This window comes from Thermolongibacillus altinsuensis, assembly GCF_004341205.1.
GTDB classification, from domain to species: Bacteria; Bacillota; Bacilli; order Bacillales; family Anoxybacillaceae; genus Thermolongibacillus; species Thermolongibacillus altinsuensis.
The window spans coordinates 57,672-115,342 of sequence record NZ_SLUL01000009.1; the positions used below are offsets into that span (position 1 = coordinate 57,672).

The window sequence follows — 57,671 nt, forward strand, 5'->3', positions numbered from 1 at the left end:
GCCCCGCTCATTTATTTAGATGCGAAAATCAATGGAAAAAAACTGCAGTACGAACACATTGTTATTGATGAAGCGCAAGATTATAGCCCGTTTCAACTTGCGATTATGAAAGATTATGCGAAATCGATGACGATTTTAGGCGATATTGCACAAGGAATCTTTTCTTTCTATGGACTTAACCGTTGGGAAGAAATAGAATCGTATGTTTTTAAAGAAAAAGAGTTTAAAAGACTTCACTTGCAGACAAGCTACCGTTCAACAAAACAAATTATGGATTTAGCCAACAGGGTGTTATTAAATAGCAATTATGATTTTCCGCTTGTCATTCCTGTAAACCGTCCAGGGGACGTTCCTACGATTAAGAAAGTCGAAAGCATCGGTGAGCTTTATGATGAAATAGTAAATTCGATACGATTATTTGAAGAAAAAGGTTATAAAAAAATTGCGATTTTAACAGCGTCTAAACAAGGAGCCATTGATACGTATGACCAGTTAATGAGACGTCAAATTACGCAAATGGAAGTGATTACAGAAGGAAACCAAGCGCTGAAAGAGAAAATCGTTATTATTCCTTCTTATTTAGTCAAAGGACTTGAGTTTGATGCGGTGATTATCGAAGATGTAAGCGACGAGACATTTAAAGATGAAACGCAACATGCTAAGATGTTGTATATGTCTATTACTCGTGCTCATCACGACTTACATCTATTTTATCGTGGAAATATATCGCCGCTATTGGAAGAACGAGACCCTAGCGCGCCGCCAAAACCACGTAAATCGTTTGCCGATTGGTTAATTACGGATATAAACGATCCATATGTGGAACCACAAGTGGAAGCGGTAAAGCGTGTGAAAAAGGAAGATATGATTCGATTATTTGATGACGAAGAAGAAGAGTTTGTTGAAGAAGCGTTTGAAGATGACCGCGAACGATATTACGATTTCCATGCTTGGTTAAAAGTTTGGCACCGCTGGGCGGAAATGCGAAAACAATTAGACGAAAAATCGTAAAGGTTGGGATGTAGTGTTGAAGAAATATTCCGGAGGGTTTACAGCGGAACACCTTTATAGAAATGAAATGAAAACCATTGTTCATTTACAACTACAAGGATTATCGAAAGAGGAAATAAAGAAAAAAGTTTTTGAAGGAAATTTACTTCATTGTCGCAGCGAGGCGGCAATAAAAGACCTATTTCCTCGCGTTTATCGACGAGCCGAAGTCCTTGATCAGCAGCTAAAGTTTTTTCTAATACATGGAGCACGTTCCGACCAAAACGCGCTCCTACTATATGCATTTTTAAAGCGTTTTACGTTTCCTCGTGATTTTGTTTTGGAAGTGATTCATTATAATATGAAAAAGTTTAAGTCAACGGTAACAGAAGGAAATATTCGCACGTTTTTTGAAGAAAAGGAACAGCAATATGAACAAGTGAGAAACTGGACCGATAAAACAAAATATAAACTAAAGCAAGTGATGTTAAAAATAATAGTAGATGCCGAATTGCTTGAGAAAAATGGAAACGAATACGAAATCAAACCGATTCCATTAAGCAGAGAGTTGCGTGATTACATCGAACGAAATTCGGCGTATCGCGATTTACTCATCTTAACATTAAACGAATAATATAGGAGGTTTGCAGTGGAGATTCAAAAAAAATTAGATCGGTTTTTTGAAGAAATTCAAAAAGATGAATTTTTGCAGATGAGAGGATTAGGAAATGAAGTACCGTATTTCATTTTTGATTACGAACCGGAACATGAGTTAATTGTTCGTCAATCGGTCCGATATTTTACGAATCGGACTCATTTAAACATTAAAGTGCTCAATTTATTGAAAATGGTTATTGAACTATTTGACGATATTGGATTAGAAGGGTTAAAACAATTTGAGGAAGAACAAGGAACGGAAGCTTTGTTTGACGCTTTGCGCCCAACGATCGAAGAAGAGGAGCTAGTAGACAAAATTGCCGAAGCGGCAGAACAAGCACAAATCATTTTTATCACCGGTGTTGGGAGTGTATTTCCATTAGTACGCGCTCATGAATTGCTAAATCAATTACATCCGAAAGTAACCAACGTGCCAATCGTTATTTTTTATCCGGGAACATATACAGGGCAAGGCTTGAGCCTATTTAATCGTTTCGAATCCAACGGATATTATCGGGCATTTTCTATCTAATGGACAGAGGAGGGTTCGCATTGTTACAAAACACATTTACTATTCAGGAACTTTTTATAAAGCCGATTGACCGTGAAATTAATGGGGTAGTGCAAGCGGGACAATACGACGAAAAAGTGGTTCACAGCGAATTAGAAGAATATGTTATGACGAAAGAAATCAGCGAAAATATGAAGTATTTCTTTGAAAACTACACTTATAGTTTTGACCATCCGACGACAAAAATAGGGGTATGGATTTCCGGCTTTTTTGGTTCAGGTAAATCTCATTTTCTAAAAATCTTATCTTATTTGCTTAACAACGAAACCGTATATGGCAAACGAGCGGTTGATTTCTTTGCAGAAAAAACAGATGACCAAAAATTATTAGAAATGATGCAGCGATCCGCTACGTTTGATAGCCATGCGATTTTATTTAACGTTGATTCCAAATCAGCGGGCGGCAAAAAAGATAAAGCAACTATTGTAGAAGTATTTTTAAAAGTATTTAACCAATATTTAGGATACTCTCCAACGCTTTGGATTGCCCATATCGAGCGGCAATTGGCAGACGAAGGAGTATATGAGGAATTCGTAAGACATTTTGAAGAAATAGAAGGGAAACCATGGAAGGAAGAACGGGCGCGGGTTTTATTAAAACGCAAATCGTTTATTCAGGCGTTAGCTAGATTAGGGTATGACGAAGAAACGTCGGCAGGCTTCTTGGACGCGGCTAAGAAAACGTTTGAAATCAGTTCTGAAGAATTCGCGAAAATTGTTGCAAAACACGTCAAAGAAAAAGGAGACAACTACCGCCTTACGTTCCTTGTCGACGAAATCGGTCAGTATATTGGCGATGATCCGAACCTTATGTTAAATCTACAAACCGTTGTCGAAGATTTAGGAAACTATTGCCAAGGAAAAGTGTGGGTGATTGTTACTTCTCAAGAACAAATCGATGCAGTAACAAAAATTAAAGGCGCTGACAATTTTTCTAAAATTCAAGGCCGTTTCGCAACACGTATTCACTTGACGAGCTCTAATACGGATGAAGTCATTAAACGCCGTCTATTAGAAAAAAGTCCGGCAGCTGCCGATCATTTGAAAATTGAATTTGAGCAAATCGGACAAAGTTTAAACAATACGTTAACGTTTGAAAAAGATACGTGCGTGCTTCAAAGCGGATTCAAAAATGAAGAAGAATATGCGGCGATTTATCCGTTCGTCCCATATCAAGTCGAATTGTTGCAACGGGTTTTTGATAAAGTACGCCGCCAAGGGGAGGCGGGGGCTCATTTAGCGCACGGAGAACGCTCCTTATTAAACGCCTTCCAGGAAGTTGCGTTGCAATTAAAAGACCAAGATACAAACCAATTGGCCCGTTTTTCCCAATTTTATGAAACGGTTAAACGATTTTTAAGCACCTCTGTTTCGGCGACGATCGCATCGGCAGCGAAACGCGAAGGCATCACAGAGTTTGACGTTGAAGTGTTAAAAGTGTTATTTATGATCAAGGGGATCGAGCAGATTAAAGCAACGGTGGAAAATATTACCACTTTGCTTGTTGACAGTGTAGACTGCATAAAAAATGATTTAGAAAAAGAAGTTCGCCGTTCGTTAAACCGTCTTCGCCGAAACATGTTAATTGCGGAAAATGCGGATAAAACGTTTGTGTTCTTAAGCGATGACGAACAAGAGATGAATCGCGAGATTGAACACGAACATATTAACGAAGCAAATGTCATTGATGAGTTGGGCAAAATATTTTTCGAAGATATCGTGCAAATGAAATCATATCGTTATCAAAAAACACATGACTTTGAATTCAATAAAATATTTGATACGTACACTCGCGGTGGGCGAACGAATGAACTAACCCTTCAAGTATACACGGGAGATGTCACGGAAGAACAAGCGCGAGCCGAGGCAAACTCAGGCATTTTAGTCATGCATATTCCACAAGAATTTACCGAAAAGTTTTTTGAACCGATGGAATACGCGTTGAAAATCCGATCCTATGCAAATAAAAAAATTTCAACGAGCTTAACGGAAAGACAACGTAAAATACTGGATGAAAAACGCCAACAAATCACCGAATTTGAAAAGAAAGCAAAAGAAGCGCTAGCCGAAGCGTCGTTGCATGCGACTTACTATGTTCAAGGACAAGAATACCGTTTTAACGGCAGTTTAGAAAATCAGCTGCAAAGTGCATTTGAAATTCTTGTCCGTAATACGTACAGCTACTTAAGCTATATGGAAGAGCCGGTTCCTGTCAAAAACGCGAACGATACGATTTATGAATGGGCAACAAAAGGTCTTCCAGCGAAATTAGATGGAACGTTTGCCAACCATCTTGCGTATGACACGGTGTTTCGTTTCCTTGAACAAAGCCGCAATCGGCAAATGGTGACGATGAAATTGCTTGTAGAAAAATTTAAAAGCGCGCCTTACGGCTGGAGCGAAAACGATATTGCCGGATTAGTAGCTGCTTTAATGCATGATGGAAAAATAAAATTAACGTATTTAGGAGAAAGTTTTGATACGAGTCATCCACAGTTTATTTCTTGGATTACAAAAGCGTCGGAACGCGAAAAAGTAATGATTGAGGCGCAAATCGCCATTCCAAGCCACAAACGTAAAATCGTCGTAGAAATGATGCGGGAGTTATTTAACTTCTACGATGTTGGCGAAACGTATGATGAAATTGCAAAGAACATTCGCGTGCAAATGCAAAAACATTTCTTAGAACCAATAACAGAGATGCTGAAAATAAAAGAATATGAAGATCCGCAATATCCATATCCAGGCGGCATTCAGCTCGCGAAATTAAAGAATAGCATCGAGGAATTGTTGTCTTATTCCAAGAGCGAGAATCTCGTTGAGGAATTCATTGAGTTGGATGAAGATTTGGAGGAATGGCTTGAGGATATACAAACTTTATCTGCATTTTATACAAAAACGGCCATTCGTTATTTTGATGAAAGTGTCCGTCTATTAAAAGAGCGTGCGGATGATTTAGATATCGCCAAAAATCAAACAGAAGTACAAAAAATTAAAAATCAAATTGTTTCCATCCTGACAATGGATCATCCTTATCGAGAAATTCCTAATCTACCAATCTTAAACGAGAAATTAAGAACAGAACTTACGAATTTTGTAAAGAAAGAACTGGGCGCTCAGCTCGAACAAATGGAAGAAATTCGCCGCAAGATGGAAGAGTTGAAAGAGCGGTACAGCATCGAAGAGATCAAAGCAATGGTTCAACATGAATTAGAAGAACTGCAAGCCCGTATAGAGCAGCTGAAAGATATGGACAGCATTTCCCGTGTCTATTCCTACACACAAATGGCGACAAACGATTTGCGCCGTTTGGAAGAAAAAGTGTATGAACTGTATGTACAATATCAGTCGGAAGCGAGTGACGGCGATGATCATCAAGTGGAAGTGCCAATCTCGCGATTCATCCAAGTCATGATTCCGTCTGGTCAAGTCGAAATTCGTACTGAAGATGACGTGGATCGTTTATTAGAAAAAATGAAACAGGAATTGCTAAAAGAAATTCAGAATGGAAAAGTTGTCGTCATTAAAAAGTAGAAGGAGTCAGGAGACAATGAACAAACGAGCATTAAAAGAATTTGCTGTTTATGCACGCAACGAACTACGCAATCAAATCGCCTTGCGAGCACAAGCCTTTGGGATTACTCCCGAAGGCTCTCCTACGCTTGTAACAGGTGCTGATTATGTCGAAATTAACGGCAAAAAACTGCCGTTATCTTATAAAAACGGTCTACAAAAACTGTTAAAAGAAATTGAAACAAAAGGCTATGATCAGGTGATTGAAGAAGTCGCGTATACTTGGTTTAACCGCTTAATTGCAATTCGCTTCATGGAAGTGCATAACTATTTGCCATCAAAAATTCGCGTTTTATCAAGCGAAACGAAAGGAAAAGTGGATCCGGATATTTTAACCGATTACCAATATACGGACTTGCCAGTCGATAAAGAGGAGATTGCATCTCTTTTACAACAAGGAAAGCGTGAAGAAGCGTATCGGAAGTTATTAATTGCCCAATGTAATGAATTGCATAAAATCATGCCGTTCTTATTTGAAAAGTTAGCAGACTATACAGAACTACTATTGCCAGAGTCGTTGCTTCATGTGGATTCGTTGATTAACAAACTAGGAAAAGAATTAGGAGACGAAAACTTTGAACATGTAGAGGTCATTGGTTGGTTGTATCAATATTATATTTCAGAGAAAAAAGATGAAGTATTTGCGGGATTAAAGAAAAACAAAAAAATTACAAAAGAAAACATCCCAGCCGCAACACAGCTATTTACACCTCATTGGATTGTCCGTTATATGGTGGAAAATTCGCTTGGTCATATGTGGCTCGAGTCCCATCCGGAATCCAACTTAAAAGCGGAAATGAAATATTATGTAGAGCCAGCAGAGCAAGAACCAGAGGTACAAGCGAAATTGGAAGAACTACGCAACCCAAATCTTTCACCAGAGGATATCACCGTCTTAGACCCTGCTTGCGGTTCTGGTCATATTCTTGTCTATGCCTTTGACTTGCTATACAAAATATATGAAGAACGTGGCTATCCTGCCCGTGAAATTCCGTTTCTTATTTTAGAGAAAAACTTATACGGAATTGATATTGATGATCGTGCGGCACAGTTGGCGGCATTTGCGTTAATGATGAAAGCGCGGGAGAAAACGAAAAAAGTATTTCGCCATCCGCCTGTATTGAACGTCATTTCGATACAAGAATCGAATGATATTCTCATCGATCAAGCAGCAGAATTAATTGGAGAAAACGAAACAGAAGTAGCAGCAATCAAAGAATTATTACAAACATTTATCGGTGCGAAAAACTATGGTTCCATTTTACGACCGAAAAATGTTGACTTTGATAGATATTTAAGGAAAGTCAAACAGCTTGAGCAGTCCGGAGTGCCTACCTTAGAAACGTTTGAAGTGTATGAACAGTTGAAGAAGATTAAGGCACTAATAATCCAAGCAAAGTTGTTGGCATCTCAGTATGATATCGTGGTAACGAACCCACCATATATGGGATCGAAAGGGATGAATCCACAGCTAAAAAAATATTTAAGTGATAACTATCCAAAGGGGAAAAGCGATTTATTTGCCGCGTTTATGATTCGCACGCAACATTTTACCGTCGAAAACGGATTTTCAGCGGCAATAAACCAGCATTCATGGATGTTTTTAAGCAGTTTTGAAGAATTACGAAAAGAATTTTTAAGTCACACTACTATTTATTCAATGCTTCATCTAGGAACTCGTGCTTTTGAAGAAGTTGGAGGGGAAGTTGTTCAAAGTACAAGTTTTGTATTAAGACAATCGTTCATTGCTAATTACAAAGGAAAATACGTACGATTAGTAGATTATTCGTCTTCACGAGCAAAAGAAGAAATGTTTTTATGTAAAAAAGAAAATGATATATTCGTGCGCAATCAAGAAGGTTTCAAAGATATCCCAGGTTCACCGATTGCATATTGGGCGAGTCCAAAAGTAAGGGAAATATTTAAACAAAATCCTCCATTAAAGGAATTTGCAGAGCCAAGACAAGGACTAGCAACATCAGATAATAATCGCTTTTTAAGATTATGGCATGAGGTTACTTACCAAAAAATTGGATTTGGATGTAAGTCAAGTCTGGAAGCACAAGAAAGTAAAAAGAAATGGTTTCCTTATAATAAAGGTGGAGAATTTCGAAAGTGGTATGGGAATCAAGAATATTTAGTTAATTGGGAGAATGATGGATTTGAAATAAGGAATTTGGTTGATCAAAGTGGAAAGTTACGTTCAAGACCTCAAAACACTGGATATTATTTTAAAGAAGGAATAACTTGGTCATTTGTAAGTTCAAGTAACTTTGGTGTTCGATACACCCCAAATGGGTTTATTTTCGACGTTGGAGGTTCATCTATTTTCCCTAATAACGATTGGATTTATTATGTAACAGCTTATCTATGCAGTAAGTTATCGTTTAAATTTTTGCAATATATCAATCCAACGCTTAATTTCCAGGTTGGAAATATAGGGGATTTGCCTATTGTATTTAATGAAAAAGAAAAATCTGAAATTGATAGATTAGCAATACAAAATATTAATATATCAAAGAATGATTGGGACTTTTTCGAAACCTCATGGAATTTCAAACAACACCCATTTCTCACATTTCGAGGAGAAGCAAAAACATTAGAGGAATGTTACGCCAACTGGGCAGATCATGCAGAAAAGCAGTTCCAGCAGCTGAAGAAAAATGAAGAAGAATTGAACCGCATTTTTATTGAATTATATGGTTTACAAGATGAATTGACACCGGAAGTGCCGGATGAGGAAGTAACCGTTCGCCGCGCGGATCGCGTTCGTGATGCGAAGTCATTCTTGTCTTACTGCGTTGGTTTGATGATGGGGCGTTATTCGTTAGATGTCGAAGGCCTTGCGTATGCAGGTGGTGAGTGGGACGCTTCGAAGTATAAAACATTCCAGCCTGATAAAGATGGCATCATTCCATTGACGGAAACGGCTTATTTTGAAGATGATGTCATCAGCCGCTTGCAAGAGCTATTAATCATTATGTTCGGCGAAGATACGTTAGCGGAAAATCTTCGTTGGTTAGCGGAGTCACTAACGATGAAAAGTAATGAAACACCAACGGAACGGTTGCGTCGTTATTTCTTTGATGAGTTTTATGATGATCATTGTAAAATTTATCAAAAACGTCCGATTTATTGGATGGTTGAGTCTGGTTCGAAAAAAGGTTTCCGTGCATTATTCTACTTGCACCGTTACACGCCAGAAACATTAGCAACAATGCGCTTTACGTACGTACAAAACTTACAAGAAAAACTGCGCCAAGAAGAAAAACGTCTCGAGCAAGACCTTATCAATCCAGATTTATCTTCTGCGATGAAGAAGCGTTATGAGAAGCAGTTGAAACAACTTAGAGCCCAGCAGGAAGAGCTCGTTGAATTCGATAAAAAATTAGCGGAACTTGCCAACCAACGCATTGCCTTAGATTTAGATGACGGAGTGGTTGTGAACTACGAGAAATTAAAAACGATCCTTGCGAAAATAAGATAACCACTGCAAAATGGATAGGGGGGGGAGCCCCCTATCCATTTTTTCACTTGCCATTAGATTGTCTTTCTTTAAAATAGGGAAAAGAAATACATTGAGAGTTGGTGTAAGATATGGATATTGTTCAAGAGTTACTGCGACTATTCGAAAAACAGCTTACGGAAAATATTGGTTCGGATCGTGCAATTGTCTTTTGGTATGATGTGCAAAGTGAGGAGCGCGATTTAGCAGAAATAGAACAAGCGTTGAATGAAAAGGGAATCAAAGTTTGGAAATTAAACGATCACAATGCCTTCCAAACAAAAGTATTGTTGGAACTCGAGGACACGGAAAGTTCGTATTTAATATACGCTCCATTTGCCAAACCGAAAGATGAAGATAACTTTTTATTAGATATCCTTCTTTACAGCGGCAAATACGGAGAATTTCAAGCAGATGAAATCGCGATTATGATGAAAGAACTTCGCATCGATCATTTAGCGATTCGACCGTTTATAGAGGAGCATTGGGCGTTTTTTAAAAACAAGCAACGAGTTGCCAAATTTAAAAAGCTACTTCCAAATAACCCAAATGCAAATGATGTAAAGCAAACGATGATGGCTGTATTATGTGATGCAAAAAGCATTCATCCGCAGGAGTTATTGAAAAGCGTTGTCGCAAAAAAAGGCGGAATATCGGATGATAATGAAGCACTCATGCAAATGGGCAAATATTTGGATGTCAATCTGTTTTTCGAGTTAATCGAAGATTATTTTGGCGTTTCACCGAAAGAAGAACACCGTCTATCCCATATTATCGAAACAATCGTTTACCAGCATGTTGTTTCCAATATCGATGAGGGTGTATTACATGTTCATTATCCTTGTAGCGTTCCAAATATTTGTAAAGTATTTATTGATGATTGGTTGAAATCGGACGAACGTGAAGGATTAGAAACGATTTTGTTGGAACTGGAACAAAAATGGAATGTGCCGCAATTAGTAGAAATGCATACGTATCAGGCGTTCATTCGTTGTTTTACGTTCCCGATTATCGAACGAAAAGTGCTTGATGCTTTGCATGAATTATTATTAAATGAAACGGTTCTTGTGAATGAGTGGAAAAGTATTTTAGCGGAACGAAGGAAAGGTTATTGGTATCAAGCGCATTTTGCACAAGAGTATGAATTGTTGGAGAAAGTACTTGATTTTTATGAATGGAAAATCATTTTTGAACGAGATGATGCACCGAAAAACGAACAAGAATGGTTTTCGTTGTATACAGAAAAGTATTATCGTATCGACCAACTTTATCGCCATATTTATCTTCTGTATAGAAAAGGAACGAATTTGGAACGTTACGAACAATTAATAGAAAGAGTAACATTTTGGTATGAGAATAAATATTTAATGACGTTAGCGGCATATACAGATCACATGTTGGAAACAAAACTTAGCAAACAATGGAACATTCCAAATGTCATGCAGCAAAAAAATTTTTATCAACATTTTATACGGCCATTGTTAGAGGCGACACGGGAGCGCATTTTTGTCATTATTTCCGATGCGCTTCGTTATGAAATAGGAATGGAATTGTTAGAAGAGTTTCAACAGCGTTTAAACACGGAAGTGAAAATCATTCCGATGCAGGCAACGCTTCCTACTTATACGCAATTAGGAATGGCGGCATTGCTTCCAGGAAAGATTACGGGGATAAAAGAAGATGGCACGATTTATGTGAATGATCTTTCTACGAAAGGCTTGCAAAACAGGAATAACATTTTGCAAATGTATGAAGTGGATTCTATCGCTTTAAAAATGGAGGACTTCATTCAATTAACTAAAGACGAAGGACAAGAGTATATTCGTGGCAAGCGCGTTGTCTATTTGTATCATGATGCCATTGACGCGATTGGCGATTCGAGCAAAACGGAAGCATATACGTATGAAGCAGTCGAAAATGCGTTAGAACGGATAAAAGCAGCCGTTCGCAAATTAACAGGTACGTATGAAGCTGTTCGTATATTTCTAACAAGTGATCACGGCTTTTTATATCAAACTTCCCAAGTCGAGCAATTTCAGAAAGCAGAAAGTTTAAAGGGAGAAATTTATGACGGGAATCGCCGTTTTGCGATAGGGAAAAACTTAACGGTCCCTGCTGGCGCGATCAAAGTGTCTCTTGATTATTTAGGAATAGATTGTGAAGCGGTAATTGCGAAGGGGCTCAATCGCTTTACTGCCGGTGGCGGATTGCGGTTTGTTCATGGCGGTGCAATGCCGCAAGAAAGCATTATTCCGTTAATCGAATACCGACAAATAAAAGGAAAAGGACGTAAATCTGAAGCGGAACGGGTAAACGTACAGGTTGCTTCGATTCAAAAAGTCATTACGAGTTACCGATTTATCGTTCCGTTTTTCCAAGAAGAAAAAGTCTCACCTGAGCGGCAACCACGAACGTTGCGGGTAGCGTTTTACCGCAATAATGAGCGAATTTCGAATGAGGTAACGATTACTTTTGATTCCACTGGAGAAGTTTCAGAACGGCAAATAGAAGTGGTGTTTCATCTTTTAGAAGACCGGTATCGAATGGGAGAAATATGTGTTTTACGCTTAGAGGACGTATCAGGACGTACCACAGAGCTGTATGCCGAAGAGGAATTCGAGTTGAAGCTGTATAGTATTGAATGATCAAGTAAGCCTTTCTGGTCATATATCCCCAGAAAGGCTGCTTTATTTTGCTATAATAAAAGGAGAAATGGAGCAAACGTAGGGGGAGCAATATGATACAAGTTGGGGATATTGTCAAAGGGCCTTTATGGCCGGAAGTAGTAGAAATAAAAAATTGTACGATGATTCAAAATCAATTTTATCAAGTGGAGGCTTATGGGAAGAATACGAGCAAGTATTACCAAGTCATTATTCTCCCTGAACAATTAACCAATATTGAAATTATCAATACATCAAATAAAAAAACATATTCTTCGGAAGAATTGCAAGACTATTTACGTTACTTTGAATTCGTTGTCGATAAAAGATTTTCAAAAACGCGCGCATTAGGGAATCAGCATCTGATCCCTTTGCCACATCAAATTGAAGCGGTGTATGGAAGAATGCTTCGCGTGCCTTCGGTGCGGTTTTTACTGGCGGATGATCCAGGTGCGGGAAAGACGATTATGGCCGGAATGTTAATTCAAGAATTAAAGGCGAGACAAAGCGCCAATCGAATTTTAATACTCGTTCCGCCGCTAGTATTGAAACAATGGCAGCAAGAACTAAAAGAAAAGTTTAATGAAGATTTTCTTATTGTTACCCGCTCGACATTAAACGAATACAGCGGCAAAAATCCGTTTGTCGAAAATGACTGTGTCATTACGTCCCTTTATTGGGCTGCGCGAGATGATGTCAGGGATCTTGTCATTGAAGCGGATTTTGATCTTGTGATTGTGGATGAAGCGCATAAAATGGCGGCATATACATCAGGGGTAAAGAAAAAGAAAACAAAGCGTACCAAATTGTATCAACTTGGAGAAATCATCTTGCGGCATAGCGATCATTGTTTATTGTTAACGGCTACTCCTCATAAAGGAGATGTCGAAAATTTTCGCCATTTAATGCGGCTTATTGACCCTGATATTTTTTCTTCCATCGGTATAAAAGAAACGTTGCGTGATAAAACAAATCCGTTTATTATTCGCCGACTGAAAGAACATTTAAAGTATTTTGATGGAACTCCTTTATTTCCAAAACGAACAACAAAAACGATTACATACCATTTATCAGAACAAGAATTAAAACTATATGAGGCGGTGACTCAATACGTCAAAGAACATTTTAATCGCGCCATCAATCGGGGAAATAATAGTACGGCGTTTGCGATGATGCTTTTGCAAAGACGATTAAGTTCATCTATTGAAGCGATTCATTTATCGTTGGAACGCCGTTATCATCGATTGATGAATTTGCTGGAGGAAGCGAAACAGAAACAAATAATTCCAGCAGAAGAAATGCTTGTCGATGAGTATGAAGAGGCAACGTTAGAGGAACAAGAAATTTTCGAAATGAAAAGCGAGACGTGTGTGGATGCCATTGATCTAGCAGAATTAGAGTTGGAAATCGAGGAGCTAAAAAAATTAATAGATTACTCGAGCTATCTTCGCGAACATGGTGTAGAACGTAAATGGATGGAATTAGAAAAGACGTTATTTGGTGTAGAGGGATTGTTGCAAAAAGGAGAAAAAATTCTCATTTTTACCGAGTCGACGGATACGCTGCATTATTTAGAAAAGAAACTGCGAGCGCATGGAGTGGAAGTCGCAAAGATTATTGGAAAATTTTCGATGGAAGAACGACAGAAACAAGTGGAAAAATTCAAACATGAATGTCCAATTATGCTGGCAACGGATGCTGGAGGCGAATCGATTAATTTGCAATTTTGCAATCAAATGATTAACTATGATATTCCTTGGAACCCAAATAAGCTTGAGCAACGAATGGGAAGAATTCATCGCATTGGGCAGAGAAACGAAGTATTTGTATTTAACTTAGTGGCTGGCAATACACGTGAAGGAGACGTTTTATTGACGTTAATGACAAAAATGGAGCAGATGCGAAAAGATTTAGGCCATGATTTAGTATACGACTTTATCGGTGATCGATTGGAAGATAAAGTGGCAGATTTGCCAACATTAATGCAGCAAGCGATTCTTCAAAGAGAACGATTAGAAGATATAAAGAAAAGTATTGACGAAGTGTTGGCGGAAGAATATGCGGATCTATTAAAAATAGCAAAAGAAGAACGTCTTGCAGTAGAAACGATCGATTTACCAGGAATGAAGAGGGAACAGTATGATCTCGCTGTGCAAAAAATCCCTGCGCGCGCTTATGCGCAATTTGCGATCAATACGTTAAGCCGTCATAGTGTAAAGGTATATCCTTCTCAAAACAACCATGTTTTTCGCATTGATCGTATGCCAAAATTTATTCGGGAATTTGCGAGAAAACACCATATTAGCTTAAAAGGAAAAGAAGAATCGTACCGTTTTACCGATATAGCTAAATATGCAAATGAAGAAGTTGCATTGATGAAAAATGACCATCCGTTATTTGCTGTATCATTGCAATTAATGAAAGAGGAAATCGAAGGGTTGGTGCTGCCATTTTTTGAAGCGAAAATCCCAATTCGTGAAGCATTAATGGCAGAAGCCTATGAAATTGGTCTAACAGATGGCACAGGAAGGGAATTATTTCGGGATATTGTCTACTTTGCGAGACGGAAAAACGGAGAAATCATAGAAATCGACTCTTACTGGCTTTATGGTTATTCATTGGAGCTAGTATCATTGCGTCCTATTGAACAAAATGAATCATCATTGCTTACCCATGCTCTCAACAAAGTGATGCAAAAACGGGAAGAGTTAGTTTTATCTAATGAAGCGCAATTAAATAAAAAAATACAGTTCCTTCGCCGTGCTTTTGACCATCAATACCAAGAAACCGTATTAAGACTTGAAAAGTACCGTAACGAAAACGAAGAAAACCGAAATTCAGCACTAATCAACCAAATGAAAGCAAAATTAATTGATATCGAAGATCGCCGTAAAGCTCGTTTGGAGGAAGTAGAACGTGAACGAAACGTAAATATCATTCCGCCAAAAAAAATTGCTTCATTCACATTATTACCTGACGACAAAACATCGTATCGCCTTCTTTCCGTTGATTATAAAGAAGCAGTCGAACGTTATGAACAAGCAAACGGTCGTAACCATGTAAAAATGTATCCTTCTTTATCTCTAGTTGATTTTATGAGCGAGGATGAACAAGGAAACCCGCGATTCATTATTTTAACAGATAATCCGGAGATGTCATTACCAGAGTCTCATTTGGAAGATTTAGCAGAGCTTCAAGGAAGTGTGTATATGTATTTCGTTCGAAATGGAGAAGTAATAAATGAACGATTAATTCTCATTTAAATACAAATATCGAATTCATGGGATCACAGAATAATGTAAATCTGTTTATGTTGCAAGCGCTAAATGGTTAATCATTCATTAAAGACAGAAGCTAGTGAGCTTCTGTTTTTTTATTTTGTGACAAGGTTCGACAATATTTTTAGTTAAATATAGGTATAATATCCATTGTCAGGACCATATTGTAGAAAACGGTTAGAAACTATAAAAAAATATTATTTTTGTGATCTTGATTATGGGGTTTTTTATTATTTTCCTTATCATTACTGTCATTTTACTGTAAGCAGGTAATTAATATATTTTAACCAAATTTAGGTATTATAGGGGGTGTTTAGTATGAAGCTACATAGTCTCTACTTAAAGAATTTTAGGGGATATAGGGAAGAAGTGATAAATTTTTCTGAAAACATGAATGTTATTATTGGAAAGAATGATATTGGTAAATCGACACTGATGGAAGCGTTAGAGATATTTTTTAACGGTGAGAATAAGGATGCTCTAGTAAAGCCAGAAATAGAAGATTGTAATGTGAATAGTACAGAAAAAGTCATGGAGATAGGTGCCTGCTTTACATTCGAAGAAGAAGAAATCACAATAATAGATTCTTCTAATCCAACATCTCTAAAGGAAGAGTATTTGTTAAATAAAGACGGATTGCTAGAAATTAGAAAAGTTTGGGATTGTTCTAAAGATAAAATAACGGCTTCAAGCCTAAAGGTTTATTTAGTGGCACACTATCCCAAAGGAATTGATAAACCTTTGATTACTCTAAAACAAGAGGAACTAAGGAAAGAGCTGCGAACTATTGCTGATAAAATTGATGATTATGATTTAATAAATAAAAATAAGAATGCTGAAATGAGAAAGGCACTATACAAACATCTAGTGAATGAAGACACTGAATTTGAAACAAGATTTATTGAAATTCAAAAAATTGACAAGGATAGTAAGAATATTTGGGATAAAATCAAATCGAATTTACCATTATATTTCTTATTTCAGTCGGACCGGACTAATTCTGATAATGATAGTGAAGTGCAAAATCCTCTTAAAATTGCTACGAAAAAGGCGTTAGCAGAGATGGAAGATCAATTAAGCCACATTGTAGAAGAGGTGGATAAAAAAGTTTCGGCAATTGCAGAAGACACAATTAATAAACTAAAAGATTTTAATGGTGAAATCGCAAATAGGCTAAAAACTAATCTTAATCTTAAATCTTGGGATTCACTATTTTCTTTCCAACTAGAAAGTGACGATGGCATCCCATTAAATAAACGTGGAAGTGGTATTAGGAGGTTAATTCTTTTAAGTTATTTTCGTGCTGAGGCAGAAAGAATTGCAGAAGAAAAAAATAATAAGAACATTATCTATGCAATAGAGGAACCCGAGACTTCCCAACATCCAAACTTTCAAAGAATGATCATTGACTCCCTATTAAAAATTAGTTCAGATGATAAACACCAAGTTATTATAACAACCCATACACCAGAAATTGCAAAAATGGTGGATTTAGATAGTTTGATTTTTATAAGTAAAGATGAATATGGTCCTCAAATAGTAAGAAAAGAAGAAGAAAAGTTAAAGGGGATAGTTAGATCATTAGGGATTTTACCAACTATTGAATCGAAAGTGGTTATTTGTGTTGAGGGAGAGAATGATATTAATTTTCTACGAAATATTAATCAAGCTATTGATGATTTTAAAGATATAATAGATTTGGAGAAGTCGAATATAACCATGATTGGAATGAAAGGGAGTAATCTAGTAAACTGGGTAAACAGAAACTATTTGAGAAACTCAAATGTGATCGAGTTTCATCTCTATGACAATGATAGGGAGGACTATAGAAAAACAATAGAGGAGATTAAAGCTAATAGGGATGGAAGAAGATTTGGAGAGTTAACTTCAAAACGTGAAATGGAAAACTATATTCCACCAGAATTAATTGAAGAAGAGTTTGGTATAAATCTAGATTTAGAAAAAATGGACTGGGATAATATAGATGTTCCAAAGGTTTTAGTGAGTAAAGGAGTTATGCAGCATATCAAATGTCCTAAAAAACGTGAAGAAGCTATAAAGGAGCGTTTGAATGGGCAACTATCTAAGAAAATTCGAAAAGAGCATTTAATTTATTCCAATAGTTATGAGGAGATAAAATCATGGTTTGAGCAAATAGCGGATTTATGCGATAAAAACTGGTATGAGCAGTTTCTTCAAACTCCCCACCACTCTTTAAAATAATAATGTATGTAAATTAGCACATTATTTTAGAATCCTTTTTCAAATTATGAATAAACGCTGTTGTTCATATGGATGACAGGCCAAGAAGAGGAGCGGCATCGTGTCGCTCTTTTTATTTTAGGGGATGGACCTTTTCGTATTCACGAATTGCTTTGTTTATCGCTAGCAGGCATCTGTAACTGCTAAACTAAAATGGACAGAATCCGACAAATAAAGTTGAACACTTATTTACCAATTTTACTCCGAACAGCTATGATAGAGGTTGAATGCTATCTAGCTGTTGGAGGGATGGAAAGGTGGATAAGTGGGAAGTGTACATGGAAATTTATCAGCTCTTAAAGCAAGGATTTAGTAAAGCCACTATCGCGAAAAAATTAAACATATCCAGAACGACATTATATAACTATTTAAAACGTTCCCCAAGGGATCGATGCCTGTCACGCCCCGAAGTATGTCGAAGGTTGATAGATTAAAAGAAACAGAGAGCCTTTGATATTCCATAAATTAATTGGCTCTCTTTCTATTTTTACCAGAAAATTCTGTTTAATAACTTAAGTTCTCTACTTCATTCGGTATCAATAAAATCGTACCCACCTATTTCCCCTCAAAAATTTCCTCAAAAGGATGACCCCATGAAAAAAGAATACCTATATACATCCAGGTTAACATTCCGACATATGAATCTGTCCAATTCGTTGGAGTATCCTTTCCGGAAATTCAAAAAGATACGCCAAAAACGAGAGAATGGATTCTCGCAAATCTGTGCGATTTCGATGAAAACGATTGGCAATGACACTTTCCTTCAGCCAGCCCCAAATCCGTTCGGCCAATTTTAAGTTCGGAGAATAGGGAGGCAGAAAGATGAGCGTCAATCGCTCTTGATGTTTCTGAAAGAAAGGACGAAGCATTTTCGCATGATGAATTTTTGCATTGTCTAGTATGACAACGATGTGTTGATTTGGGTACTCCTGTAATTAAGTAAATTTAAAAAGGATAAAAACACCTGTGCTGTCGCACGTTCTGCTTCCATACAATGAAATGGACCCGTTTGAGCGTTCACGCCACCCAATAAACTCGCAGTGGCATGATGAGGGATCTTTTTCTGAACACCCCTCATACTTCAGGTGGTGAGAAGGATTTGGTAGTCACGAATATGGCTCTCGTCCTCATAGATGAACACGCATTCGTTGGAGAAGTTTTTTTATCCATTCAATTTGATGTTGAAATTGTTTCTGTTATGTAGGATTGGCTCGTTTCAATGTATACGTTGGAAGTTGTGACACTTGAACACCAAAGTATCCTTGCATGATGAGGCGAATGGCGGCAATCCGTTTCGCCATATTTGCATGTTTCATCGTTCTTTCATAGTTCAATCGTCCAACCATGGTCATTTGTAATTTTTAATCCTTTTTTATACGATACATCTCTCTCGCCAGCTTGAAAAAGAGAATAAATGAAGAAGTGATACTGATTTCAAAGGAAATCGATCAAATCATGGGAGGTTAAATAAAACGCTTTTAAACGAATTGGAGGTGATAGCGATGAACGAGCAAGAAATTCGCGAGGCGTCGGAAGAAGTCGGAAGAATGGGGAAGTTTAAGTGTGAGTCCAGAAAATCGCTACGAATACGAAATGCGTCTCGAATGGTTGTGCGCAGATATTGTTTTGAGCGAACAGATGCTTATGTCTGTTCGCTCATTTGTTTTTGATGCTTTCTGTTCGCCATTTGGGCGTATAGTTCGGCAAAGCTGCAATGGGTGATAATCGATTCGATCAATATCTTTTTTGTGTCTTTCTTTTGCAGTTTGATGTTCATTTGTGTCCCCATGCGGAGCAGTTCTTCTTTTTTAAAAGAAGATAAAAACTGTGATGCCTCTGCTTTGTTCATGTCCTTCATCTTCTTAATCGCGTTTGAATAGTCCGCATCGTTTGGCGCTTTTTTGTTTTTTATTGGCTTATTTTGATCGCTTAATATTTTTACAGAAATATCATTAAGCATTTCATCAACGGTGCAATGTTCATAATGCTTTAAGATGACGAGTGCTTTTTCCAAAACATGTATCAGTGTTTTCACGTTCATACCACGATTCCACCACCCATCCGGTTTAAAAATTCAAGCGTAATGTTTTTGACACATTCGCTCTGTTTCGCCTGACTATTTTCTACCGCGAAGACGGGATAACTAAGAGTGGATGCACGCGTGATCGCATCCCCGTATGTTAAATAGCTGTTGAACATCACGTCGGGCGGAAGCGTGTCTTTTAGCATGTTAATCATATTCGCTTGCGTCTGTTTCGGCTGGCTTCCGTATTCGCGAATGAAATTGAAGACGATCCCGATTAACTTCGTATCGCTATACTCTTTCGAACTTGAGTGAAATCTTTCGTTTAATTCGTCTACTTTATTTTTGATCGATGAAATACCGTACGAAGAAAGTCGATCAGGAATGGCTGGGATTAAATAATAATCACTTGCATACAATGCGTTTTGCGTAATGTAGTTTAAATTCGGCGGGCAATCGATAAAAATAAAATCGTACTCATGTTTAACGGTATTTAAAATGTGGTGAAGCATTTGGAATTTATAAATGTCCCAACCAAATAAGTGCTCTTTAAAATTAGGACGTAAATAAACCGCAATATCCATGTCCGTATGAATCAGCTCGGAGTGTGCTGGCAGTAAGTCAATATGTTCGTACACTTTCCCATTTCCGCTTCGCACGTGCGCTTTTAAAATAAAGTCATTCACATCCACTTGCGGATGTTCGTTTTTTAAGTAGTGTTCGATTAAATCTTTCAACGTACCGATCGGAGGTTTATTGTGATATGCTAAGTTTTCAAACTCCTCCGGTGTTAAGCATAAAATCGAAAGGTTACATTGCGCGTCGGCATCCACTAACAACACTTTTGGATGTGAATGCTCATGCCCGACTAGTTCTAATTCATCAGATGACAAGTGTTGTAACCCAGTCGCCAAATGATGTGTCAACGTCGTTTTTCCCACTCCGCCTTTCCAGTTGATGATACTAACAATCTTCGCTTGTCGTTCCATGATGATCCCCTCCTGTTGTATATGGACGGTTTATATGTATGGGAGAGGGCGAGGAGTTATGACGGTTTTTTGGGGATAATGAAAAGAATTGGCTAGTGCAAAAACGATTGCCTAATACGAACAGTTTCTGTCACTGTTCGCAATATACCGCCATTTTATCGATCGTAATTACACAGTTGTCTTATATCGAACCACATTTGAAGAGACGCAATCGGCACTGTTGAAGCAAACTGATGATGTGATCATTGCGATTCATGTGCTTGTAAAGTTATTCGGCTTTACGTCGGAACGGGCATGGCATCGCTTTGTCGTTGGAAACCTATTCATGGAAGAGTGGTTCCCTGAACGTTCTCGATACAACCATCGATGCCGTTCGGTACGTTGGGTCATCAAATGGATTCGACATCGGCTGGCTAAACGTCGACAACATCATGCGTATGCTGTCGTGGACAGTTTATCAATCGAGTTGTGTCACTATGCACGCGTTTCACGGGTCAAACGATTCCGAGATGTGGCGGATATTGGATATTGCGCTTCCAAGAAGATGTTCTTCTACGGATTTAAGTTACACATTCAGATTACGGACCAGTCGCTTCCTATGGGATATGTGGTCACGGCTGCTTCGTATCATGATCGAATCGTGGCAGAAGAAGTCATGGCTCAACTTCCACATCCTTACACGTTAGGGGATAAAGGATACGTCAGTCGACCATTACAAAAGAAGCTTCATCATGAATACGGAATTGCTTTTTGGACACCATTCTGCAAGAATCAACAGGTTTCTTACTCTAAAGAATGGGAGCAATGGATGCGTCGAAAACGAAAAATCGTGGAAACCATCTTTTCGGTCCTTGTGGATGTGTTTCGTCTCACTTCGATCCGTGCTAACAACGTCGAAGGGTTTGAAACGGCATTAGACGGTATTTTATTGGTTTACACGCTTGTTTCTCTTGAGCTAGTTGAACAGTAGAGTTCAACTAGCACCAAGGGTAAATTATGTTTTTTCATAAATAAAGCAGCATAATTGAATATGCTGCTGGCATGCTATTTATTTGCTATTAACTTCAACGTAAGAAGTAATCGGACAAGCATCTTGCTTTAAAGAACCGTACTGCGAATGTGGATCAATCTCCACATCTTTTGTGCGTGCTTCAAACCAAGATGTGATCAACGGTTGTAGAGAAGAATCGATATCTAATAACGTTGTTACGTGGACCGGGTGTGCACGATTTGTCAGTTTTACACTCATGACACCAAAAATTCGCTGTAGCAAAGAACGCTCAAATTGCAATTCAAGCAACTTTGCCCGTTTCGTTACGAGTGTTTCTACTGTAAAGGCACCTGAGCGAAGCTGTACATGCGCATCTTCTAACCTAAACGCTGTATTACGGTATTCTCGAATGCGATTGATATAAGTAAACACCAACACAATCGCACCCAAAACAAAGAAAATTGGTTTCCAAAATCCAATAGCAGCAACGAGGCTTGCAAAAATTGGTGGTCGAAGCCAAATCAACTTTTTTGCCTTAGGGGATGCATAATGTGTCATGCTACACAGTTGAAATTCTGGCAGCATGATTGCTATTAATTCATGTGCTTTTTCCGTCGGTAAGTACGGGAAAAATTCATTAATGTTTTGGTCCTCACCCGGCGAAATTTCCCCTGCTGAAATAAGCTTAATTGTTGTCACACCGAGCAACTTTTGATAGCCATTTTGTTTGTAAATGACCGCTTGTACTTTGTCTTTACGAATGGAAAAGCTTTGCTTAGAAAGCCAGCCTTTTTGTACATAAATGCGTTCATTGTCCATTGAAATTGTATATTGATAGTAGCTATTAAACGTTTTAAAGACGCCGATACCGACAGCTGCTAATGCGGCAAGTAAGACTAGCAAGATGAGCAGCCATCCAGAAAGATGAGATATAACCTTATCTACATTAATGTATTTCTCTGGATGTACATCTAACCATATATTTAAGCCAATAGGAATGATGGCTAAAAAACTAAAGGACAATAGGGAAGCTTTCAAAATATCACGAATGGCAGTGGTAAAAAGAATTTGACGTTCAGTTTCATTGATGGCTTCCTCAGCATGTTGCTCTTGATTCCCATTTCGTAAAACATAATCCTCTATCTTGATGCAATCCACTTTGTTTACAAATTCCAATGTCACATCGCTAGTCGCTTCACCTGTTTCCATTGTGATCGATTGTACGCCAAATAATCGTTGCAAAACATTTGCCTTCGTTTGCACATTCTCAAATTTTTCACGCGGTATAAATTGCTCTGATTTAGAAAATAGGCCCTTATGTATATGAATGCCATCTTCGGCAAATACAACTTTAGTAAATAATGTCTCATAGATGCGAAACAGTAAACTGAATCCGAAAAGCGCAATCGCACCCCATTGCACAATATTCATGAACATAGAATTACTACCCGCATTTAGGAATAAAATGAAAAGTATAAACAGATTGCTTTTGATAAGGTCTAGCAGGTCATAGAATATTTTTAGCTTGGAATAGCGAAACGTCATACTTCATCAAGCTCCTTTAAACGGGCAAGCTTCGAAATATCGTCGCGGAGCTTTATAGCAACTTCTTCCTCAATATGTGGAATGGTAACGCCACCTTGCATAGTTTTAATTTCAATTGAGCGGACACCATATTTTCGCATAATGATGCCTTGAGTCAATTCAATTGATTGTATTTTCGTCATCGGCACTACAACTTCCACTTTTGTCCAAATCCCGCTTTTAATATATAAAAAATCATCCGTTAGCCCGTATCGAAAAGTTTTATAGTATATCGGTGAACTTACAAAATACGTCCACGGAATACCAATTATGGTAATGAAAAACAGGGCGATCCAAACATACCGTAGCCAGCTCCACCAGTTAAAATAATCTGTGCAAAAATAAAGTCCGGTTATAACGACAAGGGCAATGAGTGATGTAATAAGTTCGTTTAAATTGCGTACCTTCATCGCTCTAGGTGAGATTTGTTGATACTGTACTTCCATACTGTTACCTCCTTTAATTTGGAAAATTATCCATTCAATTTCATTTACGGTAAATGATAAAAAAAGTTTCGTTTGAATAAACTGCAATTAAAATTTTTGCTTCCCCTGATACCAAAATAAAACAACCTTCATAAACGTAATTGTCTTCTTCAAATAAATTAGATACTTGTATTAACTTATCATTCTCCTTTAACAAATCTAAAGCATAGTCATAAGAATAATCATGGAGAATCTTATTTGTTGATTTATTTGAGGTGTGCTTGTATCCTCCTTCTACTCCAAAAGGGAAGCCAATTGTTTCAAGCCATTTTGCCATTTTAGTATTAATATTTTTTTCATTAGCCTTACCTTCCATCATTTCTTTTATATAACCTCTATTTAATTGAGCGATTATAGAATCAACCCTATTTTGATCCAGATAAAGAAAATCTCTATAAACTTCAGTCAAAAGTATCACCTGCATTTCTATTTTTTGTTAATTTACCATATTTTTTAAAAGTCTCAAAGACTTCATATTTAAATAATTTCGGTAAGACAAACTTTTTGATGTTAGTCTAAAAAGTGGACACGGAGAACAGAGAGATTATAATAAACTTAATTATAATAGGTTCGAGGTGTCCAATCATGAAAAAGAGAGCATTTGATCAAGAGTACAAGATTCAAGCGGTTGAGTGATGCTTGGAGGGGGACAAGTCCATCGCTCAAGTGGCAAAAGAGTTAGGTTTGGCTTACAACACTCTTCACCGTTGGGTTAAAGAATACAAAGAAAGTAATGACAAAACAGCTGACTAAACTGAGCTCTCTGGAAACACCCGGAAAAAAGGAGCATGTAAAAAAATGATTATTAGTGCCAGTCGGAGAACAGATATTCCTGCTTTTTTTAGCAAATGGTTTATGGAACGCATTCGAAGCGGATATTATGTGAAAGTCAATCCGTACAATTCAAAGCAAAAGAAGATGGTCAGTTTAGCCGTTGAAGATGTGGATGTGATCGTCTTTTGGACGAAAAACCCGAAACCGTTAATGCCCCATTTAAAAACGTTGGATGAATTAGGATATCGCTATTATTTCCAGTTTACATTAAATGACTATCCGAAAGCGTTGGAGCCGAGCGTTCCATCGCTTAAATCTCGCATCCAAATCTTTAAAGACTTAAGCAACTTGATCGGAGCGGAGAAAGTGATTTGGAGATACGATCCAATCATTATTAGCAATGAGACAACGGTAAACGATCATATCGAGCGTTTCGAGCGTATCGCTGCAGAAATTGGCCCATATACCAAAAGAGTTGTCATTAGTTTTTTGGATATGTATGGGAAGGTTGAAGCCAAATTAAAAAAACTTCGTGAAGAACATGGGCTTGTATTTACGGACATCACATCACCAGACTATCGTGCTGAGTTGCACCGGTTAATGAACCACTTCGCAACCGTCGCTTCCCGCTATTCTCTTGAAATGTATTCATGTGCTGAAAAAATGGATTTAGGGCAATACGGGGTGCAACACGGGGCATGTATTGATATTAAGCTCATTCAAAAAATTTTCGGGAGCGAGCTCCGATTTAAAAAAGATCCATATCAACGTTCTGAATGTCTATGTGCTGAATCGGAAGATATGGGTGTGTATGATACGTGTAAATTCAATTGCACGTATTGCTATGCGGTAAGAAGTGAAAAGACGGTAAATAAACACTGGGAGAAACATGACGTCCACAGTCCTTTATTAATCGGACAATTGGATAACGAGGAAGTAGATTGTAGTTTGCAACTGAAGCTTTTTGATGACTGATTAGGCAATCCCTCGCATAGGAGGGTTCTCTTCCATTCAGATAAAAATATAATCCATATACTAGAAAAAGAGAGCTGTTCTTAAAAAGTCATTTTACTGACTTTTTGAGACAGCCTCGTTTTTTTATTGCAGAAATGAACAAGCTATATACTAAAAATGGAAAGGGATTCACATGATGTTATGTTATAATGCCAATACCAAACAAATACAAAAATTAGAAACACCGCGCTTGCCCCAAGATCACGAAGTATGTTGGCTGCATTTTACAGAACGGACAAAAGAAACGCTCCAAGATTTATTGGAGAATCTTTCTATTCATCCGTTAGCCAAGAAAGCGTTATTAAACGGAAGTGATTTTCCAAAAGTCGATGAATACGAAAAGTGTGCATTTGTTTCCATCTTTATTGTCAATGACCAATTTCAAAAAACACAGCTGCGGATCATTGCAACAGAACAATATGTCATCAGCTATACAGAGAGGGAAATCGAATTAGCCAAGAAGCTGTTTGTCCATCTCCAACACCATCCCGATGACCTGTCTCATCCGGGATATGTTTTATATCAGTTTCTAAATTCAGCGGCAATGGAGTATTTAGAGTTGGTTGATTACATTGCCAGCCATATTCAAGCACTGGAAAAACAAGTCTTTAAAACACCGTTTGCCAACGAAATCGGTCATCTTGTATTCCGCTGGAAAGTACGAATACATGAACTACGGCAAATCGCTGAAGCGCAGGAAGAAATGATGAAAACGATTGGACATTCCGATTTTCCTTATGTCAATGAAGAAAGTAATCCGTATATTCAAGATGCCATCGCCCGGTTTTCCCGGGTAACGTCGGCCTTAGATACGTTCAAAGAGACGCTGACAGGCATTTTCGATTTACAGTTATCGTTAAAATCTGACCATATGAATGTCATTATGAAAACATTGACGTTAGTCAGTGTTGTTTTTATCCCGATGACATTTATCGCCGGGCTTTACGGAATGAACTTTGAAAAGATGCCGGAATTAAGATGGGAATATGGTTATTTCTATGCGTTGCTGCTGATGGCGTTCCTAGGGGGCGGCATTGCCCTTTACTTTAAGAAGAAAGGATGGTGGGGTGAGCGCAGCAAGCATCAAAAATAAATGGCTAAACATTGTTGCTTTTCCCAGCGTGACATAGCACTTTTCCAACGACAGTCGAAAAGCTATAGGAAAGAAACAGAAAATAAAGTGTTCTAATAAAGGTTGACGAATGACTACGGTCAACCTTTTTTCAATGATCAGATTGAGAATGGTTTATAAGAATTAGAGGTGAAATTTATTGGGAGGATATAAATATCAGTCCGAACTCACAAACGAGTTCGGATTTTTTGTTGTGTAAAAGAAACAAGGCATCAGAAAAGGTGAATATAAATAAGAAGAGGGGCTTGATCATACATCAAAGGTATCGCGTAAGAGACAGAACAAAAAAAAGCCCCAAAGCGAGGCTTCGATTCAAAGTTGCTTCTACTTTAGAATTACACCCAGCCGCGCGCTCTCATCGCTTCTGTAATTCGTTTTAACGAAATAATGTAAGCGGCTGTGCGCAAATCGGTACCATATTCTTGCGCCGCTTCATAAACGGCGTGGAAGCTGTTCACCATAATGTCCGCTAATTTTTTATTTACTTCTTCTTCGCTCCAGTAATAGTTCATCAAGTTTTGTACCCATTCGAAATAGGATACGGTCACACCGCCGGCATTGGCGAGGATGTCTGGGATGACGAGGATGTTTTTCTCAGCAAGAATGCGGTCTGCCTCCGGAGAAACAGGACCGTTTGCCGCTTCAGCAATAATTTTTGCTTGAACTTGATCGGCGTTTTTCGATGTGATCGCGTTTTCCAAAGCGGCAGGAATTAAAATGTCAACTTTCAGTTCTAATAAAGCGGAATGATCAATTTGATATTCCACACCGTAGTCAAGCAATGAGCCATGGTCTTTCAAATATTCTACTTTCGCTATATCCAATCCGTTCGGATCATAAATGGCGCCATTGGAATCGCTCACAGCGACGATTTTGCACCCAAGTTCTGAGAGCAGTCTGGAAGCGATTCTTCCCGCGTTTCCGAACCCTTGAATTGCGACAGTTGCGTCTTTTAACGGAAGTCCAAGTTTTTTCATCGCTTCTTGAATGGTAATGACACAACCGCGAGCGGTTGCTTCATTTCTTCCTTTCGATCCCCCGATGATGAGCGGTTTTCCTGTAATGACTCCCGGGGAGAAAGATTGTTTGATTCGGCTATATGTATCCATCATCCAACCCATAATTTGCGGATTTGTATAAACGTCAGGAGCAGGAATGTCTTTATCTGGGCCGATGATTTGCGAAATGGCTTCGATAAATCCGCGGCTGACGCGTTCCAGTTCTCCAGGGCTTAATGTTCGTGGATCACAGACGACTCCGCCTTTTCCACCGCCGTAAGGAAGTCCAACGACACCGCATTTAAATGACATCCACATCGATAGTGCCTTCACTTCGTCTAGTGTAACATCAGGGTGAAAGCGGATTCCCCCTTTGGTAGGTCCTAAAACATCCGTATGCTGGGAGCGGTATCCTTCGAATACCCGGATGGTACCATCGTCCATTTTGACAGGGAATGATACGGAGAGAACTCGCATCGGTCTTTTTAAAATTTCAACGATGTGCGGTTCTAAACCTAGTTTCGCTGCGGCCGTTTCGATTTGTTTCTTGACAATTTCATACGGATTCAAGTTTTCTTTTGTGACGATCACAGAAATTTCCTCCTTCTAATGATAAAATGATGCAGCGTGATTTTAGACGGCAGTTTATTGATTCGCTAGATGATTATCATACTATCATTATTTTCATATTCATTCAATATTTTTCATGAAAATTTAAAAATATCAAATTAATATATGTTTTTTTATTATTTTTACATTAAGAATGTGTTGCAAAACGCATAACGAATGCATAAATGCGCATAGGCAAACAGTGACAGGCGCTGTTCGCCTTTTGCTTTTCTTGACATATTGGGTGTAACCCGAAAATGGGTTCATCAGTTTTTCACCTATTCAATCGATATATATAATGGTATCGACTGGTCAGTCAATTAATACAAAGCCGCCCAAAGGAGGGGAATGTATGAAGATTGTAGACATCAAGAATTTGACTAAAACTTATAACAAGAACAGAGGGATTATCAACCTTACATTTTCAATTGAAGAAGGAGAAATTTTTGGTTTTATCGGTCCTAACGGAGCAGGCAAGAGCACAACCATTCGCACGCTGTTAAATTTCATATATCCGACCAGCGGGAGTGCGACGGTTTTCGGAAAAGATATCGTTAAGGACTCAAAAGAAATAAGACAAAACGTAGGCTATTTGCCTTCCGAAATCCATTATTACGATGATATGAGGGTGATCGATTTATTAAAATATTCAGCAGGCTTTTACAAAAAATTTAATCCGAACAGAATGAAAGAGCTGGCTGAACGACTTGACTTGGATCTCCATAAAAAAATTGAGGATCTTTCATTTGGTAATCGAAAAAAGGTTGGGATTGTTCAGGCGCTGCTGCATGGGCCAAAACTTCTTATTTTAGATGAGCCAACTAGCGGACTCGACCCACTAATGCAAAACACCTTTTTTGAACTTCTTCTAGAGGAAAGAAAGAAGGGGACAACGATCTTTTTCTCCTCCCATATTCTTTCTGAAGTGCAAAAGTTGTGTGATCGGGTCGCAATTATTAAGGAAGGGGAGCTTGTTAAAGTAGAAACGATTGAAAATCTTACGAAGAAAAATTTGAAATATATCACGATTACTTTTGAACAAACGGAACCAATGGACCTCAAACTGGATGGTATCGTCAAGAAAGAAGTTAACGGAAATGAAATGACGTTGCTTTATAGCGGGGATATGAAGGCGCTTCTAAATCAATTGAATGCCCTGCCGGTTAAGGATCTATTAATCCAAGAGCCGACTCTCGAAGAAGTATTTATGCATTACTATGAGAAGTGAAGGAGGGATACAAAATGATTTTCAAAAGAGAGTTTAAACGAAATATAAAATCATTGATCATTTGGAGCATCGTACTCGGCAGTCTTATTTTATTGACGTTAAGTATTTTTCCTCAGTTTGCGGAGCAGCAAAAAGAAATGACAAAACTGCTTGAGTCCTTACCGGAATCGATGATAAAAGCGTTTGGATTGGATCAATTAAATATTGGTGATTTAATGGGTTATTACGGTGTAAGGGTCTATGCGATGACCACCCTTTTAGGAAGCATATACTCGGCAATTCTTGCATCCAATATTCTGGCGAAGGAAGAAAATGAAAAAACGATCGAATTTTTGCTGTCAAAGCCGATTACAAGAAGCCAAATCGTAACAGAAAAGCTTTTTGTTGTTTTGGTTAATATTTTTATCCTTAATGGGGTTTCGACGATAGCAAGTATCATTGGATTTCAATTTACAAAAGACCAAGAAGTTCCGACAGACACTTTTACTTTACTAATCGTGGCAGCGATATTGCTACATTTGACTTTCGCTGCGCTTGCGTTTATGTTGTCTTCGATCATGAAAAAAACACGAAACATCCTTTCAGTTTCACTGGGGGTTGTCCTAGTTACCTACTTTATGAATATTTTGTCAGGGATATCGGAAGACATAGAGTTCCTAAAATATTTCAGCCCGTTTAAATATGTGGACCCTGCACCAATTATTAATGATAATGCCATTGAACCTCTATATATCTTTGTTATGGCTGCGGTCATTTTAATCAGTATCGTAATGGCATATATGGTATATAGAAAGAAAGATATAGCAGTCTAATAAAATTAGAGGTGTTAAAATTGTATTCCGCTTTTGAAAAACAACCGCAGGAAAAAAAGATTTAATTATTAAAGTGTCTATCGAGGAGTTTGTGAAAAATGGTTATGAAAAAACCTCTACAGACGTTATTACAAGGCGGGCGGGAATTTCCAAGGGGATCCTTTTCCATTATTTTAAGAGCAAGAAAAACTTATACCTTTATTTAGTGAATTATGTGCTGGATCTTCTGACAGAAAAAACAATGGAGGCGTTTAGAAAAATTCAATCGGATGATTACTTTGAAAGGATCAAAGAAATAGCACTGTTGAAACAAAAACTAGCGGTTCAGTATCTTCAAGAATCACAGTTCATCTCGGATGCCCTCGTCAATCCACCTGTGGCAGTAAAGAAGGAAATGGAAGAAATTATTAAGAAATACTACGAAACATATCAGGGAGATTTTTTGCTAGAGCATGTTTATATTAAAGACCTTATCCAAACGGAAAAACTTAGAGATGATATTTCTGTTGACACAGTGGTCAACATGACCATGTTGATCGTTGATCAGCTGTCTAATAAGTATTGGGCTCTATACAAAAATAAGCAAATTGATATCATGAATAGTATGGAGTCTTCGATAAGGGAACTTGATGATTACCTTAAGATTGTAAAGTATGGGATCTATAAACCGGAATAAATTTTTGCTTTTCCCCGTGGCGTAAAGCTGCGGGATTTTTTTTATGCGAAAAACGAAAAACAAAAGAAACTTGTAATGAACTGAGGATCATACACTAGAAGAAAATTGTTAAATTGTTCGTCACGACAGAGATGTTAGTCGAAGAAAATTAACAGTGACATCTGACGTAACAAAATGGCGAAGATGTTACTTTTTGAGTTCTAAAATGAAAAAGATGAAAAGCCTGAAAATGGCGGTCTGTAGCACAAAGTAGAGGATATCGAGTTGCATATCGTTGTGGATAGCGTGACGGGAACAACAGTAAAAGCCGTCTGGCATTTGAAGTAGAAAACATCGAAGAAGTCAGACGCTATAATGATGTACCAACACGAGACGATAAGCCGATTTCAGGCGTCATGCGGTTTTCGTTTCGCGATCCGTTTGGCAATTGAATCAAGTTTTTGTCCAAATAGAAAAATCGATCCATACGTAAGGTTAATACATGTTTAAGACAGTTTTGATTCGTTTAATTTCCTTTTTATTGTCAAACAATTCTTCTACGAGAATTTTTTGACCGTTAGCCACATCGGTTAGCTGTTTATTCATCTGTTCGATCTTTTGTTCGATTTGTTCGAAACGCTGATCGATTTGTTCAAAACGCTGATCGATTTGTTCAAAACGCTGATCGATTTGTTCAAAACGCTTATTCGTTCCTTCCGTATGATTTTTTAACTGGTCAGCCAGTTCTTTAATCGCCTGCAAAATCATTTCATTCGTAATTTTGTCCATTCGAAGCGCCCCTTTCTTCATTTTAATGATCTCTATCATTATAACACGTTTTTGTGATTTCTACGTAGATTGCATCAATTATTTCTATCGAAATTGTAATTTAGGTTACGAATCGAATTCATAATATGAAAAGATATGAACACATTTTTGAAGCATAATTCTTCGTTAAGCAATGTTTCGCTTAATCACACTCTCCACTAACTCTCCACTACATTATCAAGAGCATTTGAAAATCGATTATGATGAACCTAAATGCTACGTTGACAAGAATGCCTTGATTACTTCAGATTCGTCCTCGATTGATTTTATGGCTTTTCGGGTCGTTGTCTTTTGTTGCGTTTCCTCATCTGAAAACGTTGATTCGTTTGGGCAGAATTTACGTGGTTGTTAGTTGGAATTGGGAATGTAGAAATATTGTAACAAACTTTTCATGCGAAATCAGCGAACAAGATTATAATGAACTTATAGGAACATCATGGCAAAAAAATAAAGTTTGGTGATGAAAATGCATGGAAATGGACATCTACATCATATCGAGGATATCAATTATAATGAAAACCCTTTTATTGTCATTTGGGAAGTAACAAGAGCATGCCAGCTTAAATGCGTTCACTGCCGAGCCGATGCGCAGCCTGTTCCGGATCCAAGGGAATTAACGCATGAAGAAGGACTCAAGCTGATCGATGACATTTACGAAATGAATAATCCGATGCTTGTTTTCACTGGCGGCGATTGCATGATGCGGGAAGACCTTTTTGAACTGGCGGATTATGCCATTAAAAAAGGCATGCGCGTCTCCATCACACCAAGCGCCACACCGAATGTGACGAAAGAAAAAATGGAGAAGGCTAAACAAGTGGGACTTTCGCGCTGGGCTTTTAGCCTTGACGGGCCAACACCGGAAATTCATGACCGTTTCCGCAGAACACCTGGCTCATTTGAACTTACAATTGAAAAAATAAAATACTTAAACGAATTGAACATGCCGTTGCAAATTAATACGGTCATTTCACGCTACAATTATGACCATCTAGAAGAAATGGCGAAATTGGTTGCGGATCTGAAAGCGGTCATGTGGTACATCTTTCTGCTTGTTCCAACTGGAAGAGGGCAGATGAATGACTGCATTACCCCTGCCGAGCACGAAAAAGTGTTTCTCTGGCTATATGAACTGAGCAAAACAGCGCCTTATGATATTAAAACAACCGCAGCACAGCATTATAGACGTGTCGTTCTGCAGCAAAAAATGCGCGAACATAAAATTAAAAACGGTGAAATTCGTTATGAGGATACGATTACAAGCGATACAGCCTCAATGATCGATGGCTTGAAGCGCGCTCCTAAAGGCGTTAACGACGGGAATGGATTCGTGTTCGTTTCTCACATTGGCGATGTCATGCCAAGCGGCCTGCTTCCGATTGTATGCGGAAACGTTCGCGAAACCCCTCTTTCGAAAATTTATCGAGAGTCAAAGGTATTTAAAGATTTGCGTCAGCCTGACAAATACAAAGGAAAATGCGGCGTTTGCGAATTCCGTTATGTTTGTGGCGGCTCTCGCGCTAGAGCGTATGCGGTTACAGGAGATTATATGGAAAGCGAACCATTCTGTGCGTATATCCCGCTGGCAATGAGAAAGAAGGAAAAAGCGCCGCTGAGCTAACTGTTTTCCCGATCATTTTCAAAGCGCTCTTTTCCAATGTGTTGCTGTTCAGAAATAGTGACTGGCACGCCACGAAGTATGTCGAAGATTGTTAGAATACGAGAAAAAGAAAGTTATTTTACTGGAGGACAAGCAAAAGCGGCTGTTGTCGCAAGCTCTTTGCAAGGGATGGTTTCGGGGAGTTCTGTGGCAAATACTGTAGGTTCGGGATCGTTTACCATTCCAATGATGAAAAAGGCCGGTTATAAGCCGGAATTTGCCGCTGCGGTAGAAGCTTCTGCATCTACAGGAGGGCAAATTATGCCACCGGTAATGGAAGCGGCCGCGTTTATTATGGCTTCGTACACAAACACGCCGTATAGCCAAATTATGTTAGCGGTGATTATTCCTGCCGTTTTATATTTCCTTGGTGTCTTTTTAGGCGTACATTTCGATTCAAAAAAGCAAGGAATTATCGGTGTGCCGAAATCCGAGCTGCCGAGCTTCCGAAAACTGATGATGGAACGAGGCTATTTGATTTTACCGCTTGTCGTTATTTTCTACACACTGCTTTCCGGCAAAACGCCGATGCGTGCTGCATTGGCCGCCATTTTCGTTGCGTTTCTCGTCAGCTTAATACGGAAAGAAACGAGAATGACGCCATGGCAAATCGTAAAAGCTCTTGAAGAAGGCGCCCGTGTTGCGCTTCCGGTAATTGCTGCGTGTGCGGCTGCAGGCATTATTGTCGGCGTTGTCGTCCAAACCGGTTGGGGCGGACGAATCGCAGATGGAATTATCGCTCTCGGGGGAGGATCGCTCATTTTAACGTTATTCTTTACGATGATTGCTTGTCTCATTTTAGGAATGGGGCTGCCGACGACGACAAACTACGTCGTAACCGCGACAATGGCTGCACCAGCATTAGTGTTAGGACTCGATGTTCCGGTGTTAGCGGCTCATATGTTTGTTTTCTATTTCGGAATTGTTGCGGATATTACACCGCCTGTCTGCTTAGCTGCGTATGCAGGAGCAGGACTGGCACGAGCGAACCCGTTTATGACAGGAGTGCGGGCGTTTATGTTAGCGACAGCAGCGTATATCATTCCATACGTCTTCGTGCTGAATCCGCAAATGATTTTAATTGATGCGGAACCGTTGTTTTTAACGATTTCCATAGCCACAGCGATTATCGGGATGATCGGCGTGAGCAGTGCTATGACTGGGTACCTTGTTAGAAAAACACATGTTTGGGAGCGAATAGTCCTGTTTATTTCCGGGCTTTTCCTCATCTCACCGAATATGATGTATAGCGGTATAGGGATCGTGTTGTTGATCATCGTTGGGGTTGCTCAATCGAGAAGACCGAAAGAAACGAATAAACTTTCCAATGCGGCTATGTAGTGTTGAGTGAAAAGAGGATGATTTTCATCATCCTCTTTTATTTATCTTAAAATTAAAAATAGTCACATTTTTATTTACATACAGTGAAAAAGTGTGTAAAATGAAATAAAAATTTCATATAAATGTATTACAAGAAAAATTAATTTCAAGAGGTGTTAATCGTGGGGGATCAACAATTAGATGGCATGCTAGCCAGCAGGATGAAACATTCATTTCATTTACATGAGAAAGCGAAGGAAGTCATACCGGGGGGAGTCACAGCCAATATTAAATATTTTGCGCCGCATCCGATCATTATGCAAAAAGGGAAGGGAAGCCATCTAGTGGACGTTGACGGCAACGAATATATCGATTACTTGCTTTGTTATGGCGCGCTCATTTTAGGGCATGGGCACCCAAAGGTTATCGAAGCGGTCATCCAGCAAATGGCGAACGATGGCACTACCGTGTTTGGTACGCCGCATGAACTGGAAATGGTGATGGCCCAAAAAATTATTCATGCATTTCCAAGCGTGGAAATGGTACGTTATACGAATTCCGGATTAGAGGCTACATTGCTTGCGATTCGTTTAGCGCAGGCATTTACAGGAAAAACGGCCATTGCAAAATTTGAGGGACATTATCATGGCGGATATGACCAAGTGTTAATCAGTGTAAATCCGTCCATTGCTGAAGCGGGGGACGAAAAAGAACCGAAAGCGGTGCCGGAGTCAAAAGGAATTCCTGCTCAATATACAGATGAAACGATTATTCTGCCATTTAATAATATCGAAGCGACCGAAACGATTTTGCGAAAACAGAAACATCGTCTCGCAGCCGTTATTTTAGAGCCGGTTCAAGGAGGATTTATTCCAGCGGATGCAACTTTTATGAAACAGCTTCGTGCGATAACGAAAGAACTTGGGATTGTTCTTATTTTTGATGAAGTAAAAACGGGCTTCCGCATCATTTACGGAGGGGCACAGACCGTTTACGGGATCGATCCAGATCTTACGGCCCTGGGGAAAGTATTAGGCGGTGGGTTTCCTATTGGAGCGGTAGGAGGGAAAAAAGAAATGATGGAACAAATGGATCCTCGCCGCGGCAAAGACGCGCTGTCGATAGAGACCGAGAAAGCGAACAAAACGGACACATTGTTTCATAGCGGCACGTATAACGGCCATCCGACCATCTTAGCGGCGGGGCTCGCGACGTTAGATGTTTTGCAACAAGAAGGTACGATGACGAAACTATTGCAAATGACAAGCATGCTCCGTGAAGGATTGGAAAATGTCTATCATGCTTATGGCATACCGATGAAAACCGTTGGATTGGGAAGTAGCTTTAACATCGTCTTAACGGAACAAGAGGTGAAAAATTATCGTGATTTGGCAAAAGCAAATATAAAATTGCGGGAAAAAATTGATTACGAACTGTTGTCACTAGGGGTGTATGCGAAACCAGGCAATCGCTATTCGGTGTCCGTTGCTCATACGCAAGAAGATATTGCTCGGACGATCGAAGCACATGAAAAAGCTATTCGGCAAGTAACCAATCGTTTATAATAGTAAACGAATAAGCTTGCTGTTAAAAAAGGATGAAAAACGATGAATGAAGTCTACCGATTAATTGCCGAAAAGTTGCCCGAGATGAGTCGGGCGCAGCGGAAAATCGCGAAATACGTACTCAATCATCCGGAGGCAGTTCCATTTTTTACTGTAGGAAAGCTTGCGAAAATGACCGGAGTGAGCGAAGCGACAGTTGTCCGTTTCGCGATGTTTTTAGGATTTTCCGGCTATCCGGAATGGCAGCGGGCGATGCAAGAATCGGTGAAGCGGCAATTGACAACGGTAGAGCGGCTGGAAATCTCTGGAGAAGTATATGATTCAGAAGATAAAGCGGTTTTCGACATGTTTCAAGAAGACATTGAAAGAATAAAAGCGATGTCGGCGCAAATGGACATGGAATCATTCCGGCAGGCCGTGCAATACATTATTGAGGCGAAGCGAATCTTCATCATTGCGAACCGAAGCGCCGTTTCGCTAGGAACATTTTTAGAGTTTTATCTCGATGTATTACTGGAGAACGCTGAACTCATCCGCAATCCGCATGGTATATCGGAAAAGCTGTTTCGCCTTAACGAAGATGATGTTGTGATTGCGCTCAGTTTTGCCCGCTATACAAAAAGCACAATCGAAGCGGTTGCTTTTGCGAAAGACCGCGGCTCAAAAATTATCGCTATTACAGACCACCTATTATCTCCATTAGTCCCTTATGGAAATGTTACATTATGCGCTCCGACGGAAATGCCGTCGTTTATCGACTCATTTGTCGCGCCGTTAAGTTTAATCAATGCCCTTATTACCGAAGTTGGCCGTAGAAAGCGGAGCGAAGTTGAAAAGCATTTATCCGATTTAGAAGAAACGTGGAAGAGATTTCACATTTTTTATGAATAAGCATCATAAAAAGGCGATATTCCCCCTACAGATAGACAGTGACGTTCTTGGGAGTCTATTCTGAGGGGATTTTTTTATGGCTGAGAAAGAACAATAGATAATCTTAAACGGGAGGTCATTTGTTTAGTGGGAGGAGGGCTAGTCTGATCGACAGCTCCGTAAACGCTTTCGAGTGTATACATTATGAACGCTCTGACTCAATTTCTTTCATCGTTTCACACCATGTTTTTTTAGGAAGTTTACCCTTATGCATTAACTCAACTTCTTTCAACGACTCAATAATTGATTCCCTTATACTAGATTTCTCGCGAATTACAGTTTCCATCTCCTTCTCTTCCTCCTTATCATGTATATACTGTGCACTCCTTAAAGATGGAGTATATATCCTAATTTATAGAAAATATACTGCAAAATTCACTCATTTGCACTTATTTTTATTTATTTCATCTAAAAGCTGCTCAATTACACTTAATTGTATTCAAAACAAAATGTTGTGATGAAACTAAATAACTTAATTTGTAATAAGTTCAAGATAGCTATGTTTGCTCGATTTACGCCTGAAGTGAGAAGATGAACATTGAAGTCCAAGTGACGCACCAACACGATATGACCGAGCGGGTACTGTATGACTGGGGGCAGTTGTTTTCCTTATCCTTTTCCAAGGAACAAGAATTCGCGGTATTGCCATCAACTATTATGATCACTATCCTCAACTACCCGCTATTTTCTCGCGAAACGGATCGCTCCCACACCGTATTTCACCTGCGAGAAGACGAAGAACATTTCCTTTGGAGCCCACATCTTGAATTCCATGCGATTCATCTGTCAAAGTTTATGGTAAAATGGAAGAAATACAGACGGGAGATGGATTGATCGAATGGCTATGGTTGATGATGTTATTATTAGTAGTACATATGCGGAAAAAGAAAGATATATAGGGAAGTATTCACTTGGGAGAGGTTTTCAAATGGAACAATTGAAAAGATTATTAGCTACTTTTCCGAAGAAAACGATTTCACTAGGTGAGCTTGAAGAGTTAATCAAGCCTTGGATTCATACATACGATGAATTTTCCAAAACGATTTTACAGTTAGAGGATGAGCGCATTCTTGAGATGGTAAAGTCAAAAGGGCGTACAACAAGATCCCCGTCTTTAGCGTTTCACTATCGGATTGATAAGAGTCTATTAATGGGAGATTTTCATAAAGAACTGCAGCATTATCGAAATATGATTCACCCATCGATTAAGATCGATTGGTATTACCGTAAGGATCCGTCCGTTTGGAAAAATGATTTACCTATGATTATGAAAATCGATAATTACTTGAAGAGGTATTCCTTTCCGACTGAGCCTGTTCCCGCACCGGAGCGCAGTGTTGAATTAGTCGGCGATGAGAAATGGATTACAGATGGCGGAGGAAAAGAACTATTAGAACGAATCGGAATTTTTAACAGCCTTCACATTATTCCCGTTTCCGAACCTTTAATGTTTGCCGTCAACCCAACAAAAGTGAACGAAACAACTCAACTTCACCTAATTGTTGAAAATAAAACAACGTACCAAGGTTTACTCCCAGTGCTTAAAGAGACCGCTTTTTCGACACTCATTTACGGAAGCGGGAAAAAAGTGATTAGCAGCATCGAGCAGTTCTCCATGCAATACCCCGTAGACGCACACCATCATTTCTATTATTTTGGAGATATCGATCGTGAAGGGATTTCTATCTGGTATTTTTTAACAAAGAAACAGCCCGTTTCATTAGCTCTTCCTTTTTACCGAGCTTGTTTACAAAAGGACGCAGTAGCTGGCAAGGAGTATCAAAAAGAACGGACGGAAGCCCTGGAAGCGTTTCTTCGCTTTTTTACAGCTGAAGAACAGTCACAGCTAAAGTCTCTTTTCGAAATCGGCATGTACTATCCGCAAGAAATCATAAAGACGCACGAATTACAACAAATTTGGAGGGAGTCGAATTGGACAACCTAAATGTACTCGATGTAACGAACGGCTATCGCGAACGCATGAGAAGGCTGGCGCTTTTCGACCCTCTATTCGATCTCGATCGAAAACGTGAGGTGGATCAACACAATCAGCCTATTGATATGAAAGGTCTCGGGTTACTGACCTTGTTATTTTTCTTTGAACAAAAACTGATGAGACAGTACAAAACTGGTGTGAAGCAATTAGCTTCTTTTTTGAAAAAACTGACAGAAAACGAGTACGTATTAGATGAAGCATCGTATGAAAGATTAGCCCGGTCGATTATTCAAACGTTTCGGCCGACGACGGGGAGAAAGCGAAGTTATTCCTTTTACGATTGGGAGGAAAGAACAGGAAGCACCATTGAATACTCCATTTTAAAAGCGAATAATTTCGATGTCAAAACGAATACGCAATATTACACGCTCGATGAAGATGGACTGGAGTTGTTGTTTGCGACAAAGGAGTTTTACAGTGAATTCCAGTTATCGATCAATCAATTAATGCTTCGTAAGCAATTAGAAAAAGGGGAGTTTAATGGAGCGTTGCGACAAATCAATGAAATGAGGATTGATGTAGAAACGTTGGAAGAACGTATAGTGAAGTTAAAACATGAAATTCAGCGAAGTATTATTTCAGAAGAAACGTTTGAACGATATAAACAACTTCTTGAAGATATATACAACAGATTAGCAAGAGAAGACGAAGAGTTTAAAGAGCTGCGTGAATTTGTCAAAGAAACGAGAGAGCGCCTCTATTCGCGTGATGTTCATCAGAAAGAAAAAAAGACATATGAACTCATCTTGAAAATTACCCGGGAATTAGAATCGGTGCACTACGCCCATTCAAGTCTGCTAGACAAAGCTTTGTCTTTAAAAAATACTACTCTTGTCTCAGCACAAGAATCTCTTTATTATACCGGTCTTCATTCCTTTAATTTTGACCAGGATCTTGTTTCTTATATTGTTTCCACGCCTCTTCCACTAGAAGCAATGAAAGGAGTATTACATCCCTTTTTAAAGGTTGAAGAAAATCAGTTTTGGTCACCGCTAGCCGTTTTAGAGGAACAAAATATTACGGAAGAACGTGACGAAAGAGTCGAGAAAGGGTTTATTGAAGTAGAAGAGGGAAGCGGTGACGACCTTTACCGAAGATGGTTAATGTCCAAATACAAGGAGTTAATGTGTTTATTTTTGGAAGCTTGTGAACATAATCGAGGCCATACCCTCTCGCAATTTATGAATTATTTAGATGAAATAGGACAGTCACACATTTATGAACAGCGCTATTTTTACGATTTTTGGATTATTATGCACCAGCGTTCCCCCATTCAAAACGGCGAAATACAAGAGGAGGAAGGAAATACGCTGCTCGGAGACGCGCTCTCCCTTCTTGGAACGAACATACTGAACGTTCAAGAAGGTCAAGGTGTCATTGAAAAATGTGAGCGATTTTCCATTCAAGAAATGATCATAACGGTGAGTGAACAATGATGAATTATCCTGAACAAAAAATTATTCAAGCTTTTCAACTATATATGAAACTAGCTCGCGATGGTGTTGTTGGTCAACAAGCGGTTCAGCTTTACAAAGCCGATGATGATATTCGTGGACTATTGGATATGTTTAGCAGAGAAGTAGATTGTGTCATTGTTATTACGAGTGAGCAAATGTTTTTAGTGCCGCGTACGAAGCTTTCGCCTTTTCATGTCAGCAACGATTGGATTAAACGAAATTATCTTCGCACAGGGGCAACAAACGGGGACATTTATTTATTATATTTTGCAACCATTATATTATTCGGAAGTTTTTACGACACATATCAAAGTGAAAAACCAACGAGAACCTTTCTTCGTCTAGATGAGTGGGTGCACCTCGTCCAAGAGCGCATTGATCAATTAAAAGAGCATGACTTAGAGGAATTAAAACAATTTGAAAAAGAGTTTTCTTATAATTGGAGCTTAATTATCGAAAAATGGGATGCGATGGATGATATAAAAGAGACAGCGAAGAAACAAAGCGGCAACACAATCAGTCGCTTAAGCTTTATCGATACCGTAAGACGATTTTTAATTGATCAAGGGCTTATTGTTGATATTGGGAATGATGAAGTGACATTAACGGAAAAAGCGAAAACGATTATACAGCGCTTCTTTATGGAAGTGGAATACAACAAAGGAATTTTCGAATTTATTTACGGATTTGAAAGGAAGGAAGAAGATGCCATCGATCAGTAAAATTCGGCTGACGAACGTGGTGTATGAAGAAGGACTAAAACGTTACAACGATGAAATTTTCCGATTTGACGGACATAACGGGGCGATTTTGCTTGAAAATGGTGGTGGAAAAACCGTTTTTATTCAAACCGTACTGCAAGCGGTTTTGCCGCATGTCGATGTAGCCGACCGAAAAATAAAGAACACGCTCCAACTCGAAAATGCCCCTGCTCATATTGCGATTGAATGGATCATGAATAATGAACCTAGACGTTATGTCGTGACAGCGGTATCGTTATTTATGACGAACAATGGTTTAGATTCGTTGCGTTACGTATATGAATACAGCGCTAATGATCCGAATGGGATTGAAGGCATTCCATTTGTTCGCGAAGGAAAAGACGGAAAACGACCGGCTGAGCGGGGAGAGATGCAAGACTATTACAGCCATATGAAAGAAAAATCGTTTCTTGCGCGTACTTTCAACACGATTAAGGAATACAAGACGTTTATCGAAGAACAATACCACATTATTTCAAGTGAATGGGAGAGTATTGTTAAGATTAATAGTTCGGAAGGCGGTGTAGAAGCTTTCTTTGATGAGTGTAAAAGCACGAACCAGCTTTTTGATCGCTTACTTATTCCAACAGTCGAAAGTTCCATTGTTGGTCATGATGCGAATTTATTTGCGGACATGTTCGAGAAGCAGCACACGAGCTTCAAACATTACAAAAAGCTAAAAGAAACAATCGAAGAAAACAAGCTTATTCAACAAGAACTTGAAAAGTATGTCCAAACGTATGAACAGCTTCATCAGAGTGAGCTAGTTTATTTAAAAGCGAAGCAGCGTGCAAAAGGTGCATGGCTTGAAACACTTAAGCAAAAACAGTTTTGCGAGGATGAACGAACAGCTATATGGAAGAAGCTAGAGGAATGGAAAAACAGCTATGATACGCATAAACGGAAATCCGCTTCTTACGAAATTTTAGTGGAAGAGACGTTGTGGAACGAATTTGATCAACAATATAAAATGGCTCTCGCACGAAGGGATGAAAAAGAAGAAGAACTCATTCAACAGGAAAGAGACTATTATTCATTAAAACTAGCGGAACTAAAAGAGAAACGAAAAGAACATGAAGAACGTCTGGCGTATATTGAAGACGAAATGAAAAAGCTTGACCAAGCAGATGAGCTCACCAACTATGCGGATGAATTAGAAATTGCCAAACGCACATTACTAGGATGTTTCATGGAGCAGTTAGATGCAATCGAAAAAGAAGAACAAGATCTCCGATATGAACTGAATCCGGTTGAGTTGCGGCTCGAACAATTGACGAAAGAAAAAGAAGATTTGGAGCGGAAAGAGCGACACGCCCGTGATCATTTATCTGGAATTAAAAGCCGAATCGATTCGCGAACAAAGGATATAGACCAACTTAAACAGCAGCTCCTCGCAAATCCGTCCCAAGAACAAATAGAAGAAAAAATGGAAAAATGGGTGCAGCGGCAGCAATGGTTAGACGATGAAATCATCCGCTTACAACAAGAGGTCAAGCAACTTATTCAAAAGGAAAAAGAAGCGGAAGCGAGAAAAGAAGCTTACCAACATGACCTTTCATCTATGGAAATTGAGCAGGAGAAGATCGCCTATCAACTAAAAGAAATTCAACAGGAGGAAAAAGCGCTTATTAAGAAACTCGCATCTCTTAGACCCCAGTGGGCGACGTTAGAAAGCGTGCATATAAATGAAGCAACGATTAAGATGAGAATGATAGAACAAATCGAAAAGAGAACGAAAGAGCGAAACACGTTGTTAGTTCGCGAACGAATGGCCTATCGGTTTGTCGATGATTATAGCGAGCAAGATGCATTTTTTAGTGATGCGTTTTTAGAACAACAGCTGAAATCGTGGAAAAATCAGTTTGATTATTTGGTGACAGGTGTTGAATATTTACAGTCATTAGATGAAGAGGAACGAGTGAAGAAAAAGGCTTTCCCGCTATGGCCGATTACGTTAATCACGACAGCTAAGTCAAAGGAACGGTTAATTCAAAAAATAAAACAAGTCAACGACCGCCTTCAATTCCCGATTGTAGTGATCTCAACAGAAGAAGCCGTCACTATCCACGATGAACAGTTTCAACATCATTGGATTGAACCCCGCCACTGGAATGAGGTGATAGATCCGGAAACTTTTCATGCTTGGAAAGAAAGTATAAAAACGGGTGCGAATGAAACGACGAAGCTGCGTGAAGAGAAAGAAGATGAAATCAAGGCATGGCAAGATGTGTATCGAGATTTTCAAAGGTTTCTCGAGTCACATCCGTATGAAAAGGTAGAAAACCTTAACAAAACACATGCGCAATTGGTCGGACAAATCGAGCAGCTGACAATGACCATTCAAAAAGAAAGAGCGCGAATTGACGAACTACGCACGAAAATAGCACACTATCAATCCCAAACACATCTCTATCGGGAAGAGATGCAAGGGATAGAAGCAAAAATCGAAAAAGGAAAGCAATATTTTCAGTATAAAAGAGAAGTAGAAGAAGAGCAGAAAAAACAAAAACAGTGGGAAGAAACAATTGTTTCACTCGAGAAAGAAATAAAACGTGTGAACATCCGTATTCGTGACATCATGGAACAAAAAGCTGCGATTGAAGAGCGCATCCATTCATTACAGCGAGATATATATCGTATTAAAGAAAATCATGAGTATAAGTCGTTACAGTCGCTGCGACCGATTTATTCGGGCGAAAGTGAGCATGTCATTCGTGAAAAAATTCAGGAGTTAGACTATAAAATTCGCCAAATTCAAACGACGTACGGCGAGTGGAAAGCGAAGTATGATAGTGAAAAGCGAGAAATAGACCGTTTAACGAAGGAAATTGATGAGCTAAAGCAGGAACATACGGATTTAGACGAAGCGCGGCCGTTTCCAAGTGATGGTTACCATCTATTACAAATGCTAAAGGCGAGAATGGCATCATTGAAAGTTGAGGTCAAAAATCTAAATGACGATGTACAAAACAAATTAGCTCAAGAAAAGGAACAAAAAGGGAAATGGAAATCCAAATTAGAGCAATTTCAAAAAGATTATCCGAATCAAGAAATATTCCGATTTACTAAATCGCTCGATGAAATAAAAGAAGAGCTGCAAAAGGAGAAGGAAGATTTAGACAAACGAAAAGCGTTTCTTGATCAAGAAAAAGATCGGATTGAAAAAACAATAAAAAGCATTGAAGAAGCAGAACGCAGTTTGGATCGATTTGTCGAAGGACACCATTTTAACGCGCCACAGATTGCCGCACTTCCATTAAGTGAGGAAGAAAATTTGGAATTTACGTATCATCGCCAGCGTTTTATCAAAGCGATTACGGATGATCTTCAATCCTGTAAAAACGTCGTCGAAGTGATGAAAAACAATGTGGAACGGGCGAAACGTTTATTTAGAGACTTCTGTAATCATTTGATCAAAGATGTAAAAATGAGGAAGATGGCATTAAATGGGATCGAACATAAAGAAACGTATGAAGACATTATCGACTTTAAGAAAAACATGATGAGAAGCGTCGAAAATGCGACGAATTATGCCAATGAGCACATCCGTCAAAAAGATGCCGAGCTGCAAGCATTTATTAATCATATTCATTCTCATTTGCGAACAGTAGTAGAAGAGCTTAAACAAATACCGAAGAAAACAAGAGTGAAAGTAGGGGATGATTGGAAGCAAATCTTTACCTTTTCCATTCCGGAGTGGGAAGAGGAAGTTGGAAAGACACGCATTCGCGATTATATTGAGTGGATCTTACAGCAGCTTGAATCCGAGCGATTTTTGAACGAACATGGCAAGCAGGACGATGGAAAAGTGCGAAAAGAAATTGAAATGTGGCTGCAGTCGAAGCAACTTTTACAAGTCGTCATGAACAATGAGACAATGAAAGTAAGCTGCCGTAAAGTAACAAATGATAACAAAGTGACAGCGCGTTCCTATTCATGGGAACAAAGTAATGTCTGGTCAGGCGGCGAAAAGTGGAGTAAGAACATGACCCTCTTTTTAGGGATACTCAACTATGTTGCCGAGAAAAAACAGCACATTCAGCCGAATATGAAACGTCATCGCTCGGTCATTCTGGATAATCCATTTGGCAAAGCATCCAGTGATCATGTGTTAAGTCCTGTGTTCTTTGTGGCTGAACAGCTCGGTTTCCAAATTATTGCGCTTACAGCTCATGCGGAAGGAAAGTTCCTGAGGGACTATTTTCCAATCATTTATAGCTGCCGTCTGCGGCCATCCTCTGACGCAAATAAAAAAGTTATGACAAAAGAAAAATGGCTCCACTATGCTTATTTCCAAGACCATGAACCAAAAACGCTCGACAGATTAGGTGAAGTGGAGCAGCTGGAGTTGTTTTGAATCATTCCTGAAAGTCGCCCTCTTTGTTAATAAGGGGAGTTTATAATTCGTTTCTGTAAATAGAGATAGTGTGGAAAGCGAGATCAAAAAGTACTTCAAAAATGGATTGTAATCAGCTTTATTGTTCATAAGAAGTGGTGCAAAAGCTTTCGATATCGGTTCAAAAAACTGTGAGACAGTATTTAATAAGGCAATTGGTGCATAGAATCGCTGAATTAGAAAATAAAACTTTGGATTTAGCCTACAAAAGCTTATTTGGAGTGGAACGTTGTACTTCAAGATTTTCTTCTATAACCTTTTTTATAAATCTAATTCGTGTTATAATTGTTATAACGGTTATAACAAAGAGGTGAGATAAATGTTAAGCGCAGAACGAAAAGTATTAAAAGTTGGCAATTCACTTGGGGTTACCTTTCCAATGGAGTTTCTAAATAAGCTTGGTATTCATCAAGGAGATGAAATACAAATGGAGCTTGAAGAGGATAAAATTGTTATAAAGAAAAGTAAAAAAGTTGATTTGCCAAAAGGAATCTCCCAAGATTTTTTTGAAGTATTAAACGAAACTCTTGAAGAATATGATGAGACCATCAAGGGGCTTATTGATCGATGAGATATCTAACCGTAGAAGAAGTCGTTGCGATTAATTTTTTCATTATTGGAAAATATTCTCCAAATGAGCTGAAAGGGATAAAAGAACCTGCATTGTTAGAATCGGCTGTCTACCGTTCACAACAAAGTGTGTTTGGTAAAGATGCTTATCCTACTATTTTTGAAAAAGCGGCAGCATTATTTGAGTCTTTGGCTAAGAACCATTGTTTTCATAATGCAAACAAAAGAACTGCCTTTGTAGCACTTGTTCAATTTTTAAAATACAATGGATACTATTTTACGATGCCGCAAGATGATGCCATTGAATTTGTTGTTGATGTAGTGAATCATCGATATTCCTTCGAGCAAATTGTTGCAACCATCAAAGAGTATGCATTTGAACGTAAATATTAATATTTGTATGGCGATTACATGTGTGTCCCTGTTTGAATTTTGTCAAAGATTGATTGTATAGAAATGAGAAAGCTGCACTGTAAAATCAGTCAGCTTTTTTTATGCATGCTTGCTTACAACATCCTACTCTCGTTCACAATTTTTCTACTTCCTGTTTTTATTGTGTATTTTTAATGAACCTCTCCCACCTACACGTTGCTTAGAGGTGGGAGACTTCTTGGTGAACATGTTAAATACTCTAGATAGAAAAGATTCTAGTGGAAAAAATGAACCAAGATTAAATTTGCCGCCTATGGCAGAAAAGCGGTCTTCTATTCATGATGAGATATGTCGGAAACTCAACTTGGATCTATATAATTATGTTTTGAAGTATAAGAAAAATGCTAGGTTCTATTTTATATAATGAATCTATTGCGCCTGTGGTTGATGTATAAAATTTTGTATCAAGTATTGGGCTAGGATAAATAAAAAAGGTAGGGGATTCTCTGATTGGACTTCAGAGAAAGGAGAAACCCTACCTTATCTAAAAATAATATCGAATGTAGAGTTAAATCAGCTGAAAAACGCCATCGTCAGTTTGTAAAGGAAAAGTTAGAGCTGATCGTAAACATTTTCTCGATCCGAATAAAAAATTGCACAGGAGATGTTTCAACAGTTTGTATGTCGTTTGAAAGCCTTCTTTGGATTACTTCGCTTTTTTACCGAAACGAACCCAATATTCACCATCACGATGTTCCATTGCGATTCCGCGCCAGCCTTCCGCGAGAAGAGCTTGCTGACCGGAGATGTCGCCCATACGAAGGGAAACGAAGTCGCTCCAATTTGGCTTTTCCTCTGTTAATTTCTTTACAAAAATATAGCGCAATCGATTGCCGTATTTTTCTTTCAACGCAGCAATTTCCATTCCTTGAGCGAATTTATCTTTTAAGCTCGGAATATTAAAAGGTGCGACCGTGCAGCAAACATAATCGTATGTGTTGTTCAGTTGTTCTAATTGCTGCATGATGAGGAAGGCCAATGTTTTCTGTAGCCGATTCCCGCGATAAGCTGGGTGTACAATCGATATTTCTTGATAGATGACACGAGGTAACTCTTCTTCGCTTAACCCGATATCTAAGCCTAAATGCTCTTCGTCAATCGGAGGGACTAAGAGAGCGCGAAACGCGATAAGCTGTTCCTCCGCAAACGCTCCGATCATTAGACCGTTTCCTTCTAAAATATATTGGTATTCTTCTGACGTAAGAGGTTGTAAAATTTCTTTGTTTTCCAATGCTTCAATGACAATGTCTTGTAACGTTAATATTTGCTGCAAATGATCAATAGATAACGGGAGAACCGTGAATCGCTGATCGTCTTGTTTCAATGTTCCTTCATAAAGAATTTTCATCGATTTGCCTCCTTTAGCGAACAACATCTTGAAAAACCGTCAATTCGTCAAGTATATCTTCGTTGACATCTACGCCTAATCCAGGTTTTTCAGTCAAGCGGATATAAGGGATATCGTAATGGAGATTGCCGATATCTTTGGAAAATTTCAATGGTCCTGTCAGTTCAACACTCGTAACAATTTTTTTCGAAAATGCGACATGAAATCCCGCCGAAGAAGCGACGGAGGATTCGACCATAGAGCCGATTTGGCATTCGATTCCTGCCAATTCTGCTTGATGGGCTAATTTTACTGCAGGATAAATGCCGCCGCACTTCATTAATTTAATATTTACTTTATCGGCTGCATTCTTTTGGATAATTTGCCGCATTTCACGTGGCCCTCTCAATCCCTCGTCAATCATCATTGGGATATCTGTCTTTGATTTTATATAGGCCATCGCATCAATATCATCCGCTACAACCGGTTGCTCCACCCAGTCAATGTTGAAAGGGCGTAATGAGCGCAAAGCAACCAAGGTCGTGGCACTGTTTTTCCATCCTTGGTTGACGTCAACGCGAATGGCAATATCATCACCAACTCGTTCACGCACGGCCTTAATTCTTTCCACATCTTTATGAACATTCGTGCCGACTTTTATTTTAAATGATCGGTATCCTTTTTTGACCATAGAAGCAGCTTCTTCAGCCATCTGCTCTGGCTCGGCAATACTCAGAACATGCGTAATCGGAAATTCATCATGATAGCGGCCGCCAATGAATTGGTAAACGGGCTGTCCAAGCTTTTTTCCTATAATATCGAAGCAGGCGATATCGATAGCTGCTTTTGCTGTTGGCGCACCGTATATGGTTGCATTCATCATCTCATGTAATTTTTCAATATTCATTGGATTAGCACCGATTAGGAGAGGAGCGATCGTATTTTTTAAAATATAAAACGTGCTTTCCCATGTTTCCCCGGTTACATGTTCGTCTGCGACTCCTTCTCCGTAACCGACAATTCCTTCATCTGTCTCGATTTTTACAATAACAGACGGTATATCATGATATGAGTGGTAGCTTATCACAAATGGAACGTGAAGGGGCAAGCGAATGGCATAAAGATGAATCGCAGTAATTTTCATAAAAAATGACTCCTTTCCGTTTACAATTGCTTTTGTGATTTGATATAGTTGACGTTAAATAGACGCTAAATAAATGAAAAAATATAGGAGTGCGAATGAAGAATGATCAAAATTGCCGTCATCGGTTCAGCAGATTTTATCGAGCAGATTTTGTCTGTTGCACCCCAAATTACCGGAATTGAAATCGAGCCCTATGTTTATGCACATCCACAGGAGGCAGCGGAACTTGTTAGGCATTTAAAACCATGTGATGTCGTCTTTTTCGCAGGCGCATTACCCTACTATTTTTCGAAAGAAACGCGAGAACAATTGCCGATTCCAACTGTTTTTTTAGAGCAAGATGAAATGGCTGTTGCTTCCTCTTTACTTTCAATTTTATATCACAAGAACATTCAACCAGAACGAATTTCCATCGATTTAGTCGATTCTTCTTTTGTCGAAAATGTATTAATGGACGTAGGCATTGATTGTGCTCCGCACGTAATGGACTATAAAGAGATGCTGCCAAACAAGTTTGACATTGCGAAAATCATCGACTTTCATCATTCACGCTTTCAATCAGGTGTCGTTGACTTTGCTTTAACAAGTGTTCATGCAGTGTACGACAAGCTTCAAGAGCTTGGCATTCCATCGATGCGAATGCTTAATCCCAAAAAATCATTAATTCGCAGTTTGCAGGATGCAAAAACAAAAGCGGAGCTGGCGAAAAGGCATTCTTCTACAGTAGCGGCTTGTTACATTTCATTTCCGTCATCACACGATGTTCCAATTGACAATTTGGACGTTTTCGCCCGGAAGCTAAACGGTTCTTTTCAACAAATCGATGAACGCTCATTTATACTTTACAGTACACGCGGCGATATTGAAGCACTAATGGAAACAAATGCGTTTCGTGACTATTTATTAAATTGGAAAGAACCGATCTCCGTTGGCTTTGGATACGGCGACACCGCAGCAGAAGCTGAACAAAATGCGAAAATTGCCCAAAGTTTCGCGGCAAATCATGAAACGGAAAGCTGTGGATACATTTTAACGGAAGAAAAAAAGCTTCTCGGCCCATTTCCAAAAGAAAGTAAAGTACAGAGTCTTAAAAATGATCATCCAGAACTGTTAAAAATAGCAAAAGAAACAAAGCTGAGTCCTGCTAATTTATCAAAAATCATCCAATTTAGCAGGTCGCGTCAATCGCTTCAATTTACAGCGGCAGATTTATCCGATTACTTGCAAGTAACAAGACGTTCAACAGAGCGAATCTTAAAAAAATTAGTTGACCATGGTTATGTGAAAATAATTGGCGAAGAAATGCCGTATCAACAAGGCCGTCCTCGTGCTATTTATGAACTTAATATTCCTATTTATTACTAAGAGGCTGTCTTTATTTTGTTTTTTAAGACAGCCTCCTTTTTACTCTTTATGCATTTAAGCTAGCTTCTTGTTCTTTCGTCTGTGCCAACATTTCTGATTCTGGCAACTTTTCGATGGTAAATCCGGTTAATGCATAGAGAATGGAGATTATCGGTACGATGAAATTAAGCACAGCATAAGGAGCATAATCAAATGCATGAACCCCAAGCGTTCCAAGTATAAACACGCCGCATGTATTCCAAGGGAAAAAGACAGATGTCAACGTTCCTCCGTCTTCAAGTGCTCGTGAAAGATTTTTCGAATGAAGACCTTTTTCCATGTATGCGCTTGCATACATTCTTGAAGGAATGACGATCGAAATGTACTGTTCAGAGCAAGTGGCATTTGTAGCGACACAAGAGAAAATCGTTGATGCAACAAGACCTTTTGCTGTTTTCGCAAGCTTTAAAATTTGATTCACAATTGCTTGAAGCATTCCGGTATGTTCCAAAACACCGCCAAAAGTCATTGCGACAATTGTCATTGAAACGGTATACATCATCGATTCTAAACCGCCACGGTTAAACAAATCATCAACCATCTTATTCCCTGTATCGATTACAAATCCGCTTTGTAAAGCTCCAACTGCGTCAGAAACGGAATCACCTTGAACGAAGACTTGAGATAAAAATCCGAGAATGATTCCTACGATGAGCGCTGGAATGGCAGGCACTTTTTTGGCCACTAACACGATGACGAGTAATGGAATAAGCAATAGAAAAGGAGAGATGAGAAAATGATCTTGCAACACCTCTAACGTTTGTTGAATATCAGCTGTTTCAGCGCTGCCCTTTCCAAAATTTCTTCCTAAAAAGGCATACACCCCTAAGGTAATAAGTAAGCCGGGAATTGTCGTATATAGCATATGGCGAATATGGACGAACAAATCGGTATTTGTTAAGCCTGAAGCTAAGTTTGTAGTGTCTGAAAGCGGTGACATTTTATCGCCAAAATAAGCCCCGGAAATAATAGCACCCGCAACCATTGGCGCAGGGATCCCCATGCTTAGTCCAATCCCCATTCCGGCGACACCTATTGTCCCCATGGTTGACCATGAGCTTCCGATTGCTAACGATACAACAACGCATATAATCGTGATTGAAACTAAAAATAGTGAAGGTGTCAAAAGCTTTAATCCGTAATAAATCATTGTTGCTACAATCCCGCCGCCAATCCAAGCCCCAATGGTTAAGCCGACAAGCATAATGATAACAATAGCCGACAGAGCAAGACGAATCCCATTATACATCGCTTCTTCAATCTCTCTCCACTTATATCCTGAGCGCCATGCAATAAGGGCGGCGACGGTTGTTCCAACAATCAATGGAATATGTGGACTTTTCTCGAGAACAACAATGGTAATCGCCATTACTACAATTGTTACTAAGACTGGAATGATGGCTACCTTAAAAGATATCTCTTTTTTCATCTTAATCCTCCCATGCCCCTTTTTATAATTTTGAATTGTCGTAAAATAGACGCTATTATGAATAATAAATATTATTTCTAAAAGCGTCAATCTATTTTTTTTGTATGATTTTGTCTAATTTTGTCGATTCTAATAAGAGATTTTTAGAATCAAATATCTTGGATAAAAGTTAGGAAATCATGGAAGGTTTATAAATACTTGACAACAGAATCACGATTCAGTATGTTGAATGAAACTAAAAGTTCTACAAAATCTCCAAAATATGAAAAGGAAGGAGATATTTCTATACTTAATTAGCGTCTATTTAGCGACGTAAATTGGTGTAAAAGTGGTGAAAGGAGTTGTTGGGAATGGAAGATATTGAGTTACAAAATCGTTTACTAGAAATTTTTCATTACTTACATGAGCATCCTGAAACGAGCTGGAACGAATATAATACGACGGCTTATATTAGACAATTTTTAGAAGAGGAAGGGATTCCATATAAAGTTTTTGATGACTGTCCAGGTATTGTTGCTGAAATGGGAAATGGAAAGCCTGTCGTTGCCGTTCGCGCCGATATGGATGCTCTATGGCAAGAGGTAGATGGAGAATTCAAAGCTAATCATTCTTGCGGACATGACGCACATATGACAATTGTGATGGGACTTATTTTAAAATTAAAAACTTGCCACTGGAAAAAAGGAACGGTACGATTTATTTTCCAGCCTGCTGAAGAAAAGGGGAATGGCGCGATCACAATGGTGGAAAAGGGGGTTGTGGACGATGCCGATTATTTGTTTGGGGTTCACTTGCGTCCGATTGAAGAATTGCGCTTAAAACAAGCTGCACCATCGATTCGGCACGGGGCGGCCGAGTTTTTAGTCGCCAATATATACGGTTCAGATTTTCATGGTGCTAGGCCGCACCAAGGTGTGAATGCGATTGATGTTATTTCATTGATTAACTTTCAATTAAAAAATATATGTTTTTCCCCGCAGCAATCTTATTCAATAAAAATGACAAAATGTCAAGCGGGCGGTGAAAATTTTAATATTATTCCAGGTAGTGGACAGTTTGCTTTAGATGTAAGAGCGGAAAGCAATCAATTATTACAGAAGATAAAGGAGAAGGTAGAAAACGTCATAAAATCTGCTAAATCTATGGGAGTTGAAATCTCATATAAGTGGATAGATTTTACTCCGGCGGCAGAAGTGTCGGCAGAGGCGGAAAACTTGCTTCGAAAAGGGATTATCGAAACATTTGGGGAAAGTGGATGCGTCTCTTCGCTTGTAACGTCAGGAAGTGATGATTTTCACTTTTATACCATTAAAAGACCACACTTAAAAGCCGCTATGTTAGGACTAGGAGCTAATCTAAAGCCAGGTTTGCATCATCCCCATATGACGTTTGATCATTCTTATTTAATCGATGGAGTGCAAATATTAAAAACCGCGGTTATGGAAGCATTAAAAAAATGATAGGTTTTCCAACGGACATTGCCTGTCACTGTTTGAACTGTTAAAGAGGTGAGAATGAACCTCTCCCACCTACACGTTGTTTAGAGGTGGGAGACTTGAACATGTTAAAGAATGTTGAGATCATTAGGAGGAAAAACAATGGCCGATATTTATATAAGACAATTAGTAGAATGGATGAATCAGCATCGAAATGAAGAAAATGCGAAAGCGATGAAAAAATATATGCGCGACCAATTTGATTTTCTTGGCATTAGGGCACCACAGCGCAATGCATTGTTAAGAGAATTTTTAAAAGAGCATGGAAAACCACGTTTGGAAGAGTTGCCGCAAATGGTTTTAGCGCTCTGGGAACTGCCGGAAAGGGAATTTCAATATATCGCACTTACTTTGCTTGAGAAAGATGTAAAGAAGTTATCCGATGAACATTTACCGCTAGCGGAAACACTGGTTGTCACAAAGTCATGGTGGGATACAGTTGACCCTCTTTCTACAAACATAATCGGAACGATATTGAAAAAACATCCGAAATGGATTGAACATTATACTAGAAAATGGATTCAGTCTGATCATATGTGGCTGCAACGTACCGCTATCTTGTTTCAACTAAAATATAAAAAAGAAACAGATGAACAATTGCTTTATCAGTATATTCGAATGTGCAAGGACTCAAGAGAATTTTTTATTCAAAAGGCGATTGGATGGGCGCTGCGGGAATACTCGAAAACAAATCCAGAAAGTGTGATAAGCTTCGTAGAAAGTGAACATTTGGCACCATTAAGCAAGCGTGAAGCACTCAAAATCATTAAGAAGCATGAAAGCTGATGGGGGAAAAGGGAGAAAGTCCAAAACATATAGTTACAGGGCGGATTTATCAAGAAATGGAGCAAATTTTATTAGCAGCGAAAACGTTTCGGAGCAGCCATGTGTTTCTGCAAAGAAATGGATCGGTGCGAAATGTTCAAAAAATTTAATTTTTAGTATTGTTTTTTTTTAAAATCAATCATATAATTTGAGGCGTCGAGGTCATTTTATCATCAGATGACCTTATCATATTCCATCGGATGACCTTACATATTCGTAGTGAGTCATTTTGCGTATGAATGAAAACGGTTTCTTGAGCAAGGGGGGATTCAGTTACGTTTTTATTAGAGAACTTCTGTATTATTTTTCAATTTTAGGGTGATGGGAGGAATACATACAATGACGTGGACACAAAATTTTACACCTGTTGGAGATAACCTTGCCTTATCTGCTTTAGTAGCGCTCATTCCGATTTTATACTTTTTTTGGGCATTGGCCATTAAACGAATGAAAGGATATATGGCCGGGCTTACGACATTGCTTGTTGCGCTAGCTGTCGTTGTATTCGTTTATAAAATGCCAGTTGGAATGGCAGTGATGTCGGTAAGCCAAGGTGCTGTTTACGGAATCTTGCCAATTGGTTGGATCATTATTACATCTGTGTTTTTATATAAGCTAACGGTGAAAACCGGGCAATTTGATATCATTCGTAACTCTGTCTTATCAATCACCGAAGACCGACGTTTACAAGCATTGTTGATAGCGTTTTCATTCGGCGCTTTTCTGGAGGGGGCAGCAGGATTCGGGGCTCCTGTAGCGATTTCAGCAGCATTGCTTGTTGGATTAGGTTTTAATCCTTTATATGCAGCGGGAATTTGTTTAATTGCTAATACAGCTCCGGTGGCATTCGGTGCAATCGGTATTCCGATTACCGCGATGGAAGGGCCAACAGGAGTTCCAGCAATGGAAATATCAAAAATGGTAGGTCGCCAATTGCCGTTTTTATCTGTATTCATTCCGTTTTATCTAGTTGTTATTATGGCTGGATTTAAAAAGACGATGGAAGTATTGCCAGCTATTTTAGTATCAGGTGTTTCCTTTGCGTTAACGCAATATTTGAGCTCAAACTTTTTAGGTCCTGAATTGCCTGATATTTTATCCGCGCTAGTTTCATTGGCTGCATTGGCGATTTTCTTGAAATTTTGGAAACCTAAATCTATTTTCCGTTTTCAGTCTGAAGCCTATTCTGAGGTAGCGGCAACTGCTTCAGTAAAGCAAGCCGCGCATACAAAAGGCGAAGTGTTTAAAGCATGGTCACCATTCCTAGTATTAACGGCCTTTATTTCGGTTTGGGGAATTCCGTCAATTAAAGCGGCTTTAACAGGTCATTATGAGGGAACAAACGGTTTATTAAAGCTAATCAATGCACTTGGCCATCAATTGACGTTTATGCCTGAAGTACCTGGATTGAACAACAAAATTATTAATGCAAGCGGCCAGCCGATCCCAGCCGTCTATAAACTAGAATTGTTAGGTGCTGCGGGTACAGCAATTTTGCTGGCAGCAGTTGTGACAAAATTTATTGTAAAAATTTCTTGGAAAGATTGGACGGCAACATTTGTTGAAACGTTAAAAGAATTAAAGTTTCCAATTATCACGATTGGAGCGGTAGTCGGATTCGCCTATGTAACAAATGCTTCAGGGATGAGTACAACACTTGGAATGGCATTGGCGAAAACGGGTGTGCTATTTCCATTCTTCTCACCATTCCTTGGTTGGTTAGGAGTGTTTATTACAGGATCAGATACATCTTCGAATTTGTTATTTGGTAATCTCCAAAAAGTTACGGCAACATCCGTCGGAATGGATCCGGTACTTGCACTTGCTGCGAACTCGTCTGGTGGAGTAACAGGGAAAATGATTTCGCCTCAATCCATTGCTGTTGCTTGTGCTGCTGTAGGGTTAGCAGGAAAAGAATCCGATTTATTCCGCTTTACAGTTAAACATAGTATTTTCCTAATCTTTTTAATTGGTATTCTCACATTCCTACAATCTAACGTTTTATCATGGATGATTCCGTAACCATTCAGTCTATTAGTAGTTAGGCGAACAGTGCCAGGCACTGTTCGCCATTTCTCTCTTCCCGTTATGGATGCCCATCGACAGTTCAATTTTTCCATTTTCATACACTTTGAAACCGTCTTTCGCCCATTTTGTGTTGGAGTGCTTCTTTTTCTTGTAGGGATAACGAGTGTGGTGAAGTCCTTGTTGGATGGCTTTTTGAGCGGATTGTCGAGCGAAGACATATTTGTGGCATACCGCTTGAATGGACTGGCTGTGAAGATGGAACTTTCCTTTTGTTTGTTTTTGCAGTTCGCTTTTCGAGATCCATCGGCCATACTGAAGAAAGTATTCCTTCGCTAATTGGAGGCACTCATTCCAAACGAGAGCTGACTCACGATTGCAGGCATAGAGCCGCTTGAGATCCGTTTTCGATGCACGAAAAGACACTTTTTGCCCGCGGAGCATAGAGATTCCTTTTTTCATCAAATTTGCGATAAGAACATTATAGCACATTTGTTCGGTTTAGAAAGAAAAAACTACCGCTCGGTGAATTGTTAAATTTATTAAAGGATTTTGATCGATAAGAAACGAAGGAAATAGGATAAAACCATTCGTAAAGCAGATTATTATGGGCATTGCTTTCTGCATAATCAATTGCGGATTAACACCGACATTATTTGAAAAACAAAATGATAATCGGCAAAAACACTATCTCATCTTACTATAACTTACATATAATAAGTTTAGTTGGTAAATAAGAGAGGAGTAGATCCATTGGATAAACTTCTTAATATCGTTGTTCCGACATTTATCATCATTACAAGTGTGATCGGATTAGTCTATATTATTCGAAGAGAGAAAAGATATTGCCTAAACTGTAATTGTAAATTATTAGAACTTTATGTCGATCGGAATAAAAAAGTGTTTACAGAAGGTGAGCTGGAGGCATTTAAGATTTTACACCCAGAAGATCGGTCGAAATTTCGTAAAATCAAGTATTGCCGTCAATGCCAAAAAGTCTATAAGTAGTTCACGAGTATAGAACGAAGGTCTTTGCGTTTTTTTTTGTTTAATATTTAAGTTTACTTAAATATTAAATTTGTTTTATAATTTATGTGAGGTGATAAAATTGGATGAGCTTACTGTTCTATATTATGCGATAAAGGAGAAATCAGATGCGGTTACAACGCTGCTTTTGAAAGAAATTCGAGAAATGGTGGGAAAAGAGCATCAAGAATTAACGCAAAAGCAGGTGATGTTATTAGATTTATTGAAACACCGCAGCTTGACGGTAAATGAAATTGCTGAGGCTTTTTCCATAACAGCAAGCGCTGC

Annotated in this window: 44 protein-coding genes and 4 pseudogenes (2 of these 48 cut by a window edge); 34 read left to right on the forward strand and 14 right to left on the reverse strand. The window is 38.8% G+C overall.

Features of this window, described 5'->3' with window-relative positions; genetic code table 11:
• The 9 genes from helD to EDD69_RS09660 form a co-directional block, all read left to right on the forward strand.
• Positions 1-1,011: the 3' portion of an RNA polymerase recycling motor HelD gene (helD, locus tag EDD69_RS09620; protein WP_132948753.1), read on the forward strand. Its footprint begins 1,452 nt before the window's first position; only the last 1,011 of its 2,463 coding nucleotides appear in the window; the start codon falls outside the window, past its left edge; it ends in the stop codon at positions 1,009-1,011.
• A 13-nt stretch (positions 1,012-1,024) separates the two neighbouring features.
• Positions 1,025-1,624 carry a DUF1819 family protein gene (locus tag EDD69_RS09625; protein WP_132948754.1) on the forward strand — a complete coding sequence of 200 codons (600 nt, stop codon included), beginning with the start codon at positions 1,025-1,027 and terminating at the stop codon, positions 1,622-1,624.
• 15 nt (positions 1,625-1,639) lie between these two features.
• Complete coding sequence (locus EDD69_RS09630; protein WP_132948755.1) at positions 1,640-2,179, forward strand: DUF1788 domain-containing protein; 540 nt, start codon at positions 1,640-1,642, stop codon at positions 2,177-2,179.
• Between the two features lie 20 nt (positions 2,180-2,199).
• Positions 2,200-5,751, forward strand: a complete 3,552-nt coding sequence (gene brxC / locus EDD69_RS09635; protein ID WP_132948756.1) for a BREX system P-loop protein BrxC — start codon at positions 2,200-2,202, stop codon at positions 5,749-5,751.
• Between the two features lie 16 nt (positions 5,752-5,767).
• Positions 5,768-9,277, forward strand: a complete 3,510-nt coding sequence (gene pglX / locus EDD69_RS09640; RefSeq protein ID WP_132948757.1) for a BREX-1 system adenine-specific DNA-methyltransferase PglX — start codon at positions 5,768-5,770, stop codon at positions 9,275-9,277.
• 110 nt (positions 9,278-9,387) lie between these two features.
• Positions 9,388-11,940, forward strand: coding sequence for a BREX-1 system phosphatase PglZ type A (pglZ, locus tag EDD69_RS09645; RefSeq protein ID WP_132948758.1), 2,553 nt, complete (start codon positions 9,388-9,390; stop codon positions 11,938-11,940).
• A 92-nt stretch (positions 11,941-12,032) separates the two neighbouring features.
• Positions 12,033-15,221, forward strand: coding sequence for a DEAD/DEAH box helicase (locus tag EDD69_RS09650; RefSeq protein ID WP_132948759.1), 3,189 nt, complete (start codon positions 12,033-12,035; stop codon positions 15,219-15,221).
• Positions 15,222-15,554: 333 nt separating this feature from the next.
• Positions 15,555-17,459 carry an ATP-binding protein gene (locus tag EDD69_RS09655; protein WP_015863622.1) on the forward strand — a complete coding sequence of 635 codons (1,905 nt, stop codon included), beginning with the start codon at positions 15,555-15,557 and terminating at the stop codon, positions 17,457-17,459.
• 317 nt (positions 17,460-17,776) lie between these two features.
• Positions 17,777-17,932: a helix-turn-helix domain-containing protein gene (locus tag EDD69_RS09660; protein WP_243643095.1), complete on the forward strand. Its 156-nt coding sequence runs from the start codon at positions 17,777-17,779 to the stop codon at positions 17,930-17,932.
• A 189-nt stretch (positions 17,933-18,121) separates the two neighbouring features.
• Here the strand turns inward: EDD69_RS09660 and EDD69_RS09665 are convergent.
• From EDD69_RS09665 to EDD69_RS09675, 4 genes and pseudogenes are all read right to left on the reverse strand, one after another.
• Positions 18,122-18,418, reverse strand: a pseudogene (locus tag EDD69_RS09665) (transposase); the annotation flags it as partial.
• 276 nt (positions 18,419-18,694) lie between these two features.
• Positions 18,695-18,850 carry a hypothetical protein gene (locus tag EDD69_RS15360; protein WP_165871765.1) on the reverse strand — a complete coding sequence of 52 codons (156 nt, stop codon included), beginning with the start codon at positions 18,848-18,850 and terminating at the stop codon, positions 18,695-18,697.
• Positions 18,851-19,140: 290 nt separating this feature from the next.
• Entirely contained in the window at positions 19,141-19,539 is a 399-nt protein-coding gene (locus EDD69_RS09670; protein WP_132948760.1) for a hypothetical protein, read from the reverse strand.
• On the reverse strand, positions 19,536-20,510 hold the full coding sequence (locus EDD69_RS09675; RefSeq protein ID WP_132948761.1) for a ParA family protein: 975 nt from the start codon (positions 20,508-20,510) through the stop codon (positions 19,536-19,538). The genes EDD69_RS09670 and EDD69_RS09675 overlap by 4 nt, the downstream gene beginning before the upstream one ends.
• Positions 20,511-20,605: 95 nt before the next feature.
• Here EDD69_RS09675 and EDD69_RS09680 point away from each other — a divergent pair.
• A pseudogene (locus tag EDD69_RS09680) lies at positions 20,606-21,480 on the forward strand (IS982 family transposase).
• Between the two features lie 78 nt (positions 21,481-21,558).
• Here EDD69_RS09680 and EDD69_RS09685 read toward each other — a convergent pair.
• From EDD69_RS09685 to EDD69_RS09695, 3 genes are all read right to left on the reverse strand, one after another.
• Positions 21,559-22,938 (reverse strand): PH domain-containing protein, encoded by a 1,380-nt coding sequence (locus EDD69_RS09685; protein ID WP_243643090.1) that lies wholly within the window; start codon positions 22,936-22,938, stop codon positions 21,559-21,561.
• Positions 22,939-23,042: 104 nt separating this feature from the next.
• Positions 23,043-23,531, reverse strand: coding sequence for a PH domain-containing protein (locus EDD69_RS09690; protein ID WP_132948763.1), 489 nt, complete (start codon positions 23,529-23,531; stop codon positions 23,043-23,045).
• 40 nt (positions 23,532-23,571) lie between these two features.
• On the reverse strand, positions 23,572-23,979 hold the full coding sequence (locus EDD69_RS09695; protein WP_132948764.1) for a DUF6414 family protein: 408 nt from the start codon (positions 23,977-23,979) through the stop codon (positions 23,572-23,574).
• 230 nt (positions 23,980-24,209) lie between these two features.
• Here EDD69_RS09695 and EDD69_RS15805 point away from each other — a divergent pair, with 230 nt between their 5' ends.
• From EDD69_RS15805 to EDD69_RS09710, 3 genes are all read left to right on the forward strand, one after another.
• Positions 24,210-24,323, forward strand: coding sequence for a transposase (locus EDD69_RS15805; RefSeq protein ID WP_132948765.1), 114 nt, complete (start codon positions 24,210-24,212; stop codon positions 24,321-24,323).
• 45 nt (positions 24,324-24,368) lie between these two features.
• Complete coding sequence (locus EDD69_RS09705) at positions 24,369-25,319, forward strand: DUF1848 domain-containing protein (protein ID WP_132948766.1); 951 nt, start codon at positions 24,369-24,371, stop codon at positions 25,317-25,319.
• A gap of 175 nt (positions 25,320-25,494) precedes the next feature.
• Entirely contained in the window at positions 25,495-26,451 is a 957-nt protein-coding gene (locus EDD69_RS09710) for a magnesium transporter CorA family protein (RefSeq protein WP_132948767.1), read from the forward strand.
• A 374-nt stretch (positions 26,452-26,825) separates the two neighbouring features.
• Here the strand turns inward: EDD69_RS09710 and EDD69_RS09715 are convergent, their stop codons facing one another.
• Positions 26,826-28,079, reverse strand: coding sequence for a Glu/Leu/Phe/Val family dehydrogenase (locus EDD69_RS09715; protein ID WP_424565350.1), 1,254 nt, complete (start codon positions 28,077-28,079; stop codon positions 26,826-26,828).
• 370 nt (positions 28,080-28,449) lie between these two features.
• On the opposite strand from EDD69_RS09715, the gene EDD69_RS09720 reads away from it, so the two are divergent.
• The 4 genes and pseudogenes from EDD69_RS09720 to EDD69_RS15565 form a co-directional block, all read left to right on the forward strand.
• Entirely contained in the window at positions 28,450-29,325 is an 876-nt protein-coding gene (locus EDD69_RS09720) for an ABC transporter ATP-binding protein (RefSeq protein WP_132948769.1), read from the forward strand.
• 14 nt (positions 29,326-29,339) lie between these two features.
• Positions 29,340-30,137 carry an ABC transporter permease gene (locus EDD69_RS09725; RefSeq protein WP_132948770.1) on the forward strand — a complete coding sequence of 266 codons (798 nt, stop codon included), beginning with the start codon at positions 29,340-29,342 and terminating at the stop codon, positions 30,135-30,137.
• A 91-nt stretch (positions 30,138-30,228) separates the two neighbouring features.
• Complete coding sequence (locus EDD69_RS09730) at positions 30,229-30,813, forward strand: TetR/AcrR family transcriptional regulator (RefSeq protein WP_243643091.1); 585 nt, start codon at positions 30,229-30,231, stop codon at positions 30,811-30,813.
• Positions 30,814-31,029: 216 nt separating this feature from the next.
• Positions 31,030-31,244: pseudogene (locus EDD69_RS15565) on the forward strand (VOC family protein); the annotation flags it as partial.
• A gap of 43 nt (positions 31,245-31,287) precedes the next feature.
• On the opposite strand, the gene EDD69_RS09740 reads toward EDD69_RS15565, so the two are convergent.
• Positions 31,288-31,581 (reverse strand): hypothetical protein, encoded by a 294-nt coding sequence (locus EDD69_RS09740; protein ID WP_165871766.1) that lies wholly within the window; start codon positions 31,579-31,581, stop codon positions 31,288-31,290.
• A gap of 505 nt (positions 31,582-32,086) precedes the next feature.
• Here EDD69_RS09740 and EDD69_RS09745 point away from each other — a divergent pair.
• The 4 genes and pseudogenes from EDD69_RS09745 to EDD69_RS09760 all read left to right on the forward strand — a co-directional run bounded on the left by EDD69_RS09745 (position 32,087) and on the right by EDD69_RS09760 (position 37,056).
• Positions 32,087-33,241, forward strand: a complete 1,155-nt coding sequence (locus EDD69_RS09745; RefSeq protein ID WP_132948772.1) for a TIGR04053 family radical SAM/SPASM domain-containing protein — start codon at positions 32,087-32,089, stop codon at positions 33,239-33,241.
• Positions 33,242-33,358: 117 nt separating this feature from the next.
• Positions 33,359-34,621: pseudogene (locus tag EDD69_RS09750) on the forward strand (TRAP transporter permease); the annotation flags it as partial.
• 185 nt (positions 34,622-34,806) lie between these two features.
• The gene (locus EDD69_RS09755; RefSeq protein ID WP_165871768.1) at positions 34,807-36,165 is read left to right on the forward strand and encodes an aspartate aminotransferase family protein; all 1,359 of its coding nucleotides are present in this window, start codon (positions 34,807-34,809) and stop codon (positions 36,163-36,165) included.
• A gap of 42 nt (positions 36,166-36,207) precedes the next feature.
• Positions 36,208-37,056, forward strand: a complete 849-nt coding sequence (locus EDD69_RS09760; RefSeq protein WP_132948773.1) for a MurR/RpiR family transcriptional regulator — start codon at positions 36,208-36,210, stop codon at positions 37,054-37,056.
• A 181-nt stretch (positions 37,057-37,237) separates the two neighbouring features.
• Here the strand turns inward: EDD69_RS09760 and EDD69_RS15365 are convergent, their stop codons facing one another.
• On the reverse strand, positions 37,238-37,381 hold the full coding sequence (locus tag EDD69_RS15365) for a hypothetical protein (RefSeq protein WP_165871767.1): 144 nt from the start codon (positions 37,379-37,381) through the stop codon (positions 37,238-37,240).
• Between the two features lie 245 nt (positions 37,382-37,626).
• Between EDD69_RS15365 and EDD69_RS09765 the strand changes: the two genes are divergently transcribed.
• From EDD69_RS09765 to EDD69_RS09795, 7 genes are all read left to right on the forward strand, one after another.
• Positions 37,627-37,929: a PD-(D/E)XK nuclease family transposase gene (locus tag EDD69_RS09765; protein ID WP_243643092.1), complete on the forward strand. Its 303-nt coding sequence runs from the start codon at positions 37,627-37,629 to the stop codon at positions 37,927-37,929.
• A 94-nt stretch (positions 37,930-38,023) separates the two neighbouring features.
• Positions 38,024-39,040 carry a Wadjet anti-phage system protein JetD domain-containing protein gene (locus tag EDD69_RS09770; RefSeq protein ID WP_132948774.1) on the forward strand — a complete coding sequence of 339 codons (1,017 nt, stop codon included), beginning with the start codon at positions 38,024-38,026 and terminating at the stop codon, positions 39,038-39,040.
• Entirely contained in the window at positions 39,028-40,527 is a 1,500-nt protein-coding gene (locus EDD69_RS09775; protein ID WP_132948775.1) for a replicative DNA helicase, read from the forward strand. The genes EDD69_RS09770 and EDD69_RS09775 overlap by 13 nt, the downstream gene beginning before the upstream one ends.
• Complete coding sequence (locus EDD69_RS09780) at positions 40,527-41,270, forward strand: DUF6063 family protein (RefSeq protein WP_132948791.1); 744 nt, start codon at positions 40,527-40,529, stop codon at positions 41,268-41,270. The genes EDD69_RS09775 and EDD69_RS09780 overlap by 1 nt, the downstream gene beginning before the upstream one ends.
• Positions 41,254-45,666, forward strand: coding sequence for a coiled-coil domain-containing protein (locus EDD69_RS09785; RefSeq protein ID WP_132948776.1), 4,413 nt, complete (start codon positions 41,254-41,256; stop codon positions 45,664-45,666). Before EDD69_RS09780 ends, EDD69_RS09785 begins: the two co-directional genes overlap by 17 nt.
• Positions 45,667-46,024: 358 nt before the next feature.
• Positions 46,025-46,276 (forward strand): AbrB/MazE/SpoVT family DNA-binding domain-containing protein, encoded by a 252-nt coding sequence (locus EDD69_RS09790; protein ID WP_004888888.1) that lies wholly within the window; start codon positions 46,025-46,027, stop codon positions 46,274-46,276.
• On the forward strand, positions 46,273-46,668 hold the full coding sequence (locus EDD69_RS09795; protein ID WP_004888889.1) for a type II toxin-antitoxin system death-on-curing family toxin: 396 nt from the start codon (positions 46,273-46,275) through the stop codon (positions 46,666-46,668). The genes EDD69_RS09790 and EDD69_RS09795 overlap by 4 nt, the downstream gene beginning before the upstream one ends.
• Positions 46,669-47,353: 685 nt before the next feature.
• On the opposite strand, the gene EDD69_RS09800 is transcribed toward EDD69_RS09795, so the two are convergent.
• Together EDD69_RS09800 and EDD69_RS09805 are read right to left on the reverse strand one after the other, a co-directional pair.
• The gene (locus EDD69_RS09800; protein ID WP_132948777.1) at positions 47,354-48,055 is read right to left on the reverse strand and encodes a GNAT family N-acetyltransferase; all 702 of its coding nucleotides are present in this window, start codon (positions 48,053-48,055) and stop codon (positions 47,354-47,356) included.
• Between the two features lie 13 nt (positions 48,056-48,068).
• Positions 48,069-49,178 carry a mandelate racemase/muconate lactonizing enzyme family protein gene (locus EDD69_RS09805; RefSeq protein ID WP_132948778.1) on the reverse strand — a complete coding sequence of 370 codons (1,110 nt, stop codon included), beginning with the start codon at positions 49,176-49,178 and terminating at the stop codon, positions 48,069-48,071.
• A 102-nt stretch (positions 49,179-49,280) separates the two neighbouring features.
• Between EDD69_RS09805 and EDD69_RS09810 the strand changes: the two genes are divergently transcribed.
• Positions 49,281-50,543, forward strand: coding sequence for a transcriptional regulator (locus EDD69_RS09810; RefSeq protein ID WP_132948779.1), 1,263 nt, complete (start codon positions 49,281-49,283; stop codon positions 50,541-50,543).
• Positions 50,544-50,589: 46 nt separating this feature from the next.
• Here EDD69_RS09810 and nhaC read toward each other — a convergent pair whose 3' ends face one another.
• Positions 50,590-52,011, reverse strand: a complete 1,422-nt coding sequence (nhaC, locus tag EDD69_RS09815; RefSeq protein WP_132948780.1) for a Na+/H+ antiporter NhaC — start codon at positions 52,009-52,011, stop codon at positions 50,590-50,592.
• 350 nt (positions 52,012-52,361) lie between these two features.
• Here nhaC and EDD69_RS09820 point away from each other — a divergent pair, with 350 nt between their 5' ends.
• The 3 genes from EDD69_RS09820 to EDD69_RS09830 all read left to right on the forward strand — a co-directional run bounded on the left by EDD69_RS09820 (position 52,362) and on the right by EDD69_RS09830 (position 56,354).
• The gene (locus EDD69_RS09820) at positions 52,362-53,471 is read left to right on the forward strand and encodes a M20 peptidase aminoacylase family protein (protein ID WP_132948781.1); all 1,110 of its coding nucleotides are present in this window, start codon (positions 52,362-52,364) and stop codon (positions 53,469-53,471) included.
• 138 nt (positions 53,472-53,609) lie between these two features.
• Complete coding sequence (locus tag EDD69_RS09825; protein ID WP_132948782.1) at positions 53,610-54,293, forward strand: DNA alkylation repair protein; 684 nt, start codon at positions 53,610-53,612, stop codon at positions 54,291-54,293.
• Between the two features lie 378 nt (positions 54,294-54,671).
• A complete protein-coding gene (locus tag EDD69_RS09830) occupies positions 54,672-56,354 on the forward strand; it encodes an L-lactate permease (protein ID WP_132948783.1) in 1,683 nt (560 codons plus the stop codon).
• 12 nt (positions 56,355-56,366) lie between these two features.
• Here EDD69_RS09830 and EDD69_RS09835 read toward each other — a convergent pair whose 3' ends face one another.
• Positions 56,367-56,801 (reverse strand): transposase, encoded by a 435-nt coding sequence (locus EDD69_RS09835; RefSeq protein WP_243643093.1) that lies wholly within the window; start codon positions 56,799-56,801, stop codon positions 56,367-56,369.
• A 309-nt stretch (positions 56,802-57,110) separates the two neighbouring features.
• Between EDD69_RS09835 and EDD69_RS09840 the strand changes: the two genes are divergently transcribed.
• Positions 57,111-57,365, forward strand: a complete 255-nt coding sequence (locus EDD69_RS09840; RefSeq protein WP_132948784.1) for a hypothetical protein — start codon at positions 57,111-57,113, stop codon at positions 57,363-57,365.
• A 100-nt stretch (positions 57,366-57,465) separates the two neighbouring features.
• Positions 57,466-57,671, forward strand: the 5' portion of a protein-coding gene (locus EDD69_RS09845) for a MarR family winged helix-turn-helix transcriptional regulator (RefSeq protein ID WP_132948785.1). 244 nt of this gene lie beyond the right edge of the window; 206 of the gene's 450 nt are visible here — the first part of the coding sequence; the start codon lies at positions 57,466-57,468; the stop codon falls past the right edge of the window.

Coding starts and splice junctions, on each gene's coding strand:
- EDD69_RS09755 (WP_165871768.1), top strand. CDS start 34,807: ATGCTAGCCAGCAGGATGAAACATTCATTTCATTTACATGAGAAAGCG.
- EDD69_RS15360 (WP_165871765.1), bottom strand. CDS start 18,850: ATGACCATGGTTGGACGATTGAACTATGAAAGAACGATGAAACATGCA.
- EDD69_RS09705 (WP_132948766.1), top strand. CDS start 24,369: ATGATTATTAGTGCCAGTCGGAGAACAGATATTCCTGCTTTTTTTAGC.
- EDD69_RS09790 (WP_004888888.1), top strand. CDS start 46,025: ATGTTAAGCGCAGAACGAAAAGTATTAAAAGTTGGCAATTCACTTGGG.
- EDD69_RS09655 (WP_015863622.1), top strand. CDS start 15,555: ATGAAGCTACATAGTCTCTACTTAAAGAATTTTAGGGGATATAGGGAA.
- EDD69_RS09780 (WP_132948791.1), top strand. CDS start 40,527: ATGAATTATCCTGAACAAAAAATTATTCAAGCTTTTCAACTATATATG.
- EDD69_RS09745 (WP_132948772.1), top strand. CDS start 32,087: ATGCATGGAAATGGACATCTACATCATATCGAGGATATCAATTATAAT.
- EDD69_RS09710 (WP_132948767.1), top strand. CDS start 25,495: ATGTTATGTTATAATGCCAATACCAAACAAATACAAAAATTAGAAACA.
- EDD69_RS09650 (WP_132948759.1), top strand. CDS start 12,033: ATGATACAAGTTGGGGATATTGTCAAAGGGCCTTTATGGCCGGAAGTA.
- EDD69_RS09835 (WP_243643093.1), bottom strand. CDS start 56,801: ATGCTCCGCGGGCAAAAAGTGTCTTTTCGTGCATCGAAAACGGATCTC.
- EDD69_RS09670 (WP_132948760.1), bottom strand. CDS start 19,539: ATGAACGTGAAAACACTGATACATGTTTTGGAAAAAGCACTCGTCATC.
- EDD69_RS09720 (WP_132948769.1), top strand. CDS start 28,450: ATGAAGATTGTAGACATCAAGAATTTGACTAAAACTTATAACAAGAAC.
- EDD69_RS09830 (WP_132948783.1), top strand. CDS start 54,672: ATGACGTGGACACAAAATTTTACACCTGTTGGAGATAACCTTGCCTTA.
- EDD69_RS15365 (WP_165871767.1), bottom strand. CDS start 37,381: ATGGAAACTGTAATTCGCGAGAAATCTAGTATAAGGGAATCAATTATT.
- EDD69_RS09675 (WP_132948761.1), bottom strand. CDS start 20,510: ATGGAACGACAAGCGAAGATTGTTAGTATCATCAACTGGAAAGGCGGA.
- EDD69_RS09690 (WP_132948763.1), bottom strand. CDS start 23,531: ATGGAAGTACAGTATCAACAAATCTCACCTAGAGCGATGAAGGTACGC.
- EDD69_RS09795 (WP_004888889.1), top strand. CDS start 46,273: ATGAGATATCTAACCGTAGAAGAAGTCGTTGCGATTAATTTTTTCATT.
- pglZ (WP_132948758.1), top strand. CDS start 9,388: ATGGATATTGTTCAAGAGTTACTGCGACTATTCGAAAAACAGCTTACG.
- EDD69_RS09805 (WP_132948778.1), bottom strand. CDS start 49,178: ATGAAAATTACTGCGATTCATCTTTATGCCATTCGCTTGCCCCTTCAC.
- EDD69_RS09825 (WP_132948782.1), top strand. CDS start 53,610: ATGGCCGATATTTATATAAGACAATTAGTAGAATGGATGAATCAGCAT.
- EDD69_RS09785 (WP_132948776.1), top strand. CDS start 41,254: ATGCCATCGATCAGTAAAATTCGGCTGACGAACGTGGTGTATGAAGAA.
- EDD69_RS09725 (WP_132948770.1), top strand. CDS start 29,340: ATGATTTTCAAAAGAGAGTTTAAACGAAATATAAAATCATTGATCATT.
- EDD69_RS09810 (WP_132948779.1), top strand. CDS start 49,281: ATGATCAAAATTGCCGTCATCGGTTCAGCAGATTTTATCGAGCAGATT.
- EDD69_RS09740 (WP_165871766.1), bottom strand. CDS start 31,581: ATGGACAAAATTACGAATGAAATGATTTTGCAGGCGATTAAAGAACTG.
- EDD69_RS09660 (WP_243643095.1), top strand. CDS start 17,777: ATGGAAATTTATCAGCTCTTAAAGCAAGGATTTAGTAAAGCCACTATC.
- EDD69_RS09800 (WP_132948777.1), bottom strand. CDS start 48,055: ATGAAAATTCTTTATGAAGGAACATTGAAACAAGACGATCAGCGATTC.
- EDD69_RS09770 (WP_132948774.1), top strand. CDS start 38,024: ATGGAACAATTGAAAAGATTATTAGCTACTTTTCCGAAGAAAACGATT.
- EDD69_RS09765 (WP_243643092.1), top strand. CDS start 37,627: ATGAACATTGAAGTCCAAGTGACGCACCAACACGATATGACCGAGCGG.
- EDD69_RS09820 (WP_132948781.1), top strand. CDS start 52,362: ATGGAAGATATTGAGTTACAAAATCGTTTACTAGAAATTTTTCATTAC.
- nhaC (WP_132948780.1), bottom strand. CDS start 52,011: ATGAAAAAAGAGATATCTTTTAAGGTAGCCATCATTCCAGTCTTAGTA.
- pglX (WP_132948757.1), top strand. CDS start 5,768: ATGAACAAACGAGCATTAAAAGAATTTGCTGTTTATGCACGCAACGAA.
- EDD69_RS09760 (WP_132948773.1), top strand. CDS start 36,208: ATGAATGAAGTCTACCGATTAATTGCCGAAAAGTTGCCCGAGATGAGT.
- EDD69_RS09685 (WP_243643090.1), bottom strand. CDS start 22,938: ATGTTCATGAATATTGTGCAATGGGGTGCGATTGCGCTTTTCGGATTC.